At 61.3% G+C, this 56,621-nt stretch carries 51 protein-coding genes, 1 pseudogene and 1 riboswitch (1 of these 53 running past the window's edge); of the genes and pseudogenes, 12 read left to right on the top strand and 40 right to left on the bottom strand.

The genetic code is table 11. The annotated features are described in order from the left end of the window. Positions 1-1,287, top strand: partial view of a porin gene (locus tag QZY07_RS13550; protein WP_295403580.1) — the 3' portion only. It extends 18 nt beyond the left edge of the window; the window shows 1,287 of its 1,305 coding nt (coding positions 19-1,305); its start codon lies off the left edge, out of view; its stop codon occupies positions 1,285-1,287. 127 nt (positions 1,288-1,414) lie between these two features. Here the strand turns inward: QZY07_RS13550 and QZY07_RS13545 are convergent, their stop codons facing one another. Next, entirely contained in the window at positions 1,415-2,200 is a 786-nt protein-coding gene (locus QZY07_RS13545; RefSeq protein ID WP_295403577.1) for a dienelactone hydrolase family protein, read from the bottom strand. 123 nt (positions 2,201-2,323) lie between these two features. Continuing rightward, positions 2,324-2,680 carry a helix-turn-helix transcriptional regulator gene (locus QZY07_RS13540; RefSeq protein WP_295403574.1) on the bottom strand — a complete coding sequence of 119 codons (357 nt, stop codon included), beginning with the start codon at positions 2,678-2,680 and terminating at the stop codon, positions 2,324-2,326. Positions 2,681-2,901: 221 nt separating this feature from the next. Between QZY07_RS13540 and QZY07_RS13535 the strand changes: the two genes are divergently transcribed. After that, the gene (locus QZY07_RS13535; RefSeq protein ID WP_295403572.1) at positions 2,902-3,324 is read left to right on the top strand and encodes a hemerythrin family protein; all 423 of its coding nucleotides are present in this window, start codon (positions 2,902-2,904) and stop codon (positions 3,322-3,324) included. 38 nt (positions 3,325-3,362) lie between these two features. Here QZY07_RS13535 and QZY07_RS13530 read toward each other — a convergent pair whose 3' ends face one another. From QZY07_RS13530 to QZY07_RS13510, 5 genes are all read right to left on the bottom strand, one after another. Further along, positions 3,363-4,760 (bottom strand): sigma-54 dependent transcriptional regulator, encoded by a 1,398-nt coding sequence (locus tag QZY07_RS13530; RefSeq protein ID WP_295403568.1) that lies wholly within the window; start codon positions 4,758-4,760, stop codon positions 3,363-3,365. Positions 4,761-4,997: 237 nt separating this feature from the next. Then, positions 4,998-5,843 (bottom strand): CpsD/CapB family tyrosine-protein kinase, encoded by an 846-nt coding sequence (locus tag QZY07_RS13525; RefSeq protein ID WP_295403565.1) that lies wholly within the window; start codon positions 5,841-5,843, stop codon positions 4,998-5,000. 33 nt (positions 5,844-5,876) lie between these two features. Next, positions 5,877-7,604 carry a Wzz/FepE/Etk N-terminal domain-containing protein gene (locus QZY07_RS13520; RefSeq protein WP_295403563.1) on the bottom strand — a complete coding sequence of 576 codons (1,728 nt, stop codon included), beginning with the start codon at positions 7,602-7,604 and terminating at the stop codon, positions 5,877-5,879. Positions 7,605-8,506: 902 nt separating this feature from the next. Next, positions 8,507-9,178, bottom strand: coding sequence for a hypothetical protein (locus tag QZY07_RS13515; RefSeq protein WP_295403561.1), 672 nt, complete (start codon positions 9,176-9,178; stop codon positions 8,507-8,509). Between the two features lie 1,176 nt (positions 9,179-10,354). Continuing rightward, positions 10,355-11,020, bottom strand: a complete 666-nt coding sequence (locus tag QZY07_RS13510; protein WP_295403559.1) for a VPLPA-CTERM sorting domain-containing protein — start codon at positions 11,018-11,020, stop codon at positions 10,355-10,357. A gap of 850 nt (positions 11,021-11,870) precedes the next feature. Between QZY07_RS13510 and QZY07_RS13505 the strand changes: the two genes are divergently transcribed. Next, a complete protein-coding gene (locus QZY07_RS13505; protein WP_295403556.1) occupies positions 11,871-14,252 on the top strand; it encodes a tetratricopeptide repeat protein in 2,382 nt (793 codons plus the stop codon). A gap of 41 nt (positions 14,253-14,293) precedes the next feature. Then, positions 14,294-15,595 carry a TIGR03790 family protein gene (locus QZY07_RS13500; RefSeq protein WP_295403554.1) on the top strand — a complete coding sequence of 434 codons (1,302 nt, stop codon included), beginning with the start codon at positions 14,294-14,296 and terminating at the stop codon, positions 15,593-15,595. 112 nt (positions 15,596-15,707) lie between these two features. Here the strand turns inward: QZY07_RS13500 and QZY07_RS13495 are convergent, their stop codons facing one another. The 15 genes from QZY07_RS13495 to QZY07_RS13425 form a co-directional block, all read right to left on the bottom strand. Then, positions 15,708-16,490 (bottom strand): ABC transporter ATP-binding protein, encoded by a 783-nt coding sequence (locus tag QZY07_RS13495; RefSeq protein ID WP_295403551.1) that lies wholly within the window; start codon positions 16,488-16,490, stop codon positions 15,708-15,710. Beyond that, the gene (gene cbiQ, locus QZY07_RS13490) at positions 16,487-17,245 is read right to left on the bottom strand and encodes a cobalt ECF transporter T component CbiQ (protein WP_295403548.1); all 759 of its coding nucleotides are present in this window, start codon (positions 17,243-17,245) and stop codon (positions 16,487-16,489) included. Before cbiQ ends, QZY07_RS13495 begins: the two co-directional genes overlap by 4 nt. Then, a complete protein-coding gene (locus QZY07_RS13485) occupies positions 17,242-17,910 on the bottom strand; it encodes a hypothetical protein (protein ID WP_295403546.1) in 669 nt (222 codons plus the stop codon). The genes cbiQ and QZY07_RS13485 overlap by 4 nt, the downstream gene beginning before the upstream one ends. Beyond that, positions 17,903-18,523 (bottom strand): cobalt transporter CbiM, encoded by a 621-nt coding sequence (cbiM, locus tag QZY07_RS13480; protein ID WP_295403544.1) that lies wholly within the window; start codon positions 18,521-18,523, stop codon positions 17,903-17,905. The genes QZY07_RS13485 and cbiM overlap by 8 nt, the downstream gene beginning before the upstream one ends. Positions 18,524-18,535: 12 nt before the next feature. Continuing rightward, complete coding sequence (locus QZY07_RS13475) at positions 18,536-19,321, bottom strand: DUF4198 domain-containing protein (protein WP_295403541.1); 786 nt, start codon at positions 19,319-19,321, stop codon at positions 18,536-18,538. A 114-nt stretch (positions 19,322-19,435) separates the two neighbouring features. Then, positions 19,436-19,804, bottom strand: coding sequence for a diacylglycerol kinase (locus tag QZY07_RS13470; protein WP_295403539.1), 369 nt, complete (start codon positions 19,802-19,804; stop codon positions 19,436-19,438). Continuing rightward, positions 19,791-21,302 carry an aminomethyl-transferring glycine dehydrogenase subunit GcvPB gene (gene gcvPB, locus QZY07_RS13465; protein ID WP_295403643.1) on the bottom strand — a complete coding sequence of 504 codons (1,512 nt, stop codon included), beginning with the start codon at positions 21,300-21,302 and terminating at the stop codon, positions 19,791-19,793. The genes QZY07_RS13470 and gcvPB overlap by 14 nt, the downstream gene beginning before the upstream one ends. Then, positions 21,280-22,302 (bottom strand): hypothetical protein, encoded by a 1,023-nt coding sequence (locus tag QZY07_RS13460; RefSeq protein WP_295403536.1) that lies wholly within the window; start codon positions 22,300-22,302, stop codon positions 21,280-21,282. The genes gcvPB and QZY07_RS13460 overlap by 23 nt, the downstream gene beginning before the upstream one ends. An 8-nt stretch (positions 22,303-22,310) precedes the next feature. Continuing rightward, complete coding sequence (locus QZY07_RS13455; RefSeq protein ID WP_295403534.1) at positions 22,311-24,476, bottom strand: DNA methyltransferase; 2,166 nt, start codon at positions 24,474-24,476, stop codon at positions 22,311-22,313. A 148-nt stretch (positions 24,477-24,624) separates the two neighbouring features. Next, positions 24,625-25,122, bottom strand: a complete 498-nt coding sequence (gene tpx / locus QZY07_RS13450; protein WP_295403532.1) for a thiol peroxidase — start codon at positions 25,120-25,122, stop codon at positions 24,625-24,627. A 22-nt stretch (positions 25,123-25,144) separates the two neighbouring features. After that, complete coding sequence (gene gcvPA / locus QZY07_RS13445; RefSeq protein ID WP_295403530.1) at positions 25,145-26,545, bottom strand: aminomethyl-transferring glycine dehydrogenase subunit GcvPA; 1,401 nt, start codon at positions 26,543-26,545, stop codon at positions 25,145-25,147. Between the two features lie 213 nt (positions 26,546-26,758). Beyond that, positions 26,759-27,151, bottom strand: coding sequence for a glycine cleavage system protein GcvH (gcvH, locus tag QZY07_RS13440; RefSeq protein ID WP_295403527.1), 393 nt, complete (start codon positions 27,149-27,151; stop codon positions 26,759-26,761). A gap of 20 nt (positions 27,152-27,171) precedes the next feature. Continuing rightward, complete coding sequence (gene gcvT, locus QZY07_RS13435; protein WP_295403524.1) at positions 27,172-28,269, bottom strand: glycine cleavage system aminomethyltransferase GcvT; 1,098 nt, start codon at positions 28,267-28,269, stop codon at positions 27,172-27,174. Between the two features lie 292 nt (positions 28,270-28,561). After that, a riboswitch (glycine riboswitch) is annotated at positions 28,562-28,654 on the bottom strand. A gap of 149 nt (positions 28,655-28,803) precedes the next feature. Then, the gene (locus QZY07_RS13430; RefSeq protein WP_295403521.1) at positions 28,804-30,603 is read right to left on the bottom strand and encodes a sodium:solute symporter family protein; all 1,800 of its coding nucleotides are present in this window, start codon (positions 30,601-30,603) and stop codon (positions 28,804-28,806) included. 12 nt (positions 30,604-30,615) lie between these two features. Then, positions 30,616-30,873, bottom strand: a complete 258-nt coding sequence (locus QZY07_RS13425; protein WP_295403518.1) for a DUF4212 domain-containing protein — start codon at positions 30,871-30,873, stop codon at positions 30,616-30,618. 382 nt (positions 30,874-31,255) lie between these two features. Here QZY07_RS13425 and thrC point away from each other — a divergent pair, with 382 nt between their 5' ends. The 3 genes from thrC (at position 31,256) to xrtD (ending at position 35,955) form a co-directional block, all read left to right on the top strand. Continuing rightward, on the top strand, positions 31,256-32,659 hold the full coding sequence (thrC, locus tag QZY07_RS13420) for a threonine synthase (protein WP_295403514.1): 1,404 nt from the start codon (positions 31,256-31,258) through the stop codon (positions 32,657-32,659). A 31-nt stretch (positions 32,660-32,690) separates the two neighbouring features. Beyond that, the gene (locus QZY07_RS13415; RefSeq protein ID WP_295403511.1) at positions 32,691-34,277 is read left to right on the top strand and encodes an alpha-isopropylmalate synthase regulatory domain-containing protein; all 1,587 of its coding nucleotides are present in this window, start codon (positions 32,691-32,693) and stop codon (positions 34,275-34,277) included. 115 nt (positions 34,278-34,392) lie between these two features. Then, complete coding sequence (gene xrtD / locus QZY07_RS13410) at positions 34,393-35,955, top strand: VPLPA-CTERM-specific exosortase XrtD (RefSeq protein WP_295403509.1); 1,563 nt, start codon at positions 34,393-34,395, stop codon at positions 35,953-35,955. A gap of 7 nt (positions 35,956-35,962) precedes the next feature. Here the strand turns inward: xrtD and QZY07_RS13405 are convergent, their stop codons facing one another. From QZY07_RS13405 to QZY07_RS13395, 3 genes are read right to left on the bottom strand one after another with little or no spacing between them, the layout of a single operon-like run. Then, positions 35,963-36,502 (bottom strand): lipocalin family protein, encoded by a 540-nt coding sequence (locus tag QZY07_RS13405; protein ID WP_295403506.1) that lies wholly within the window; start codon positions 36,500-36,502, stop codon positions 35,963-35,965. A gap of 30 nt (positions 36,503-36,532) precedes the next feature. Further along, positions 36,533-37,333 (bottom strand): DUF1295 domain-containing protein, encoded by an 801-nt coding sequence (locus QZY07_RS13400; protein WP_295403503.1) that lies wholly within the window; start codon positions 37,331-37,333, stop codon positions 36,533-36,535. Further along, complete coding sequence (locus QZY07_RS13395) at positions 37,326-37,898, bottom strand: DUF2878 domain-containing protein (protein ID WP_295403500.1); 573 nt, start codon at positions 37,896-37,898, stop codon at positions 37,326-37,328. The genes QZY07_RS13400 and QZY07_RS13395 overlap by 8 nt, the downstream gene beginning before the upstream one ends. A 266-nt stretch (positions 37,899-38,164) precedes the next feature. Between QZY07_RS13395 and QZY07_RS13390 the strand changes: the two genes are divergently transcribed. After that, the gene (locus QZY07_RS13390; protein WP_295403498.1) at positions 38,165-38,842 is read left to right on the top strand and encodes an OmpA family protein; all 678 of its coding nucleotides are present in this window, start codon (positions 38,165-38,167) and stop codon (positions 38,840-38,842) included. 305 nt (positions 38,843-39,147) lie between these two features. Here the strand turns inward: QZY07_RS13390 and cydX are convergent, their stop codons facing one another. The 5 genes from cydX to QZY07_RS13365 all read right to left on the bottom strand — a co-directional run bounded on the left by cydX (position 39,148) and on the right by QZY07_RS13365 (position 43,225). Then, positions 39,148-39,264 (bottom strand): cytochrome bd-I oxidase subunit CydX, encoded by a 117-nt coding sequence (cydX, locus tag QZY07_RS13385; RefSeq protein ID WP_295403493.1) that lies wholly within the window; start codon positions 39,262-39,264, stop codon positions 39,148-39,150. A 109-nt stretch (positions 39,265-39,373) separates the two neighbouring features. Next, a complete protein-coding gene (gene cydB, locus QZY07_RS13380) occupies positions 39,374-40,516 on the bottom strand; it encodes a cytochrome d ubiquinol oxidase subunit II (RefSeq protein WP_295403491.1) in 1,143 nt (380 codons plus the stop codon). A 17-nt stretch (positions 40,517-40,533) separates the two neighbouring features. Next, positions 40,534-42,138 carry a cytochrome ubiquinol oxidase subunit I gene (locus tag QZY07_RS13375; protein WP_295403488.1) on the bottom strand — a complete coding sequence of 535 codons (1,605 nt, stop codon included), beginning with the start codon at positions 42,136-42,138 and terminating at the stop codon, positions 40,534-40,536. A 252-nt stretch (positions 42,139-42,390) separates the two neighbouring features. Continuing rightward, positions 42,391-42,786 carry a NifB/NifX family molybdenum-iron cluster-binding protein gene (locus tag QZY07_RS13370; RefSeq protein ID WP_295403486.1) on the bottom strand — a complete coding sequence of 132 codons (396 nt, stop codon included), beginning with the start codon at positions 42,784-42,786 and terminating at the stop codon, positions 42,391-42,393. 31 nt (positions 42,787-42,817) lie between these two features. Beyond that, the gene (locus QZY07_RS13365; RefSeq protein WP_295403483.1) at positions 42,818-43,225 is read right to left on the bottom strand and encodes a DUF6858 family protein; all 408 of its coding nucleotides are present in this window, start codon (positions 43,223-43,225) and stop codon (positions 42,818-42,820) included. Between QZY07_RS13365 and QZY07_RS13360 the strand changes: the two genes are divergently transcribed. Then, positions 43,224-43,397 carry a hypothetical protein gene (locus tag QZY07_RS13360; RefSeq protein ID WP_295403480.1) on the top strand — a complete coding sequence of 58 codons (174 nt, stop codon included), beginning with the start codon at positions 43,224-43,226 and terminating at the stop codon, positions 43,395-43,397. The genes QZY07_RS13365 and QZY07_RS13360 overlap by 2 nt on opposite strands. Here the strand turns inward: QZY07_RS13360 and QZY07_RS13355 are convergent. Next, positions 43,394-44,101 (bottom strand): Crp/Fnr family transcriptional regulator, encoded by a 708-nt coding sequence (locus QZY07_RS13355; protein ID WP_295403477.1) that lies wholly within the window; start codon positions 44,099-44,101, stop codon positions 43,394-43,396. The genes QZY07_RS13360 and QZY07_RS13355 overlap by 4 nt on opposite strands. Before the next feature lie 188 nt (positions 44,102-44,289). On the opposite strand from QZY07_RS13355, the gene QZY07_RS13350 reads away from it, so the two are divergent. Further along, entirely contained in the window at positions 44,290-46,194 is a 1,905-nt protein-coding gene (locus QZY07_RS13350; protein ID WP_295403475.1) for an ATP-binding cassette domain-containing protein, read from the top strand. Between the two features lie 36 nt (positions 46,195-46,230). On the opposite strand, the gene prmA is transcribed toward QZY07_RS13350, so the two are convergent. The 8 genes from prmA to grxC all read right to left on the bottom strand — a co-directional run bounded on the left by prmA (position 46,231) and on the right by grxC (position 52,185). After that, positions 46,231-47,127, bottom strand: coding sequence for a 50S ribosomal protein L11 methyltransferase (gene prmA / locus QZY07_RS13345; RefSeq protein ID WP_295403472.1), 897 nt, complete (start codon positions 47,125-47,127; stop codon positions 46,231-46,233). A gap of 347 nt (positions 47,128-47,474) precedes the next feature. Further along, complete coding sequence (gene accC / locus QZY07_RS13340; RefSeq protein ID WP_295403640.1) at positions 47,475-48,818, bottom strand: acetyl-CoA carboxylase biotin carboxylase subunit; 1,344 nt, start codon at positions 48,816-48,818, stop codon at positions 47,475-47,477. Between the two features lie 177 nt (positions 48,819-48,995). Continuing rightward, entirely contained in the window at positions 48,996-49,451 is a 456-nt protein-coding gene (accB, locus tag QZY07_RS13335) for an acetyl-CoA carboxylase biotin carboxyl carrier protein (RefSeq protein WP_295403638.1), read from the bottom strand. A 2-nt stretch (positions 49,452-49,453) separates the two neighbouring features. Further along, positions 49,454-49,915, bottom strand: coding sequence for a type II 3-dehydroquinate dehydratase (aroQ, locus tag QZY07_RS13330; RefSeq protein ID WP_295403469.1), 462 nt, complete (start codon positions 49,913-49,915; stop codon positions 49,454-49,456). Positions 49,916-50,087: 172 nt separating this feature from the next. Continuing rightward, positions 50,088-50,975: an SDR family NAD(P)-dependent oxidoreductase gene (locus QZY07_RS13325; RefSeq protein ID WP_295403466.1), complete on the bottom strand. Its 888-nt coding sequence runs from the start codon at positions 50,973-50,975 to the stop codon at positions 50,088-50,090. A 5-nt stretch (positions 50,976-50,980) separates the two neighbouring features. Further along, the gene (locus QZY07_RS13320; protein WP_295403463.1) at positions 50,981-51,445 is read right to left on the bottom strand and encodes a hypothetical protein; all 465 of its coding nucleotides are present in this window, start codon (positions 51,443-51,445) and stop codon (positions 50,981-50,983) included. A gap of 7 nt (positions 51,446-51,452) precedes the next feature. Then, positions 51,453-51,878: a S4 domain-containing protein gene (locus tag QZY07_RS13315; protein WP_295403461.1), complete on the bottom strand. Its 426-nt coding sequence runs from the start codon at positions 51,876-51,878 to the stop codon at positions 51,453-51,455. 52 nt (positions 51,879-51,930) lie between these two features. Then, complete coding sequence (grxC, locus tag QZY07_RS13310; RefSeq protein WP_295403458.1) at positions 51,931-52,185, bottom strand: glutaredoxin 3; 255 nt, start codon at positions 52,183-52,185, stop codon at positions 51,931-51,933. 86 nt (positions 52,186-52,271) lie between these two features. On the opposite strand from grxC, the pseudogene pepN reads away from it, so the two are divergent. Continuing rightward, a pseudogene (gene pepN, locus QZY07_RS13305) lies at positions 52,272-54,913 on the top strand (aminopeptidase N). Between the two features lie 15 nt (positions 54,914-54,928). Here pepN and QZY07_RS13300 read toward each other — a convergent pair. Next, positions 54,929-55,171, bottom strand: coding sequence for a TraR/DksA C4-type zinc finger protein (locus QZY07_RS13300; protein WP_295403456.1), 243 nt, complete (start codon positions 55,169-55,171; stop codon positions 54,929-54,931). Between the two features lie 166 nt (positions 55,172-55,337). Here QZY07_RS13300 and lptF point away from each other — a divergent pair, with 166 nt between their 5' ends. Beyond that, positions 55,338-56,471 (top strand): LPS export ABC transporter permease LptF, encoded by a 1,134-nt coding sequence (lptF, locus tag QZY07_RS13295; RefSeq protein WP_295403453.1) that lies wholly within the window; start codon positions 55,338-55,340, stop codon positions 56,469-56,471. The last annotated feature ends 150 nt before the right edge of the window (positions 56,472-56,621 follow it).

The following is a 56,621-nucleotide window of genomic DNA, read 5'->3' as shown; positions in this document are numbered from 1 at the left end:
ACACGCTCGATCGGTTTCATCCTGGCGGCCAGCGCGGTGGGTGTCCAGAATCCAGCCGGCGCGGCCGGTTTTTCGCTGCCCGAAGCCTCCACTGCCGGCTTGGGAACCGCCAACGCGATGGTCGCGAACCCCAACGAAACGGGCGCCTTCCCCTACAATCCGGCCGCCATGGGTTTCCATGACGCCTCCAGCCTGTCTCTCGGGACGATCGTGATCGGTCCCGGTTTTAGCGTCGAAACCGCCAGTGGCGAACACGATAGTCAGGGCGCGGATTGGTTGGCGGGGCCGATGTTCCAGGGCATGTTCAGGCTCAACGACCAGTGGCGGCTCGGTCTGGGCCTGACGGCTCCGTTCGGGCTTGAGACGCGCTGGCGGGATGGCACCTTTCCGGCGGTGAGCGGCACCGTCAAGCTGCCGGTCCCGCCGCCGCTCAACCCTAAGGTTCCGCGCGGCAATCATCCGACCGCCAGCAAACTGGAGATTCTGGACTTCAGCCCGACCGCGACCTATCGCGTGACCGACGATCTGAGCCTCTCCGGCGGGCTGGACATTTACTGGGCCAAGACCGCACAGCTCGATTCGACCGCCGGGGAACTCCGCGGCGACGGCGAGGGGACTGGCTTAGGCTTCAATCTCAGCGCGCTCTACCGTCACGGCGCCTGGAGTCTGGGCGGTGCCTTCCGTTCGGCCGCGACCCTTGCGCTCGAAGGCGATTACCGGGCGCTCAGCCCGACCCTGGTCGCACTCGGACGCTTGGCGCCGACGCAGGAGGCTGAGTTGGATCTCGATCTGCCCTGGCGGCTGCAAATCGGCGTGCGCTACGCCGTCGACGATCGATTGGCCGTGGAGTTCGACGTGACGCGCACCGGCTGGAGCGAATTCAAGGAACTCAAGATCAAGGGGAAAAACACCGGCGCGCCCATCTTCACCGACTCCAATCAATGGGATGACGCCAACGCCTATCGCCTTGGCGCCACCTACCAATTGCGCCCCGAGACTCAGTTGCGCGTCGGCTATGCCTACGATGAAACCGGCCAGGGAGACGATCGCTTCAGCGCCCGGGTGCCGGATAATAACCGTCACCTGTTCAGTCTCGGTCTCGCCCAAGCACTGGGGCAGGGGTATTCGCTGGAGGCGGGCTACATGTACGTGGTCGCACAGGATCGCGACTATCGCGGCGATACCCGTTATCTCCCCGGCGGCGCACTCAATGGCACGGATGCGCTCAATGGCGATTACTCGATGGATGCGCATCTGCTCGGACTGGAGCTCGTCAAGGTCTTCTGACCTCCGCGTCTCCTGGGATCGCCGAGGACAGCTCGCCGATCCCAGGGCGCCGTGCGCGGTATCCGGGTGTGGCTGGTCTTGTGCCGGTCAAATCGGGAATGTATCGATGGACACTTTCTTCATGCGCTCAGCCGCCAAAGAGTTCGTAGAAAAAGACCTGCATCCGCTGCCAGGAGCGGGCGTCGGCCTGGGCGTCGTAGCCCAGATTGTCCATGCCGTATTCGCTGGCCTTGGGGTTCGTGAAGCCGTGGCGCGCGCCGCCATAGATGTTCATCTCCCAGTTGGCACCCGCCGCCTCCAGTCGATTCTGGAAGTTCGCCACCACCTCCGGGGCGACGAAGGTATCCGCCTGCCCATGCTGAATCAGGAGCTTTGGCTTGATCTTGCCCTCGGCCTCCTCTGGCGCGGCCGGCAGCGAGCCGTGAAAGCTGACGATCCCTTTGAGATCGGTCCCGCCATAGGCCATCTGCAACAGGGTGCCGCCGCCGAAGCAATAGCCGATCGCCGCGATGTTATCGGCATCGACGAGCGCGCTCGCTTTCAGTTGCTCAAGGCCCAGGCCCGCGCGCTGGCGCCAGAGATCGACGTCCGCGGTGATTTCCTGCATCCACTCGCTGGCCTGTCCGCGCTGATCGGTGACGTGATCGCTGCCGTACATGTCCAGGGCAAAAGCCACATAGCCCAGTTCGGCAAGCATGCGCGCGCGCTGTTTCGCATAGTCGTTCAGCCCCCACCACTCGTGAATCACCAGGATGCCGGGGCGTTTTCCAGCGATGGCGTCATCCCAAAACAGATGGCCGGTCAGCGGCGTACCCTCATCGTCATACGTGACCGCCCGGGTCTGGACCTCGGCTTGAACGGTGGTACCAATCGCGAGCAAGACGAGCATGAGCATGCAAATCGGTTGGCGCATGGATTCCTCCAAATGAAGAACAAAGCATGGTTGACGTCGACGGGTCTCGATCGGGAGCGGGCACGGAGCACGTGCCGGCGCTGGGGATGGCGGATCGACTGATCCGCCACCGGGGGAGGGGAGTTATGTCGAGGATTCGTCGGACGGCGGGACTTGCGCCATCTCGAGCAATTGACGCTGGCCGTTTTCGTCCAATGCACGGAAGCCCCGCAGGAGGCGTAACTCGTCATCGCTGAGCGGGTTGCATTCGTCCAGCAACAGCAACCAGGCCGGCGAGACGGTTTCCAGGGCCGCCGCGATCTGATGCGCCGCTTCCAGCCCCATCCGACGAATTCCCTGCTCGTAGTTGCTGATCCTGGATTTGGACAATTGGTCAGCGGTGCGTGCGGACAGTTCGCTCAAGGACCAGCCGCGGCGCTGCCGTTCGGCGCGAAGACGGCTCCCGATCCGTCGAGTGAGTGAGGTAAATTCAGGTTCCACGATACGGTTTCTCCAAGGTTGGCGGGAATCCACGATCCCGATGGCATAACTGTAGCAAAACGATCACGTCGTGTGTGATTCTTTTTTCGTCCCGGATCACTCGCGCGCCTGAGCGATGGGGCGCTCGGGGTAGGTCATCCGACTTGACCGCATTGTTGGACGCGGCGCAAACAGGCTATGATCGCAAGCCGATACCGAATGCTCAAAGATGAAGGTGGTCTATGTTAAGAGACTGGTCAGACATATACCTTGTCGGCATCGCCGAGATCGATCGGCAGCACCAAGGGTTTTTCAACGCCGCGCATCGCCTCTATGAAGAGATTCTCGATCGCGAGGGAAAAAACGCCGTCATCGAGGCCATGACGTTCATGCGGGAATACGCCGGGCAGCATTTCCAGACCGAAGAGGCGTTCATGCGCAAGCATCGCTATCCTGGCCTGAAAGAACATCTGAGGCTGCACGCCCGATTCTTCCGGCATCTGGAAGAACTCGACAATGACCTCATGATGTTCGGTCCAAGTCAGGATCTCGCCGATCGCGCCCTGGATATCACGCAGGACTGGCTGATCGACCATATCGCCGACGAGGATATGTTGTACTCGCTCCATGTCAAGGCCGGTGGTTCGCATGAGGACGCTGCCTAAGTCCGCGCGGAATCGGTTTCCGCGATCCGCCCATCGACTCAGTCGGGGAGGCTGCGGGTGACACCGTGTTTTGCCATCAATCGATAGAGCGTCATGCGCGAGATGCCCAAATCCTGGGCGGTACGGCTGACGTTCGAATCGTTGCGTTCAAGCGCAAACTCCAGATTATGCTTTTCTGACTGATCCCGTCCGCTCTTGAGGGTGCCCAGGATCAAGTGCGTGGGCACATTGTTTTTGCGGTGAGCGACGTTGCCCTTAGGTTTTCTGGCCTGCCCGATGCGAATCTTGAGATCCGCGGGTCGGATCTCGTCGCCCTCGCAGTTCATGGCCGCATGATGGACGACGCTGTGCAACTCGCGAATGTTCCCCGGCCATGCGTAACCGCGCATGACCGCAAGGGCCTTCTTGCCGAATCTCAGGCCGCACTTGCGGCGATCTTTCGTGATCTCTTCAAGAAAAAAATGGGCGAGCAGTTCGATATCGTCCCCCCGGCTGCTCAAGCTGGGCGTCGTGACGCTCAGAAAGGCAAGCCGATAGTAGAGGTCGGCGCGAAACGCTTTCTCCTCGATGGCCAGGGCGAGATCGACATTGGTCGAGGCAATGACCCGCACATCCATATAGTTGCCTTGCGTGCTGCCCAACGGCGTGACGATCTTGTCTTCCAGGAAGCGCAGCAGGGTCGCCTGCGATTCCAGCGGCATATCGCCGATCTCGTCCAGAAACAGGGTGCCGCCGGTCGCGGTCTGGATATACCCGACCTTACGTGCGCTCGCGCTGGTAAAGGAACCCTTTTCGTGGCCAAACAACTCCGATTGCAGCAGCGTGTGCGGAATCGCCGCGCAGTTGATCGCGACGAAGGGTCCTTTGGCCCGTCCGGAATGCTCATGAATGGCCCGCGCGGCCAGTTCCTTGCCGGTGCCGGTTGGGCCCGTGATCAGCACCGACACATCCGACTCGGCGGCGCGCTGCAAGGTTCGATACAGCCTCTGCATGACGGGGCTGTTGCCGACCAGCCCGAAATGCGTGTGGTAGATGGCCGCATGTTTGTGTCGATAGTCGTGCTCGATTCTGGCCATGCCATAGGCATGCCCGAGAATCATCGCAAGTCGGGCGCCATCGATCGGCAAGACCTGAAAGTCATACAGTCGTTCGGCGATGAAGCGCTTGATCGCGAGTCGGTCGAGTTGCTCGTGAGCGAGGGTGGCAACCCATTTGAGGTTGGGAAGCGACAGCGTCTGCTCGACCAGTCGTGTCTCCAGTTGAAGGTCGGCGGAATCCGGGAAGACGATCAGGCCAACCAGAAAATGGTGCTCGGCATCGAGGCCGAGTGCGTCTGTAGCGTCGAGCGCATGGGCGATCGCCCACTGCTTCTGCTCCAGGAAGCGGACGATTTCTTCGGGTAAAGGATCTGGCGAAATCACGAGAAGCTTGCGCATAAACGGTTGATCCTTGACTGATGCGGTCGGGTCTCGAATAGAGATCCAGACAGGCTTCACAGGCGGCGACCAGCCGAGTACCGGTGGTCCGCCGCCATCTTGTATGAGCGATTTTGAGGGCAAGTATATCGATTTCGAGACGGTAAGTGTCACACAAATGTGACATTACAGGAGGCGTTGGATGAAAAGCGTTAAGTGGGTCGCAGGCTGGCGGTCGGCTGACAGCGCAGGTTCGATTCAGTAATAGGTCAGCGTCGAGCCCGCGCTGGAGGACTTGTTGAGCACCATCCCGATGATCTTCTCGACGCCCAGCAATTGCTGCGCATGCTGGACCTCTTCTTTCGTCGTCTTGCCTTCTTCCACCACCAGCAGCACCGCATCCAGATAGGGCAGGAAGGCGATGACATCGTCGCTGGCGAGCAGCGGCGGCATGTCGAACAGGGTGATGCGATCTTCGTACCGGCTCCTGATTTCATGCACGAGCTGAACCATCCTGGGGGAGGACAGAACCTCCGAGCTGTGAATGAAGGGCTTGTGACCGGGCAGGACTACCAGCCGCTCGATATTCGGGTGAATCAGAATCTCCGAGAGTTCCGCCTCGCCCATCAGATAGTCGCTGAGCCCGGGGTGTCCTGCCGGGACGAAATAGCGCCCGAGCGAGGGGCGCCGCAGATCCAGATCCACCAGCAGCACCGTCTGATTGACCTCGCGCGCCAGACTGATCCCGAGGTTGATCGCGGTCAGGGTCTTGCCGTTGCCTTCGCCCGCGCTCGTGATCGCCAGGGTCCGCCAACCGTTGGCGCGCATCCGCTGCAACACATGCGTGCGCAACACCTTATACGATTGTTCGACCGGATCATGCTTCTTGGACACGAAGATACGCAGTTCGCGCAGGCGCGCCGGATCGACCTGAACGGTCGTGGTTCGGGTATAGGCGACATCCACGCCGGAGGCTGTCGCCAGCGTATTGGCGGCGGGGAGTCCGCGCTCGTCGGGCGCCAGCGGGTGGCGCTCCGCGGGAGCGGGTGTGGGCGAAGCGGTTTCCCTGAGCGCGGATTTCTCCAGCGTGGTTAAGCGATCCATACGGACACACCTCAAGACGACGAGCGGATTTGGTTAGAGCATGAGAAGATCGAGTTTGCGCATGAGCGCGAACCAGAGGACATCCAGCGGCATGACGAAGAGGTGGAAGACGATCACGCCCCCGATCAGCGCCAGCAACACCGCGCCGATCGTCAGCAGCCGCCGCCGGATCCGGCGGCGGCGATCCAGGCTCGTTTCGATATACGGGATGACTCCGAGCAAGGGAACCTTCGCGATAGTTTGCAGCGCGCGCGCGCCGTGGATGCCCTTGTCCAGCATCTCGCGCAGCGCCAGATGGCCCACGCCGCCCGCCAGCGACAGCACGACGCCCAGCACCAGGATCGCCGGCCGATTCGGTTTGAAGGGTTTTTCCGGGACCAGCGGGGGCTCGATCAGCAGGAAGCGTTCGCCCTTGCGGTTCGTTTCCAGCGACTGCGCCAACTCCGCCTGCAGCACCTTATCGCGCACCTCGCGATACTTGTTCATGGCATTGTCATAGTCGCGGGTCAGGGCGCTGTACTGCTGTTCGATTCGCGGAGAGGCCTTGACGTATTCCTCGTACTTCGCCAGTTCTTTTTCCAGTTCCACGCGCTTGAGTTTGAGCGATTCGATGTCCTGACGCGCCGCATCGAGACGGGTGCGCAATTGCACCGAGGCCGGATCGGTCGCGGCCCGGTTCCGAGCCAGGCGATCGCTGGCTGGATCGACCTCGGCGAGCTGCTTGCGGGTGGCCTCGATACTCCGCTTCAAGCGGAGGACATCCGGGTGGTCTTCGGCATAGCGTTCGCGCAGCACCGCCAGCTCGGTGTGCAGCTCGGCCAGCCGGGATTGCAGTTCGCCCGAGCTCGTCTGGCCGACCATGCCGCGGAGCGTAGCCATCTCCCGTTCCAGTCGAATCCGGTCGGGATGCGTGGTCGAATAGCGCGAGACGGTCTGGGCGTACTGGGCCTCCAGCTCCCGGAGCCGCAGCGTCGAGGCGTCCGTTGTGCCGGTCGCGTCCATCTGGGCCAGTTCCGATTCCAGATAGAGCTTCTGCTGTTCCAGGCTCTGTTGCGACTGGATGTTGTCGCGCAATTGGGACTCGGTGCGCGCCATCAGCTCGCGATTGAGCGAAGCGAACTCGGGAAGCGCCTCGCCATGCTCTTCCTTGAAGGCCGCGAGCCGCGCTTCCAGCGTGGCGATCTGCTCGCCGAGCTTGTCCGCCTCGGCCTGGAGGAAGGTCGTCGCGTCGGTCACCGCCGCCTGGCGCTGTTCGATATTCTCCTGCAGAAAGAGCGAGACCAGACCGCTGGTGACCTTTTGCGCCTGCCCCGGAGATTCGTTTTCGAAGGAGAGCGAAAAGGCGATGGTCGCCTCCTGCGCGCGCCCGCTGCGCGGATCCATCACATCGGCGCTGATCATGTCCAGCTTGATGCGGTCGCGCATCTGCTCCACGGCCATGTTCAGACTGATCTTGCGGCGCAGCTCCGGATAGAGGTCGTAGCGTTCGATCAATTGGCCGAGGTTTTCGGTCGTCATCACGCGCCGGCTGATGACCTGAATCCGCTGATCCGCGAAACTCGTCACCGTCGTCTGAACCAGATCCGAAGGAATTTCCTGCTGTTCGATGAGGATCGTCGCCGAGGAGCGATAGGAAGCCGGAAGCAGGACCGCGACCGCCGCCGTCAGCACCGCCAGGATGACCGCGGGGACGATGAGCTGCCACTTGCGGCGCTTGAGAATGGCCAGATAGTCGTCAAGGGTCTGTAACTGCTCGTCCACGATTCACCTGTACTCCTGAATGCCGAAAAACGATCCGTCACGTCCAATCAGTCACCCTCGCTCGCGACATCGCACCTCCGTGCCGCGAGAGCCACACTGAACGTTCCGTGCGGCTGTACGAGGACGCACCCATTCTCCTGAATGCCGCCGAATCTTAGGCAATACGGCAGGTAAGGTCCAGGGAAAACGGCGGTCTCCTCATCGCCGGTCAGTGAATGGACCTGACTGTCGTCTGGTTTGCTTGGGATGGGTTCCGTCAACCAACCCACGACGACAGGGCTCCCGGCCTTCAGGCCCCAGACGGGACAGACCAGGACGGTCTGTCCACGCGAGCGAGTTTCGTAGGGTACGCATCGCGTACCATTCGGCTACAGTCACGCTTGGCAGGATCGGGATCGTCGGGCATCGTTCAACTCCCTCGGTTAGTTGGCCCTTCCAAGGGTGACCACGACATCTGGGAAAGTCCGATCAGCGGTCGGCGCTTTCCCGTGGATGGGAAAATCCGCTCGCGCCACATGGCCAACACCGTTCTCAAACAAGCGGGTCTGCCGCAAACACTGTGATCAAGTTTCGTAGGGTGGGTAGAGCGAAGCGAAACCCACCGAACCCCGCGCCGACGGTTCAGTTCCGCGCAACAAAAAACGCCCCCGGCCTACCCTGAGCGAAGTCGAAGGGTTTTCCAAGGGCGTTTACAAAGGTCAGGCGTTGGCGCGTGGGTTCGGTGGGTTTCGTGACCAGCACGGTATCTGTGCCAATGATCGACGTTATACCGTGATCACTCTAACCACCCTACCTTGCTCCACAAAAAAGCCCTGCCGAGTGGCAGGGCTTTTGTGCGCCAGGGTTAGACGTGATCCAGAGCCGGCAGCGAATGCCGGATCGCGGATCCCCGACGACTGAGATCAGACCTTGCTGGAGCGGCGGCGGGCAACCCCGACCAGACCCATGAGCGCGGAACCAAAGAGCCAAGCGGCGGCGGGGACGGGAACGGGGGTGCCAACGAGTCTCACATTATCGACGAGACCACCATATGTGTCGTCCGTACCAACCGCTGCGAAATAAATGCCGATTTTTGTGGCTGCAGTCAAATTAAAGTCGAGCTTGATCTTCTGCCAGTTTTTAGCGAGCACGTCTTCTGCAGTGCCGAACCCAATTACATTGTCACCGTCGACATCGTCGACGTTGAAAATCTTGTAGTTGATGCCATTCGTCTCTGCGGTAGCTGTCCGCCCGAGATACCAAAAGGAAAGTGTGTAACTGCCAGCCAAGAGGTCAATGCCATTCTTGGTCTCCATGGCAGAATTGCCTGGAGCGGGGTGGCTGTCCAGCTCGATTTTCCTTTCACCGTCATATGCTGCGATACCGTCAACAACGCCATTTTGCACTTCGATTCCGGGGCCACCGACAGTCTTCCACTTGGTAAGTTCATTGAAAACCTGCCATTGGCCGCCGTTTGCTGTGATAGCTGGTGTTGTAGACTCGAAACCATCAAAAAAGTACGATGCTGCGTTCGCGCCAACTGATGCGCCAAGCAGAGCAAGACCGCCGAATGCAACAAGAACTGACTTTTTCATATAAATCCTGAAGTGAAGGTTAGGTGCCGATCAAGAAACGCAAAGACACATTAAGAGCACATGAACGAATCCGAGAAACGATGATTGCGTGTCTCTCGAAATCTGTTACGCAGTTGTATAAGCGATTGGCGTGCCAATTTAAAGTCATAAATAAAATCAATGACTTATGTCGGATAGCGATCCACTTCCACGCTCAAAGTGTCACATCGGTGATACGCGGTGGATTTCTAGGTCGCTTCGAGTATCCGATTTCCGATCTTAAGTTGTTGAAATAAATCTATTTTTTTGCTATCGGCCGGGCATGATCGGAGTTTCGACTCTGTACCAGGAATGTGACAGCGACCGTCCTCGAATGGTCCCGGATACCCTGACAGAGCCTGTTCCGTGTCTCTTCGAACATCCGCGAACCCGGTGTGTTAACGCCATCATTCCTTTATTTCCTAGCTACTTAGCGCCTCTGGCCGCTACCTTGCCCGGCGTCGTGAAGGGGGAAAACCGAACGGTTCATTGCTGTGATACATTTTCAAAGCTGTCACACTGTTGAGACAGTGTTACGTCTTCGGAATCTCCAGCCCGCGTAGGTTGGGGTGAACGAGAGTGAACCCCAACATCCACGCCGGCCATGCAACCGGGGCCGGTGTTCATTCCCGGCACGGTGGCAGGTTGGGGTTCGTCCCTCACCCCAACCTACAACAAATTGTGGCTCATCCGCTGGTTGAGCCCGCGTAGCGAGAGAGGCTGGGCAGACTGACTGCGGTATGACGCTGATGATTGGCACGGATGCCGGTTGCTCACGAAACCCACCGAAACCAACGCTCCAACGCCTGACGTTTTAAACGCCCTTGGAAAACCCTTCGACTTCGCTCAGGGCAGGCCGGGGGCGCTTTTGTTGCGTGGAACTGAGGCGATATCCAGGAAAGTCTCTACCATTGAAGAAGAAGGAGGGGCGAACGCGGGTGTTTGGCCAAGCAAGGGATGAGGCGATTTCCGAGAATAAGTCTCCCTGCAAGTCGGGGCGATTGAAATCGCCCCGACGCGGTACAGCCTTTTCCGAGAATCGCCTTAAACACGGAAGGATTGGAGTGCGTTTCAGTCATCAACCTGCATCGCGCGGGCTGAATGATCTGACGGGACAGACCAGGATGGTCTGTCGACGCAAAGAGCGTGCTTCGTTCGTTAGACCTTGGCTGTCTGGCGCCGGGCAATGCCGACCAGCCCCATGAGCGCGGAGCCAAAGAGCCAGACGGCAGGCGGGATGGGGACGCCGGTGACGCTGACCGCATCAAGATAACCGCCGAGTGTATCGCTCTTGCCCGTCGCTTCGAAAAACAGGGAGATCGTTGTTCGGTCATTCAGGGTGAAGTTGAAATTGAAGACTTTCCAACCATCGTCGAAAACTCCGGACACGGTGTTCACTTTATTCTCATTAATTCCGGTACCCGCAAAGCGGTAATTGATGCCATTCGTGTCTATATCTCCAGTACGGCCGAAATAGGCAAATGAAAGGAGATAACTGCCGGCCTCGAGGAGGATTTTTTGGGACATGCCGGAATTGGCGTTGTTGAAATTGCCGTGGCTGTCCAACTCGACTTTCTGCACGCCTGTATAAGCAGGGGATCCGCCAATATCACCGCGCTGCACTTCGATTCCAGGTCCCGTGGTCGTGGTCCAGCCAGTGATGCCCTCTTTGTAAACTTGCCATTTGCCGTCGTGATGCGCTGGACTGTCCACCTCGAAATCGCCGTTGACAACATGGTTCACGGAGGCGGCGGAAGCCATGCCGGATACGCAAAAGAGGTCGATCATCGCGGAAATCGCTAAACTAGTCATGAGCTTATTCATTTTTATGCCGTTCCCGATGAAATGCAAAATCTCAAAACGCGAAGCGGTCCGGGCCTGAAGCGAGTGAAAGCAGCCGGAGCATCCGCGCATTCGGTCATCGTTCGTCTTGCAAGAGATAAGGCAATTAACAGGCCATTAAAAAGACGTTTAAAAATAAAAAGTTAGTTTTTCAGATGCGTTTGATCGGTGGTTAAAGTGTAAGGTTGGCGAAACGTGGGGCAGCGGTCGCCCCGATTCCTGAAACCGCGGACGTTTTTTGTGGAATTCCTTGCGGATCAAGCGACTTCTAACCAGTCTCGGGTTGAACGTGTGCGTTTCCAGCAATGGACGCAGCCGGCGTGCCGAAGGTTGCCGCACCTCTCCCGACGCCGCTCGTCACGCATCTTTAATGCCTTGAAAATATAATGGAAAGTTCCGGGTTGGCTGGCGTATTGCCTGGGTTTTCGAAACGGGATCATGCCGAACTGTCACGTTTCCGTTACATCTTTATTGAGCCGGGGCTTCGCGGAGTACGAAGATGACACGGAACTGGGGCGTTGGATCACGAGGCGTCGCGCGCTGGGCGCGGATTTGATCGGCCGTTGCCTTCTTTCCAAGTCATCGGCATGATGACGCACGAATTCAATCAACGGGACTTGATCATCATCCGGACAGGAACGATGTCGCGACCTGGGATCGCCGAATTGCTCTCGGCGTTGACTCCGGCCCGTGGCCGGAGGGCCGGGTGCAACTCGGCGATCCCAGCGGCGGCGGATGCGCGTTCGGCGCAAACGATGATCGAAGGCCAGTCGGCGTTTTGTGCGTAGTGAACACTTTGTGCGTAGTGAACACAATCTTTAAGGAGATGATGATGGAACGATTGTTTGGGAGATTTTTGCTGGCTTCGATGCTGGTTGCATTGCTCGTCGGCTGCGGCGAGGCGGATCGCAAGCAAGCGTATTTCGATCGCGGCATGGAACTGCTGGCGCAGGATAATCAGCCCAAGGCGCGGCTGGAGTTCAAGAATGCGCTCCAGATCGATCCGAAATATGCGCCGGCCTGGTACCAACTCGCCAAAATCGAGGCCGCGCAGGAGAACTGGAACGCGGCCTTCGGCGCCTATGGCAAGGCGGTCGAGCTGGATCCGCAGAATGCCGAGGCCCGGGTGAGCCGCGCGCAGTTGCTGTTCGACGCCAACCAGATCGACGATGCGCTGGCCGATGCCGAGATCATTTTGACTGCGGATCCGAAGCACGCGGATGCGTTGGCGCTGCGGGCCGGGGTGCGAGGGCGTCAGGGCGATCTGGACGCCGCCGAGACGGACGCCCAGGCGGCGCTGGCGGTGGACCCTCAACATCTCAATGCGCTGGCGCTGCTGGCCGAAATCGCCATGGCGCGCAACGATCGCGAGACGGCCGGTCAATTTCTGGAGCGAGCGATTCAGGCGCATCCGCGCGAGGTGCGTCCGCGGCTGATGTTGGCCGGGGTATCTCAGGCATCCGGCAAGCCGGAGGCGGCGCGGGCGCAGCTTGAGCAATTGATCGAGTTGGAACCGAACGAATTGGCGCATGTGGCGCGTCTGGCCGCGTTTCTCACCCAAGAGGGCCAGAAGGACGCGGCCGAAGCAGTCTTGCGGGTGGCCATCGCGGCCAACCCCGAGCAGCTCAAGGCCAAACTGCTGCTGGTCGAGTGGACCGCGCAGCAGCGGGGTGTCGATCCCGGCATCCAGGTGCTGGAGGGCTTGATCGCCGCCGCGCCCGATGTCTACGATCTGCGTTTCGCGCTGGCTGAGCTGGAGCGGGCCGCGGGGCGCAAGGAGGATGCCGCCACGGTCTATCGCACGATCATCGAACGCGATTCGCTGGGGCCGCAGGGGATGAAGGCGCGCACCCAACTCGCCGCGCTGCTGCTGGCGGACCAGCGCGCGGAGGAGGCCGCGACGCTGGTCGAGGAGGTGTTGAAGGAAGACGCGCGCGATGGCGATGCGCTGCTGGTCAGGGCCGCCATTGCGGTTGGGCGCAAGGATGCCGATCAGGCCATCGCGGATCTTCAGAATGTCCTGCAGAACAACCCGAAGGCGACCGGGGCGCTGTTATTGCTGGCGCAGGCCCACGTTTTGAAGGAGGAGCCCACGCTGGCGCAGGATGCGCTGGAAAAGGCGATCGACGCGGCGCCGACCGAACCGCAAGCCTATCTGGCGCTGGCCCAGTTGCGGGTCGACAGTGGCGACATGCAGGGGGCGTCGGTCACGCTGGAGCGCTTCCTTGACCGCGTCCCCGAAAACGATCAGGTGCAAAGCGCCTTGGCGCGGATTCAGCTCAGTCAGCAGGATTGGGGGGCGATGGAGCGCACCGCCACGCGGATCCTCGAGACCCGTCCCGAACACCCGCTGGGCTATTATCTCAAGGGGCTGATTTTCCAGCGCAACGATCGGTTGCAGGAGAGTATCGCGCAGTTCGAGAAGGCGCTCGAAAAACGTCCGGACGCCGTCGAGCCGCTGCTGGCGCTCACCCGCAGTCACATGGCCCTGGGCCAGGCGGAGCAGGCCGAGCAGAGACTCAAGCAATTGCTCGCCGAGCAACCCGCGAATGCCGCCGCGCTCAATCTGCTGGGCGAGGTTTACGCCTCGACACGGCGTTATCCCGACGCCCTGGCGCAGTTCAAGCAGGTGATCGTGCTGTTCCCGAAATCGCCGAACGCCTATGCGCGTCTAGCCGAGCTGCAAGGACAGAGCGGCGATCCGAAGGCGGCGCTCGCGACCCTGCGCTCGGGGGTCGAGGCCACGAACCGTAACGCCTTCCTGGTCTTCCGGCTCGGGATCGCCCTGCAGGAGTCCGGCGACGATGACGCGGCGATCGCGGCCTATGAAGAAGTGCTCAAGAACAATCCCGAAGCGGACGCGGTGATCAATAATCTGGCCATGCTGCTGGCCAGTCGCCGGACGGATCCCGCGAGCCTGACGCGGGCGCTGGAGCTGGCGCGGCGTTTCGAGGACTCCGATCAATGGGTGTTGCTGGATACGCTCGGATGGGTCCAGTTTCGTGCCGGCGAGGTCGAGAAGGCCGTCGCGACTCTGGAAAAAGCGGCCGGTCTGATCGATCCGGACCCGCCGGAGATGCAGTATCACCTCGGCATGGTCTATGCCGCGCAGGGGCGGCGCGATGCGGCCAAGACGTTGCTGACCAGCGCGCTGGACGCCAAGAGCCCCTTTCCTGGCATCGCGGAGGCGCGCGAGACGCTTGGGGGGCTGTAGCCCAAGATCGCCCGACGGCAATCGAACGACTTGAACTGGACATGGCTTGGCTGAAACCTCCTCGACCGAGACGAGTCGGGATCCCTCTGTCGCTGTGGCTCGCGCTGGCGAGCCTCGGCGCGTTCGCCGAGACCGGCCAACCGCCCGCAACGCTGGCGCCGCTGGTTCTGCTACCGCGTCAGGCGCTCGGTCCCGAGGAACTCGGGGTTATCGTCAACGACCGGGATCCGCGCAGCCGCCGGATCGCGCGCGAGTACAGCGCCAAGCGTCGGATTCCTCCAGAAAACCTCATCCACGTCAGTTTTCCCCCGCATCGACGGATGATCACGCCCGAGCAGTTCCAGGCGATCCAGGCTCGGGTGACGGCGACGACGCCCGAGCGCGTGCAGGCGTATGCCCTGACCTGGACCGAACCCTATCGGGTCGGCTGCATGTCCATCACCACGGCCTTCGCGGCGGGATATGACGAGTCATTCTGCGCTGACGGTTGTCGCGCCACCAAGGCGAGCCCCTATTTCGCGTCGGCCAGCCTGCGTCCCTCGACCGATTTTGGCTGGCGGCCCACCATGGCGCTGGCCGGTTCCAGTCTGGATGCGGTCCGGGCGCTCATCGACCGTGGCGTGGCCTCCGATGACACGCGCCCCAGTGGGACGGTCTATCTGGTCAAAACCAGCGATGCCGCGCGCAGCGTGCGCGCTCAGAGTTTTGGACGCGTTCAAGCGTTGTTTGGAGCGGCCATTCGGATCGAGCGAATCGAGGCCGATGCCATCGCCCATCAGCAGAACGTGCTGGTTTATCTCACCGGTGCGGCCGAGGTGCCCGAGATCGCGACGAACCAGTTCCTTCCGGGCGCCATCGCCGATCATTTGACCTCGACCGGCGGTCAGTTGACCGATAGCCGCCAGATGAGCAGCCTGGCCTGGCTCGACGCCGGAGCGACCGGCAGTTATGGCAGTGTCGTCGAACCCTGCAATTTCACCGCGAAATTCCCGGACCCGGTCATCCTGATCGGAACCTATCTCAGTGGCGCCACCCTGATCGAAGCCTATTGGAAAAGTCTGCTCATGCCGGGGCAGGGCATCCTGATCGGCGAGCCGCTGGCACGGCCCTTTGGCGGTTATGAGCTGACCTTCGACGGCGCGGCCTGGATCCTGAAGACCTTTGCGCTCCTGCCGGGCCGCTATCGACTCGAATCCGCCGACCAGCCGATGGGGCCTTATCGGCCTGTCGGAGCCTTCGTCAAGCCGGATGCCAATCCGCTTCGGCTACGTTTGCCCACGGATGGCAAGCCGTATTATCGGGTCGTCGCGGCGGACGCGGTGGCGGCGATCGACGACGGATAAAGCTGCGGAACGGGGGCGAAGACACCCTCTCGTTTAAAGAAATCAGAGATGAGTAGCGAGATCGTGGCTCCAAGGTGTCGGCATCAGCCATCCAATCGAGTTCATTCCACCCTCAGTGCTCATCCAGGACATGATGGTCCGCATGGGCTGGCGCGGACGGGTCATGGCCGTGCTCGGCGCTGACGCCGGGCGCGTGCAGATGGAGGTGGGCGTGTCGGTGGCGGTGTCCGTGGCTGTGCAGGATGGCGTCCGTCAGGCGTCCATCGGCCAGCCGCACGGCGCGGGTCGCCAGTCGTTCCAGGAATCGCCGGTCGTGGGAGACGATGATCATGGCCTGATCCAGCCCGGACAGATGTTCGATGAGGCGCTGCTCAGTGGCCTCGTCGAGACCGTTGGTCGGTTCGTCGAGCAACAGCGCCTCGGGGCTCATCGCGAGCACGGTCGCCAGCGCCACCAGTCGCTTTTCGCCGGCGGACAGACGATGGGTGACACGCTCGGCAAATCCGGCCAGCCCGAGCGCCTCCAGCGTCCGCAACGCATCGTCGCGCGCGGCCGCAGGCGGGCGGCCCAGATTCAGCGGTCCGAAGGCGACATCCTCAAGCACCGTCGGGCAGAACAACTGATCGTCCGAGTCCTGGAACAGCAAGCCGACCCGCGCCCGCACCGGGCGGAAATCGGCCTCGGTCCGGCGTGCGTCGCCAAACGCCAGCACCTGCCCGGCGCTCGGGCGCCGCAGACCGACCAGCAGATGCAGCAAGGTGGTCTTGCCGGCACCATTCGGCCCGACCAGCGCGACCCGATCGCCCGCGTTCAGCGTGAAATCCACGTCGCTCAGGACGGCGCGCTCGGGATATCCAAAGGTGGCCTGGCGCAGTTCGAGCAGCGGCGCCGTCATGTCAGCCGATCCAGGGTCGTCAGGCCGCCGAGAAACAGCGCGAATCCAAGCGCCAGCGCGGTATCGGCAGGTCGCCAATGCGTCGAATCCAGCAGATAGAGCCGGCCCTGGAAACCCCGGCAGCGCATCGCCGCCAGCAGGCGTTGCGCGCGCGCCAGACTGCGCACCAGCAGCATGCCCATCAACCAGCCATAGCTGTTCCAGGTGTGCCGATCGCTGTGCGGAACGAAGGCGCGCGCCCGCATCGCCTGGCGCAGACGGATGAATTCCTGATGCAGCAGATGGATCTGGCGGATCGTCATCAAGAGCAGATGGACCAGTTTTTCGGGCACGCCCAGCCGCGCCAGCGCATGACCGAAGACGACCGGTTCCAGGCTGCCGACCAGCGCCAGCAGGACCAGCACCACGGCGTTGGCCCGCAGCAGGATCTTGACGGCGAGCGCCAGGCCCTCCTGACTGGCGGCGAGAGGGCCGACCGCGATCAGTGGACTGCCGGGCACCGTGAAGGGCAGGGTGATCAGCAGGATGAGCATGAACCCTTCCAGGGCCAGCAGTTGCCGCAAAAGATCGGGTGCGCGCATCCCAGCGCTGGCGGCCAGCGCGGCGGCGAACAGGACGGCGGCCAGCAGCGCGGGCGGGTGCCGAAGGCTGACGGCGACCAGCGCGAACAACAGGGCGGCGACGATGCGCAGTCGGGGGTCGCGGACGGTGATCCAGCCCGACCCGCGCGGGCTGAGCAAGGCGGTCTGGCTCATGCTCGCGGGTCGGGCCGTCGGCCGTGCCACCAGAGCGCAAGCCCGGTTAGACCGAGGATGTAGCCGAGCCCGCCCAGGATGTCGCGTAACCGGACCTCATCCTGAGCGGCGATCAGTTGTTCGCGCAGCGGACGCACCTGGCGGGCGACGGCCTGATCGATGGCGGCGATGAGCGTCGGGTCGAGGTGGCGTGTCTCGCCGGAAACCGGAGCGGCGACGGGATTGGCGAGACGGGCGCCCTCGGTTTCCGTGGGTTCGGAGGTCGGGGTGTCGGTGGTCAGGAGCTGGGGTGAATCGGCGCCGGCGCGGGGAAACCCGCCCGCCAGTTCGTCCGCCCGTATCCGCCATTGCGCGCGATGACCGTCGCCGCTCTCGGCGACGATGAGATGGTCGGTCGGCGTCCGCGCCCGATAGCGGAAATGGCCCTCGTCCGTCGGCGTCAGTTGGGCGAGCACCTGTCCAGCGGCATCCTGGATCTGGATGCGTGCCCCCGCCGCCTTCGCGCCGCCGGCAAAATAGGCCGTGCCCTCGATGCGGTCGCCCTCGGCGAATGCGAAGACCTGGAGCTTGTGGGCGGCAACCGGCAGGCTGGTCAACGCGAGCATGAGCGGCAGCACCAGATGACGGGGGAAGGGGGCTCTGGCGCGCGAAACGGGATCAGGCATGGGAGACCTCGGGAGACCGCAGCAACTCCGGGGCAACCCGCGCGAGAAAGGCCACCACCGTGCCCGTGATGACCGCCTCGACCAGCGCCAGCGGCAGGTAGGTCACCACCAGCACCCCAGCGGCAGGCAGAAACGCCTTGCCGCTCAGTCCCAGGCTCAGGGCGACCAGTACGCCGGTCATCAGCACGCCGAGCCCGCCGGCCGCCGCACCGATCCAGAACAGACGCGGAGTCGCGACCCGCCGCATCCAGGGGGCCAGCAACAGCGCGCAGAGCAGCGCGGGCAGGGCCATATTCATGGTATTGACGCCGAGCACCAGAATGCCGCCATAGCCGAAAAAGGCGGCCTGAAGCACCAGGGCCACGAACAGCGCCGGCAGCGCGGTCCAGCCGAGCAGCAGGCCCATGAGCCCATTGAGCAGCAGATGCACACTACTGGGTCCGACCGGGACATTGATGAGCGAGGAGACGAAAAAGGCCGCCGACAACACGGCCGTCTGAGGCAGGCGATCATAATCGAGCCGGCGCAACGCGACCGTGAGCAGCCCGACCGAGACCAGGCCGCCGACGATCAGCACCGGCGCCGAGAGTACGCCATCGGGGATGTGAGCCATCGCGCGGCGGCCCTAGCGCATATCCCGCGCGCGCACCCAGATCAAGGCGCCGGCCTCGACCGGCACCGCCTTGCCCTCCGGGTTCTTCAGCGGCGCGTCCCCGTCCAGCAGGGCCGCGAAACCCCACCAGCCGGCGCGCGGCATGGCGTAGTGAAAGACCCCATTGCGATCCGCCTTCACGACCTGGGTGATGAAGACGTCCGCGGGAGGCGTGACCGAGCCGTCGTTGCGCCATTCCACTTCGATCTCGGCGAAGGGGACCGGTTGGCCAGACTGCTTGACGATGCCGCTGAACAGGTTGCCGGTCCAGAGACCGTAGGGGCGCGTGAGCGGGACGATCTCGACCGGCAGTCCGACCTCGGCATCCCAGCCTTCCCCGGCTCCGAAGGCGTCGACGACGACCTTGGTGTAGTGGACGATCATGACCCCTTCGGCGGGTTCCCAATAGGGCGCGGGTTCGACGAAGAAGACATAGTCGCCCGGTTGTTTGACGCGATACTCGGCCGCGTAGGCGTGTTTGCCATCGACCTCGCGAGCGGTCAGGCTTGCCAGCAGATCCTCCGGTCCGGCGGGACCGAGGACTCCGAACCGCGCGGGCTTGCCCATGTCCATCGCCGGACCGCGTTCCATCGGATGGGTGAACTGGAGCTGGAGCGCGACCGGATTGCCGCTCTCGGCCGTGACGATCTCGGCGGCGGGGATGAGTTCCTGGAAATGGGCGGGCGCACTTGCGGAGAGGGCGAGGGCGACCGACCCGGTTAGCGTGGCGAACAGGCGTATCAATCTCGGTCGAGTCATGGCGGATCGTCGATCACCGGGCATCGCCGGAGGAGGAGTGTGATCGGATTTTCATTTGTAACACTGCTCGATGTCAACTCGTCCCGCAAGGCCCGTCAGTTCAGAAGATGACGCTTACAGTTTCGGGATCAGGATCAGCCCCCAGTTCACCAGACAAAAGGCGATGCTGGAAAAGACCGCCGCGGAGGCGATGTCCTTGGCCCGACCGGACAGCTCGTGACGCTCCAGACCGACGCGGTCGACGTTGGCCTCGATGGCCGAGTTCAGCAGTTCCACGATGGGTACCATCAGCAGGCTGCCGACCAGAATCGCCCGCTCCACGGGCGTTTCGCCGAGCCACAGCGCCAGCGGAACCAGCGGGATCAGCAGAAAGACCTCTTGGCGAAAGGCTTCCTCCAACTCGAAGCATGCCTTCAGTCCCTTCATCGAGTAGCCGAAGGCATGGATCACGCGGCTCCAGCCCTTGGCGTTATTGTTGGCCATCTTGGATCTCGTTTGCCTCGGGTTTCCAGGCCAGATCGAGCAGACGGGCCGCGCGCACGTCGTCGAGTCGACGGACCGGCAGGCGATAAGGCGCGCCCTTGAGTTTCTCCGGGTCGTCCAGCGCCTCGCGGCGGATCGCGATCATGGCCTCGACGAAGCCATCCAGTTCCTCCTTGGTTTCGGTCTCGGTCGGCTCGATCAGCAGACACTCGGGCACCAGCAGCGGGAAATAGGTGGTTGGGGCGTGATAGCCGTCATCGAGCAGACGCTTGGCGAAGTCCATGGCGTTGACGCCCAATTCTTTCGACTCGCGCTTGAGCGTGACGATGAACTCGTGACTGGCGCGACGCTCCGGATAGGCGGCCTCGAAACCGGCCGACTTCAGACGCGCCATCAGATAGTTGGCGTTCAGGGTGGCGAAGTCGGCGACCCGTCCCATGCCCTCGCGGCCCAGCATGCGGGCGTAGACATAGGCGCGCAGCAGGATGCCCATGTTGCCGCCGAACGCGGTCAGTCGGCCGATGCTGTCGGGTCGTTCGTCCTCCGTCATCCAGCGGTAGTCGTCCCCATCGAAAGCGACCAGCGGGACCGGCAGATAGGGCTCCAGTCGCTGCGAGACGCCCACCGGACCCGCGCCGGGACCGCCGCCGCCGTGCGGCGTCGAGAAGGTCTTGTGCAGATTCATGTGGATGACATCGAAGCCCATGTCGCCCGGCCGCACCTTACCGAGGATGGCGTTGAGATTGGCCCCATCGTAATAGAGCAGACCGCCGGCGGCGTGGACCGTGCGGGCGATGGCCTGGATATTCCGGTCGAAGACGCCGACCGTGCTTGGATTGGTGAGCATGATGCCGGCGGTCTGGGGGCCGACCGCCGCGTTCAGGGCCGCGAGATCGACATCGCCAGCGGTGCCGGTGGGAATCTCGCGGACCTTGAAACCGCACATCGCCGCCGAGGCGGGGTTGGTGCCATGCGCGGCATCCGGCACCAGAATCTCGGTGCGCGCCAGATCGCCGCGCGCCCGATGATAGGCGCGAATCATCGCGACCCCGGCGAATTCGCCCTGCGCGCCAGCGGAGGGAGCGAGTGACACCGCATGCATGCCGGTAATCTCCTTGAGCATTTCCTGAAGCTCGTGGAGACAGGCCAGTACGCCCTGGCCGTGGCTGTCCGGCGCCAGCGGGTGACGGGCGAGGAAGCCCGGCAGCGAAGCCAGACTGTGACAGGCCCGCGGGTTGTACTTCATGGTGCAGGAGCCCAGCGGGTAGAAATGGGTGTCGATCGAGAAATTCTTCTGCGACAGCCGGGTGTAGTGACGCACCGCCTGTAACTCGGAGACCTCCGGCAGCGCGGGCCGCGCGCGGCGGCGCAGCCCCTCGGGAAGGTCGGTTATCGCGGGCGGGTTGAGCGGCGCCTGGGCGGTCGCCCGGCGGCCGGGGCGGGATTGGTCGTGGATCAGCATCGATGTCTCAGTGTTACAGGTGTGGTGTGGAAGGATTGTCTTGTGAGTCCGATGATGATGGTGGCCGCTCGTGAAGCGACTCTAGGAAAAGTTGTGCACGATGTTCGTCGCTGACACCATCCCAAGCCGACTGGAAACGCTGGAACGCGGCCATGTTGATCAGGATGGGTTTGGCAAAGTCGATATCCTCGACGGCGGGTGCGTCGCTGACTTTTGCATACTGGGCGGCCTGGATGATCGCCGTGCTGACAGTTTCTTTGTCCAGGTCGCCAAGCAGTCGCTGTAAAGCGCGGGCCGTGCTTCCCGATATCCATATCTTCACGGTGTCGTAGTCGATCGGCTCACTCTGAACTCTGAAATAGTAAAGATTCTCATCGGACGGCGCCGGTACATCGAAATAAGGCTGAATTTTAATTCCGGCACTGGTCGTCACCGAATAGCGTTTTTTGTCGGTGTCGCGTTCGTAGATCCAAAGACTCTTGCTTGCTTTTCTGGCACCCTTAGCAGGTGTGACATTCCACTCCGCATAATATCGATCAGGTTCTGGAATCTCCCATGGCTGCTCGAAGTAAAGGAATTCCATCAATGAGTCTTCCCATAACAGCCAGCCCAGTCGCATATCTGTTTCAATATGAGCGGGTGCTTGTTCGCGTACTTTTTGCGTTCTAAGTTCAATTAAATCGGTATATTGCCTGAAAACATCGCGCATCGTATCGTCAGCGGCCTGTTCTGTGTTGTCGATACGAATGGAACGTGTCGCTGCGGGATGCATCATGGTTGTGCCACACACTGACTTGATCGGTCGTGCTCCAAGCCCGGATACGCGAAGAAGTTTCTGTTCAACGCCGAGACCGCCATGATTCACATCGATGTTCAAGTTGCTCCAGCCGGAATGCGGTATTCTCTTGGCTGCGCAATAAACTTTGTTCCAGTCGTCTTCTTCAAACTTGCGGCCCATCATGCTGGCAACTTGGGTTGCAAGCAATAGTTTTGCATGACTAAATTCAGAATCCGAAAATGCTTTGAGAGTATGCATGAAATCGCCTATTCTGAATTCTTGACGATGTTTTGCAATGCTGCTAAAAAACGCATTGCCGCGTCTTTAAATTCTATAAAACTAATCTGTTCGTGATTTTTCTGCATGCTAAAAACAAGCCACTCACTATAAAGTCTGCGCCAATCTAACTCGTCGCTTCGCACGACATGTAGATAGTTTGTGATTGGAATCGCTCTGTCTCTACCTGCAAGAAAATCGGCGATTGTCACTGAAGAATTTGATATTTCTTCCCGATCTTCGGATTGTTTGGCGTTAAATGGTTTTTGACAATGTAGAACCAAATCGCAACCGGCGGTATTATCGCTAACAAAATGTTTGAATGTCCCGTGTTGCTTGTCGAATATATCCATCTTTTTGATGATAAATCCGGATTTTTCTATCGCTGATTTGAGGGCAGCCCACACTTGTCCGGATGAATTCATGAAAACAAGCAGCATCCAATGGCCAGGACGTAAAACCCGAAAACATTCGGACAGACTTTGACACATCAGATCCTGGTAATCCTGTATGTTTTTTCCCTGTGCGCGATTGATAATTGCTTCATGCGTCGTATCAGTGAAATTTCCAAGCCAGGATTCCCAAAGAATATTCATTTCCGAGTAATTAATATTAGCCCCAAATGGGGGGTCGGTAAAAATTAAATCGATGGAGTTATCTGGAAGGTAATCAAGATTCGTCGCGGACTGGCAGATCACCGCTTGCGTGCCTTTATAATGAACGGCAGTCGTCTCAAGATGATCCAGAATATTTCCAGCCTTCCTCTCGAAAGTCACAAAAACGTTTGCTTCGTTAAAAATAAAAGGGACATTAAATCTTGCCGTATTTCCGCTGCCACCCCAAAAACGAAACTCGGACATTCGAGTCACTCTTTGATAGAGCGAGGTAAAAACGAAGGCAGCGGCAGCGGCGAGATCGTTATTTTCGATCCGATGAATTGCTTTCCAAAGTTGACTCATCGCCGATAGATTTCTTTTCGTATAAAGTTGATCGATGGCGAGCAATCCATGATGCCTGGGTTGATTGAGGTTGACACCTTCCGGGATCTTATTCGTGGGATAAAAATGCTCGGCTAGAAAATCTCCCGAGTTAATGTCTTCAATTTTTTTGATATCTTCGTGTGAGAGAGCGTGTTCGATTTGGTGCTTGCTACAGCATTTATAACCGATGAGGACGGGCTCGACCGATGAGCGTGACAGTTCGCGCTTTTTAATTTTTTTATTGCAATTCGGGCAAGGAAATTCTTTTAAAATTTTATGTTCGCGAACGGTTTTGCCGTATTGGCGGCAATGATTCCATAAAACAAATTCAGACTGACAATGCGTACAGAGAACGCGGTATGACCAGACCGTATAGAGTATCTCCGTCTCTTTCCCGCATTCTCGACACGTTGTGCTATAGAGCCGATTTCTGACATCGGCAACGGCCCTCATAACTTCCTTGATAGATGAGCTGAAATCTTCCGGAGAAACTGATGTCGTAAAATTGCGAGCGATAAAACAGGCGGCGGGGGACAGTTCGTTCAGAATGACATCCATTCCTGCGATTCGCGCGGCAACGCCCGTCATTCCGCTTCCCGCAAACGGATCGAGAACAAGGCCGTCTTCCGGGAGGTAGTGACGCAGGAACGCGAGAATTCCCTGCGGAGGAACCTTGGTGTGATAGGTATGAGCGTCGTAGGTGTAAGTATTTTTCCCTGCGGAAATATTCATGATGGTCGCCTGATCCGGGGTACTTGCCGGAATCGCATGACGATCAAGCATGGTTTCCAGAGTGCTCTCACCCTGGTCAAAAAAAATTCCGGATTTGAGACGCGCGAGAATGGGTTGTAATGGAGATAAGTTAAAACGAATCCTAGATTCTGTCGTAAAAAGATCCGGTTGATGAAGACGCATCGCAGCCCTTGTTGAACCGCGCGATGCGAAAGATCCGTTTTGCAGGACAACTTCTGGTATACGAATTCCTTGGTTTTTTTTGATGTCCGAAAGAACTTTCGCGATATTTTCTTTTTGCGAAAAAGATGGATCGCTGATATTACGTTCCCAATGATCGACCGCCACTAGTGAAGTACCAAGAAGTTGAGCAAGTTCCTGGTAACTGAGCCCGGTCTGTGCTCGAATTTCTTTTAGCTGTTCTGTAATTGTGATCTCGGGCATTACTGTCTCAAAACTCTCTCAATATTTTCGTGTCATTTGGTTATGAAAACGAATCGGTTTCCCAAGCGTTAAGACTTGAGAAACTGATTCGCGACTCACAAAGCTGCATTGCGCTTCGATGTATCAAAAGTATCTTGACGATAAACTTTTAAAGTACAGCCAGCGCCGCGTCGTAATCCGGTTCCTCAGTAATCTCTGGCACCAGTTGGGTGTAGAGCACGGTGTTGTCCGCATCCAGAACGACGACCGCGCGGGCGGTGATGCCGGCGAGCGGGCCGTCTTCGATCAGCACGCCATAGTCCTTGGCGAAGTTGCGCGAGCGCATCATCGACAGACCGATGACGTTCTCGATCCCCTCGGCGCCGCAGAAACGGCCCATCGCGAAGGGCAGATCGGCCGAGATCACCAGCGCGACGGCATCGGCCTTCCCGGAGATGGCGGCGTTGAACTTTTTGGTCGAGGTCGCGCAGACCGGGGTATCCAGACTGGGCACGATGTTCAGCAGCTTCTTCTTGCCGGCGAAATCGGCCAGCGTCTTGTCGGCCAGATCCTTGTCGACGAGTTTGAAGTCGGGCGCCGTGCTGCCGATGGCGGGCAGGTCGCCGCTGAGGTTGACGGGGTTGCCTTGGAGTGCGGTTTGGGCCATGTGAGTCTCCGGGTTGATCGGTTCAGAATTTCGGTTCGACCGGGCATTTTGCCTGGGTCCGGGTGGCGACGATGCGCGCCAGCTTGTCGGCATAGCCGCGCATCTCCTCTTTCGTGCGGAGTTCGGTCGCGCAAATCAAGAGGGCTTGGCCCAATTCGGGATAGTCCCGACTCAGATCGAAACCACCAAGCACGTTGTGCGCCGCCAGCGAGCGCAGCAAATCGGCGGTCGGCGCGGGCAGGCGCAGCGCCTGTTCGTGAAAGATGGGCTGGTCGAACAGTGGCACGATGCCGGGGATTTCGCACAGCAGGGCGGCGAGCCGTTGGGTGTTGGCATGGCAGGCGGACGCCACCCGTTCCAGACCCTCGGCCCCCAGCAGCGCCAGGTGGATGGTTGCCGCCGTGACCAGCAGACCCTGATTGGTGCAGATGTTGGAGGTCGCCTTGCCGCGGCGGATATGCTGCTCGCGCGCCTGCAGGGTCAGGGTGAAACCGGGCTTGCCGTCCAGATCCAGCGTCCGTCCTGCGATGCGACCGGGTAACTGGCGCACGAATTCCTGCTTGCAGCAGAGAAAGCCGGCATAGGGTCCGCCCGAGGACAGCGGCATCCCCAGGGGTTGGGCCTCGCCGCAGGCGATATCCGCGCCGGTGCCGCCCCAGTCGCCGGGCGGCGACAGCAGGGCCAGCGCGATCGGATTGACGACGGCGATGGCCAGTGCGTTGCGGGCATGCGCCCACTCGGTCAGCGCATCCACGTCTTCGAGCACGCCGAACACATTGGGTTGGTTGACGACCACGGCGGCGAATTCATCGCTGCCGGCGACCGCGTCCAGTTGCTCGACCGTCGTCTGGCCGCCCTTGAGGTCGAAGGGGATTTCAACCAGCTCGATCCCCTGTGCCGCAACGATGGCATGCACCGTGCGCCGGTAGGCCGGATGAAGCGCGCGCGGGACCATGACCTTGTTCGATTTGGTCTTACGGTTGGCGCGCACCGCCATCAGCACCGCCTCGGCCAACGCCGAGGCGCCGTCATAGAGCGAGGCATTGGAGACATCCAGCCCGGTGAGCGCGGTCATCATCGACTGGAATTCATAGAGCACCTGGAGCGTGCCCTGACTCGCCTCCGCCTGATAGGGCGTGTAGGCGCTGTAGAACTCGCCGCGGGCCGCGATCTGCCAGACCGCGGCCGGGATATGATGATCGTAGGCGCCCGCGCCGATGAAGCAGACCGGCTGACCGTCCGCCCGAGCACGGGCGTGCATCAGACGGGCGATGTCCATCTCCGCCATGCCGGTGGGGATGGCGGTCAGTTCGCCGATCCGCAATTCGGCCGGGATCTCGTCGAACAGGTCGTCGATGGCGTCGACGCCAATGGTCGCGAGCATCGCGGCGATGTCGTCGTCGGTATGGGGTACGAAAGGCATAAGAGGCTATCCGGAATAAACCGTATTCATGACGTCATGCGTCGTTTCGAGTGGTTGGCTAAGTTGGCAAGCCGTCATGAAAGACGAAGTCGACGCGGTTTAACTGGTTAAGGAAATTAAAAATTTAAACCGCGTCAACGACGGCGCCCGTTGACTGACGCGAGGCAGAAGTCGGCATGCAAACAACGCCTGAGCGTGTTGGACGCGGCTTAATCAGGCGTCGTCTTCGACGACCTTCTCGTAGGCGGCGGCATCGAGCAGCCCGTCGAGCGCGGCCATGTCGCTCGGGGCGAGACGGAAGATCCAGCCTTCGTCATAGGGGCTGGTATTGATGACGTCCGGGGTGTCGGTCAGGAGTTCGTTGGAGTCGACGACCTCGCCGGCCAGCGGGGAGTAGATATCGGAGGCGGCCTTGACCGATTCCACCACGGCGGTGGCTTCGTCGGCGTCCACCTCGCGACCGGACTCGGGGGCTTCCACGAACACGATGTCGCCCAATGCCTCCTGAGCGTGGTCGGTGATGCCGACGGTCACGGTGCCGTCGGCATTGTCGCGCACCCATTCGTGCGATTTGGTGTATTTCAGGTCGGTCGGTATGTTGCTCATTGTTCGGTTCTCCATGCTTTTCAAGTTAAACGGTCGACGAGGATCTTGCCGTGGCGCACGAATGGCGGCTTGACCACTCGCGCCGACACCGCCTTGCCGCGAATTTCCACCTCGCAGGTTTCGCCCAATCCAGGGGCAACCCGCGCGAACGCAATGGAGCGCTCCAGGGTCGGCGAGAAGCCGCCGGAGGCGATCTCGCCCATCTCCACGCCGTTGCTCAGCACCTTCAGATGGTTGCGGATGATCCCAGGTCCGGTCAACAGCAGGCCGACGAACTGGCGCCGCGCGGGGGCGTCGCGCAGTGCGGTCAGCGCCGCGCGTCCGATAAAGTCACGCTCGGCGGGTTCCCAGGCGACGGTCCAGCCCAGACCGGATTCCAGCGGGCCGACGGTGTCGTCCATGTCCTGACCGTACAGGTTCATGCCGGCCTCCAGGCGCAGCGTATCGCGGGCGCCGAGTCCGCAGGGTCGCACCCCGGCCGCCAGCAGCGCCAGCCAGAGACCGGCGGCCTGCTCGCCGGGAAGCATGATCTCGAAACCGTCCTCGCCGGTATAGCCGGTGCGACCGACGAACCAGCCATCGCCCTCGGCGGCGAAGAAAGACGGGAGTTGCATGGCGTTTGCGCGGATCGCGGCGGGAAGCAGCGGCTCGGCCCTGGCGCGGGCCTCGGGGCCTTGCACGGCGATCATCGCCAGCTCGACGCGGGGTCGGATGGCGGCCTCGAAGCCGATGCTGCGGGCATTCATCCAGGCAAGATCCTTGTTCGCGGTGCCGGCGTTGACGACCAGGCGATAGCGATCCGGGCCGCGGGCATAGACGATCAGATCGTCGACCACGCCGCCCTGCTCATTGAGCATGCAGCTATAGAGCGCCTTGCCGGGGAACTGGAGTCTGGCGACATCATTGGCAAGCAGAAACCGCAGAAAGGGCAGGGCGCCTGGACCCTCAATATCCACGGGCCGCATATGCGAAACATCGAACATGCCTGCATCGCGTCGCACGGCGTGGTGCTCCTCGATCTGGGAGCCGTAGTGCAGCGGCATATCCCAGCCGCCAAAGGGAACGATGCGGGCGCCGAGACGCTCGTGTTCCGAAAACAAAGGGGTACGCAATCCCATTCGACTCTCCGCTGGACCTGTCGGACGTCGCCCCGGCCTTGTGGCCATCGACAACGAAAACGACGCCGATGGCTCGCGGCCATCGACGTCGCCCCTCTGTCCTGAACCTGAGAGTTTGCGGATGGGAGACGGATCGCCGCTCCCTTCGCAATCCTTTCATGATTCGCCCCTTCGATTCACTGAAGGCGTATCGCGAACGGATTGTGAAGGCCGTCGAAACCTGCTCTCCGCCGCTGCCCCGTCGGTGGGTGGCGGCCGAATGATCAGCCGGCACCGCTCTCCAGAGTCGGTCGTTATCCCCGCGGTCCGTTTGCCTGAGCGATTCCGGGCGGTGTTGCGCCTTCGGCGTCGGCGCTGGAACGCCGATCTCTCCCACGGGACATGACACGAAGGCGCACTATAAGCGCGGGACGCCGGGATTTCCAGCCGTGGTATCGACAGGATGACCGGGCGCGCGAGTCGATTCTGAATGAGGTAGCAATGAAAAGCCCCACATGGGCAGGGCTGATCGATTGCATGGATCGGGGGATCGGTTTAGTGGCCGGTCGCGACTCCCGCACCCCGCGGAACCCGTACATCCTCGACTAGATGCCGGATGTGCTCCGGAGGCGGCGCGGTGAGCATGGAGACTAGAATGGCGGCCATGAAGTTCGCCAGCGCGCCGACGGCGCCGAATGCCTCGGGCGTGATACCGAGGAACCAGTTGGCGCCCATCCCGAGCTCGGGCATCAGGAACTCGGTGCCCTTGACGAAGAAAATCCCCTTGTGCTGAAACACATAGAGCAGAGTGACCGTAATCCCGGTGACCATGCCGACGATCGCACCGATGTTGTTGGTCCGTTTCGAGAAGATGCCCAGCATGATTGCCGGGAAGATCGACGAGGCCGCGAGACCAAAGGCCAGCGCCACCGTTCCGGCGGCGAATCCAGGTGGATTCAGACCCAGATAACCGGCCAGCAGGATGGCGCCGATCATGGCGATTCGCCCGGCCAGGAGTTCGCTCTTCTCCGAGATCTTCGGCATCATCACGCCCTTGAGCAGGTCATGCGAAATCGACGAGGAGATGGCGAGCAGCAGACCGGCCGCGGTGGAGAGCGCGGCGGCGAGACCGCCGGCCACCACCAGCGCGACGACCCAGGCCGGGAGATTGGCGATTTCGGGATTGGCCAGCACCATGATGTCGTTGTTGACCGTCACCATCTCGTTGCCTTTCCAGCCAAATTCCTCGGCCTTGGCGACGAAGGCCGGATTGGCGTCGTTGTAGTACTGGATGCGTCCGTCGCCGTTCTTGTCCTCGAACTTGAGCAGTCCGGTGGTCTCCCAGCGCTTGAACCACTCCGGGCGCTCGTCATAGACCAGATTGCCGGTCTCGCTGCCGACTGGGCCGATCTGGATGGTGTCCATCAGGTTCAACCGCGCCATGGCGCCAACCGCGGGGGCCGTGGTGTAGAGGATGGCGATGAAGATCAGTGCCCAGCCCGCCGAGTAACGGGCATCCTTGACCTTGGGGACGGTGAAGAAGCGGATAATGACGTGCGGCAGTCCGGCGGTGCCGATCATCAGCGACAGGGTGTAGACGAACATGTTGAGCGTGCTGCCCATGACCTGAGTGGTGTACTGTTTAAAGCCAAGATCGGTCACCACTTGGTCGAGCTTGGCGAGCAGGGAGATGCCGCTGTCGTCACCGATGTAGGTTCCGCCGAGTCCGATCTGCGGGATGGCGACGCCGGTGAGGGTCAGCGCGATGAAGACGGCCGGGACCGTGTAGGCGAAGATGAGCACGATATATTGCGCGATCTGGGTGTAGGTAATGCCCTTCATGCCACCCAGGATCGCGTAGACGGCGACGATCCCCATGCCAACCAGGATGCCGATCTCGTAGGAAACGCCCAGGAAACGGGAGAAGGCCACGCCGATACCCGTCATCTGGCCGATGACATAGGTCACCGAGGCGAGGATCAGACAGATGACGGCCACCACGCGCGCGGACTGCGAGTAATACCGGTCGCCGATGAATTCCGGCACCGTGAACTTGCCGAATTTACGCAGATACGGTGCCAGTAGGAGCGCCAGCAACACATAGCCGCCGGTCCAGCCCATCAAAAAGACCGAGCCGCCATAGCCGCCGAAGGCAATCATGCCGGCCATGGAGATAAAAGAGGCCGCCGACATCCAGTCGGCGGCGGTCGCCATGCCGTTGGCGATCGGATGGATGCCGCCGCCGGCGACATAGAATTCGCTGGTGGTTGACGCGCGCGCCCAGACGGCGATGCCGATGTAGAGCGCGAAGGTCGCGCCAACCACACCGTAGCTCCAGAGTTCAAGTTCGGTCATGGCGTGCGCTCCTTAGTCTTCTTCGACGTCGAATTTTTTGTCGAGCCGACTCATCAGTGCCGCATAGACGAAGATGAGCACGACGAAAATGTAGATCGAACCCTGTTGGGCGAACCAGAAGCCAAGCGGGTATCCACCGAGAGAAATGGCGTTCAGAGGTTCGACGAGCAGGATGCCGAACCCAAACGAGACGATGAACCAGATGATCAAGAGGACCGTGAGAAGGCGTAGGTTCGCACTCCAGTAGTCCGAGCGCTTATCGGGCGTCATAGCGTTGTCACTCCGTATCGGTGTTTGCGGTGAGCGGGAAATGGGCGTATTGGGCGATGATTGCGTCTTGCCAGTCAGTGCCGGGGGCGGGCAATGCGCCCGTTTAATGATTCTTCTTCCATCCGCGTTGACCGTTAGCCTGGCGGCTCGGGGCATTCTCTGAGCACCTTCGGCATGCTGTCAATGACCGAGACGCGATCAGGGCCATTGACGAGGGAGGCGCGGCGCGGTGCTTGAGTGGCAAGCGGGCGGATGAACCGGATTCCAGATCAAACATTCGCGGACATCGGTTGCCAATCGGTGCCGGGTTTTTTACTCTGTCCGGCGGAACGCCAGACGGGTGCCTGGCCAATCCGATCGTCATCACAGTACAGAGAACAGCATGCATTATCTGAGCACACGGGGCGGCATCGCCCCCATCGGTTTCACGGACGCGGTGATGATGGGACTCGCCACCGATGGCGGTCTGCTGGTGCCCGCCGAGATCCCCCACCTCGATGCCGACACCTTGCGCGCCTGGTCCGGCCTGAGCTTCCAGCAACTGGCGCTGGAGGTGTTGACGCCCTTTGTCGGCGAGGAGATCCCGCGCGCGGATCTGCGCGCGCTGATCGACGCCTCCTACGCGCGCTTCTCGCACCCCGAGGTGACGCCGGTGATGGACGCTGGCGGCGTCCGGATCCTCGAACTTTTCCACGGACCGACCGCCGCCTTCAAGGACGTGGCGTTGCAGTTTCTGGGGAATCTGTTCGAGTATCTGCTGGCCCGCGACGGCAGCTCGCTCAACATCGTCGGCGCGACCTCCGGCGATACCGGCTCGGCGGCGATCGATGGCGTGCGCGGCAAGCAGCGCATCCAGATCTTCATTCTGCATCCCAAGGGTCGGGTCTCGCCGATTCAGGAACGGCAGATGACCACGGTGCTGGATGCCAATGTGCACAATCTCGCGGTGCGCGGAACCTTCGACGACGCGCAGAATATCGTCAAGGCGCTGTTCAACGATCTGCCCTTCAAGTCGGCCTATCGTCTGGGGGCGGTCAACTCGATCAACTGGGCGCGGATCCTGGCCCAGACGGTTTACTATTTTTATGCCTGGGGCCGGATCAGCGGCGGCGATCCCGCGCGGCGCGTCAGTTTCGCGGTGCCCACCGGAAATTTCGGCGATGTCTTTGCCGGCGATCTTGCCAGACGTATGGGCTTGCCGATCGAGCGTCTGATCATCGCCACCAACCGGAACGACATTCTGACGCGCTTCGTGCACACTGGCGTCTATGCCGTCGGGGACGCAGTGTACCAGACCCTGAGTCCGGCGATGGATATCCAGATCGCGTCCAACTTCGAGCGCTATCTCTATTTCCTGCATGATGGCGACACGGCCCGGATACGCGCCTTGCTGGCCGACCTGCAGGCGACCGGACGGCTGGAGATCGCGCCCGAGCGGCAAGCACGCGTCCGGTCGGACTTCGACGCCGTGGCGGTGAGCGATCCCGAAACCCTGGAGCAGATCCGCGCCACGCATGCGGCCAGCGATTATATCCTCTGCCCGCATACGGCGGTGGGGGTGCGGGCGGCGGGCGGTCGGGATGGTGTCGTTTGTCTCGCGACGGCTCATCCCGCCAAGTTCAACGAGGCGGTGACCATGGCGATCGGGCGGGAGGCGCCTCCGCCGCCATCGCTCCAGGGGTTGATGGAGAAGGAGGTGCGTTGCGCTGAACTGGAGGCGACGGTCGGGGCCGTCAAGAGCCATCTCCAAGCGACGCTTGGCGCCTTGGCGGGCGGGGATGTCTGATGTCCAAACTGTTTTCAATGAGATCGATGTGATGACCGAGACTGGCCGCTACGTGCGCATTCTGGATACGACGCTACGCGACGGCGAGCAGACTCAGGGCGTGTCTTTTTCGCCGGACGAGAAGGTCAATATCGCGAAGGCGTTGCTGGAATTGGTGCGGGTCGACCGCATCGAGGTGGCTTCGGCGCGCGTGTCCTCCGGCGAGGCTGACGCGGTGTCGCGGATCGTCCAGTGGGCCGAGGAACGCGGGCTGGCGGAGCGCGTCGAGGTGTTGGGGTTCGTCGATCGCGGTCTCAGCGTCGACTGGATCCGGAGCGCCGGCGGGCGGGTCATCAACCTGCTCGCCAAGGGGAGCGAAAAGCACTGTCGCGGTCAGTTGGGCAAGACGCTCGCATTGCATGCCGCCGACGTGCGCGAGACCATCGCGCTGGCGTTGGAACGCGGGTTGGCCGCCAATCTCTATCTGGAAGACTGGTCCAACGGCTATCGCGATTGTCCGGCCTATGTCTTCGAGCTGGTCGAGCGGCTCGCCGATTGCGGGATCGGTCATTTCATGCTGCCGGATACGCTCGGCGTCATGACCCCGGAGCGGGTGTTCGCCGCGATCTCGGACATGGTCGGGCGTTTCCCCGGTCTGCAATTCGATTTCCATCCGCACAACGATTACGGACTCGCCACCGCCAACGTGCTCGCCGCGGCCCAGGCCGGCGCGGCAGCGGTGCACTGCACCGTCAATTGTCTGGGCGAGCGCGCCGGCAATGCCTCGCTGGCCGAGGTCGCGGTCAATCTGCGCGATCAGCTCGGGTTCGAGATTGGGATCGACGAGACGCATCTGGCGCGGGTCAGCGAGCTGGTCGAATATTTTTCCGGCAAGCGGATCGCCGATAACGCCCCCATCGTCGGCGCCGATGTCTTCACCCAGACGGCCGGCATTCATGCCGACGGGGACCGGAAGGGCAGTCTCTACCACAGCCGGCTGTCGCCCGAACGCTTCGCCCGGCGGCGCAACTATGCGCTCGGCAAGCTGGCTGGCAAGGCGTCGCTCGCCAAGAATCTGGAACGCCTCGATATTGAGCTGTCCGAAGAAAATCAGCGCAAGGTGCTCAAGCGCATCGTCGAGCTGGGCGACTCCAAGAAGAGCATCACCACCGAGGATCTGCCCTTCATCATCGCCGAGGTGCTGGAGAGTCAGGATTACAATCACGCCGAACTGCTGGCCTGCTCGGTGGCATCGACCCTGGATCTGGAATCGACCGCCAGCATCCGGGTGCGCTTGGACGACGAGATCTATACGGCAGTCGGCAGCGGTAATGGCGGTTTCGACGCCTTTGTGAGCGCGTTGGCGAAGGTCGTGAAGCGGCGCGGTCTGAACCTGCCGTCGCTGGCGAACTACGAGGTGCGGATTCCCCGGGGCGGGCGAACCGATGCCTTGACCGAATGCAGCATTACCTGGGACACCGGGCAGGGCGAATTGCGCACTCGCGGCGTCCACGCCAATCAGGTGTTCGCCGCGATTGCGGCGACGCTACGCATGCTCAATATCCTCATGCATCGGATTCTGAGCGAACAGCGGGCCTCCGACAACCCGCCAGCCGCCGCAGAACGGATTTTGCGTTAATCCGATCGAAATGTCGTCGCAGGCTTTGATTGAAGACGTTGTCCAATGCTAGTTTCAAATCGCCAATGAGGTAATGTTCATGTCGCTGTCAAGGAATGAGGAGCAGACTTCGCCCGTGATCGACGTTTTTTGGAAAATAAAACCATGGCAATGGTCTCTTGTCGTTGCGGCACTTGGGATGCTGGTTTTTATTTTTTCCGATGGATTGAAGGGTATGGTCGCTGCCTGGGGGCAGGAAGAATATAGCCATGGTTATATGCTTCCGCTCGTTGCCGCGTTCTTCGTGTGGCAGAAATCCAGCGCACTGGCGCAGATGCCGTTTCGCGCGAGTTGGTTAGGTGTACTGGTCACGCTCTTCGGTCTTTTTATCTACATTGCCGGAGAATTGGGCACGCTCTATACGGTGATCCAATATGGGTTTCTCGTCACCCTAGGTGGCGTATTTCTCTCGTTCATGGGCTGGCGGGCGTTTCGATTGATCCTCCCGGCCTATGTTCTGCTGTTCTTTACAGTGCCCCTGCCCAGCTTTCTTTACAATAATCTTTCCTCCGAACTGCAATTGATTTCATCTCAGTTAGGGGTGATGGTGATTCGCCTGTTTGGAATCACGGTTTTCCTTGAAGGTAATGTCATCGATCTCGGTAATTATCAACTGCAGGTTGTCGAGGCATGCAGTGGCTTGCGTTATCTTTTCCCTCTAACGGCGCTCGGGTTTATTGCCGCGGTTTTATTCAAGGGGGCATTGTGGAAGAAGGTTGTGCTGTTTCTCTCGACGATACCCATTACCGTCTTCATGAACAGCTTTCGGATCGGCGTGATCGGGGTGCTGGTCAATTATGGCGGAGCGGGCATGGCCGAGGGGTTCATGCATGATTTCGAGGGGTGGATCGTCTTCATGGCCTGCGCTGCAATCCTGGTGCTTGAGATGTGGCTTCTTGCGAAGATCGGGCGGGATCGTTTACCGCTGCGGGATGCCTTTGCGATCGAAGGCCCGGATCCGCTGCCCGCGAACGCCAGGATTCAAGCGCAAATCATACCCTCCTCCTTTTATTTGGTCCTTCCCCTCCTGCTGGCTGTGATGGTCGTCTCCCAGTTATTGCCTCAGCGGGAGGAAATCATTCCTGAGCGAGTTGAATTTGTCTTCTTCCCCAGAGATATTGGCGAGTGGCGCGGTCGACCCGATCGGTTGGAAAAGATCTATGTCGACGCGCTTAAATTCGATGACTATCTTCTATCCGATTACGCGAACGGGGCTGGCGACTCGATTAATCTCTACGTGGCCTATTATGCGTCTCAGCGCAAGGGCGCTTCAGTGCACTCGCCGAAAAGCTGTCTGCCGGGAGGCGGTTGGCGTATTCAGGAATTTTCTCAAGTTGAAATCGATGCCAGCGGATTTGACGGTCAGCCAATCCGCGTCAACCGCTCTTTGATTCAAATGGGAGACGAGCGTCTACTGGTTTATTATTGGTTTCAGCAGCGTGGCCGTATCATGACCAATGAATATCTGGTGAAATGGAATCTATTCTGGGACGCAATGACACGGAATCGCACCGATGGGGCACTTGTCAGAATGACGACGAAAGTTCCTCTCGGCGCCAATCTGGATGAGAAGGATGTCCTCTTGTCCGATTTTGTCAGGATTATTGAAAGTCCACTCCGGCGCTTTGTTCCGGAGTGACAACCTCTCACTCAGGCCAGCGCTGGGGTACCTTTTCGACTTTGTCGGTGTCGTAGCCGAGCTTGCCGATGAAGTCGACGATCTCGTCATATTTGTCGGCGGCGATCTCGGGCTGTCGGGCCATGATCCAGACATAATCGCGTTTGGCGCGGGCGATGACGGTGATGCTGTTATCCGGTTCCAGCCAGACGATGCGATAATCCGCCTTGAAGGGCCAGAGGAATTGCATGCCCCAGAGTGCGTTCGATGAGGGATCGCGCACGAATCCGGTGGGACGATAGGTCTTCAGCGGGCCATCGAAGGCGTCCTGGTTGAACCTGAAGGTGGTCGCGATCGAACCGTCTTCGTTCAGGGCATAGGATTCCACGGCATTGTGGGCGCCCTTTTCGATGAAGGTCGGGATGTTGGCGATGACATACCAGTCGCCCATGAAGCGTTCGAGATCGACGTGACTGACGGTCTGCATTGGTGAACCCCCTTCCTCGGTACAGGCGCTCGTCAGGGCGAGCAGAAATGCGACGATGGTTAGAGCCAGGATGCGTTGCATCGCAATCCTCCGGTTGAAACATGAAAACCGTTATTCGGCCAAGGCTCGACCTTCACTGGAGCGCCGGGGCGGCCCAGGAAAGAAAGCGTTGGTGCGTTCGATGTAGGTCCGGTAGGCGGGTCGGCGTTCCTGGATGTCTTTTTCCAGCAACGAGACGCCAGAGACCCGCAACAGCAGAAAGGTCATGAGAATGGGCGCGAGCATGGACCACCAGCCGCCCGCAGCCAGTGCGAAGAGAAAAAACCCCCACCAGATGCAGGCCTCGCCGAAATAGTTTGGATGACGGGTATAACGCCAGAGCCCCCGATCCATGACCTGTCCCCGGTTCTCCGGACGCGCTTTGAACTCGGCGAGTTGCTGGTCGCCCACCGCCTCGAAGAAGAAACCGATCAGCCAGAGCCCTAGGGCCACGGCATCGAGCCAGCCCAGCGGCGACTGCCCCAGCAGGGCGGCCAGCAGCGGCAGCGAAATCACCCAGGCCAGCAGCGCCTGAAGGCCGAAGACGATATAACTGCTTTTCCACCAGAAACCCGGCTCGTGATCGGCGCGGATCGCCTGATAGCGTCGATCCTCGCCATGACCGTGGTTGCGACGGGTAATGAAGGCGCTCAAGCGGATCGCCCAGAGCGCCGTCAAGGCAAAGACCAGCAGCGCGCGCGCGCCCCACGCGGGGGCGAGCAGCAGATAGATCGCCCCCATCAGCAGGAAAAACAGCGACCAGAGCGAGTCGACGATGCTGACATCCTTCAGCGGGAGGCTCGCGATCCAGCCGCCAAGCCCAAGCGTCAGGGCAGCGGCAAGACCGAGGCTGTAGATCTGGAGATCAAACATGCCGGTATTCTCCATCAAGGTTCGATTCATCGGTTGGACTGGGCTCCGACCGGTCAACGTCGTCGATTTTCTGCGCGATCCAGGCGGACAGCGGCATCAGGAATGACCAGCCGCCGGCCAGCACGGCCATGCCGACGAAGACATCGGGAAACTGCACGCCGCCCAGTTTGTAGCCGGCGTAATAGGCGAGCGGACCGCCCAAGGCTCCGAACGCGGTGGCGAGAAACCAGCGGTCTTTCAGCCAGCCCAGCGAGACGTTCAGGGTCGTCGCGAAGGCAATCCAGATGGCGACGATCCAGACTGGCGCGAGCCAGGGCAATAGCATGCCGGAGGGGTATTCGAGGAACCCGAAGCGGACCAGCAGACTGTCCCAACCGGTACCGAGGAAACCGATCGTCAGCAGAAGCGCCGCCTCTCGCCGGGGGTGGCGAGATTGCGACAGGTGTAGCCCCGCCACGAGCGCGACGACGCCGACGCCGAGCCACGGCAGGCCGTTAGCGCCGCCGAGCACGCAGGCGAACCAGCCAATCTGGAAGGCGATGAGGTTCGTGATGATGCGGGTCACTCGGTCTCCTGGGAGAATGTCGGCGCGGTATTCGTCCAATTGATGCCCAAGGTCTCGATATGCAAGGCCCCGGTGAGTCGATGGCACAACCATCGGGTTCCGAATCTCGATGATCCGACTGCGCGGGATGCTCTGGTATGATTGGCACTCAATACACAATGTCAGCCAAGCCGCCATGAACCGGATGTCCGAGCATCGGAGATGTCCCGGTTTTTGACAGGGGCGGCTGGCGCGATCATCGCTGTCCATACCGCAAGGAGTCTCGAATGAAAGCAGATTGTTCCAAACGCATTGCTGTCGCGGCAACCGTGGCCGTACTCATTACCGGCTGTGCCGCCGACGGTTCGGGCATGTCCCAGACCGGCCGGGGCGCGGCCATCGGCACCGCGACTGGCGCCGCCGCCGGGGCGCTTATCGGCTCGCTGGGCGCCAACGCGGGACGCGGTGCCTTGATTGGTGCCATTGGCGGCGCCCTGGCGGGCGGCATGGTCGGCGCCTACATGGAGCAGCAGCACAAGGATTTCCAGAAGGCGCTGGCCGACGAGATTGCCAACGGCATGATTCGGGTTCAGAAGTTACCCAATGACGAACTGCTGGTGGGCATGACCGGCGAGACCGCCTTCGAGGTGGATTCGGACCGGATCAAACCCGGTTTCTATAGCACCATGGACAAGATCGCCGCCATCGTGAACCAGTATGGCAAGACCGAGCTGGCGGTCGCGGGTCATACCGACAGCACTGGATCGGCCGAACATAATCAGCTTCTATCGGAGCGCCGCGCGGGATCGGTCGAGAATTATCTCACCGGCTCCGGCGTCTATCAGGAACGCATCGCGTCCGCCGGGTTTGGCATGAACAAGCCGGTCGCGAGCAACGAGACCGACGCGGGTCGGCGTTTGAATCGCCGGGTCGATATCATCATTGTGCCGATCACGGCGACGTAGGCGACGCCCAGCGCGGTTAATCACCTTCGCACCTGATATCCAGATATACCCTGTCGTAGGAGCGTGTTTCAAACCCGCACCTACGTCCGGTGATCACATGCGATGGCTATAGAACCTAAAATAGAGTGATCGAACTGCGAACCCTGTTTTCCTTTGTGTCCTTTGTGTCCTTTGTGTCCTTTGTGTCCTTTGTGTCCTTTGTGTCCTTTGCGCCTTTGCAGTTCCAAATGCCGGATTTAGGCTGATCGATCCAATAAAAAACGCGGCTCGAAGCCGCGTTTTTTTCTGTCTCGATCAAGGACGGGTCAAGTCGGTTGGTCGTCGTTCGCGCCCATGCACTGCTCGGATTCATACCACATCACGTTGATGATTCCGAGGGCCAGTGCCAGAAAGACGCCTAAGAGCCAGGCGAAGTACCACATGGAATGTTCCTCTCGATTCGGTCGTCAATAAAAAATGGCTGACGCGGTTTGGGCGAACGCGCGGTGGCGGGCGACAGCTCGCCACCGCGCGGATCGGTCTGGGCCCGGTTTAATACGCCAGATGATCCTGCGCCCGGATCTCTTCCACCGTCACCCGCCGCCACATCTTGGCGTAGGTCCAGGTGGTGTAGGCCAGAATCAGCGGAATAAAGATCACCGCGGCCCAGAACATGACGGTGAGCGTCAGGTGACTGGAGACCGCATCCCAGGCGATCAGGCTGCTGTTCGGATTGGTGCTCGACGGCATGATGAAGGGGAACATGGCCGCACCCGCGGTCATGATCACTCCGGTCAGGCCCAGACTGCTCGCAATCAGCCCGAGTCCGGGACGATCGGACATCGACCCCAGAATGCCAAGCCCCAGTCCAGCGAAACCCAGCAGCGGGAATAGCAGGGTCCAGGGATAGTTGCCATAGTTCGCGAGCCAGGCACCTGCTTCCTGAATGACTTCTTTATTCAGCGGGTTGGGTGTGGCGTTGGGGACATGCTCCGACACCACCCGGAACCCCTCGATGCCCAGACTCATCCACACGCCCGCGATGGCAAAGCCGACGATGGTCGCGAGACCGACCTTCTTGGCCCAGACCTTGGCCCGTGAGGCGATCGGCTCGGCGGTGCGCAGTTGCAGCCAGATCGCGCCGTGCATGGTTAGCATGCCGAGACTGATCAGGCCGGCGAGCAGGGCAAAGGGATTCAACAGCCCAAAGAAACCGCCGCTGTAGAATGGCCGCAGGAAGTTATCCAGATGAAAGGGAACCCCCTGGAGCAGATTGCCGAAGGCGATGCCGAACACGAGCGCGGGCACGGCGCCGCCGACGAACAGGCCCCAGTCCCAGGCATTGCGCCAGCGCGGATCCTCGATCTTGCTGCGGTAGTCGAAGCCGACCGGCCGGAAGAAGAGCGCGAACAGCGCCAGCAGCATGGCGAAGTAGAAGCCCGAGAAGGCCGCCGCGTAGACCAGCGGCCAGGCGGCGAAAATTGCGCCGCCGGCGGTGATGAGCCAGACCTGGTTGCCGTCCCAGTGCGGGCCGATGGTGTTGATGATGACGCGCCGTTCATCGTCGGTCTTGCCCAGGAACGGAAGCAGGGTGCCGACGCCCATGTCCATGCCGTCGGTGACGGCAAAGCCGATGAAAAGCACGCCGACCAGTACCCACCAGATGAACTTCAGCGTTTCGTAATCAAGAATCATGGTCAAAAGCTCCGGGGCTATTCAGCCTGTTTCTGAGGGGCCGTCGCGGGTGTCATGCCGCCGGCGTGGCCGGTCTCGCACTCGTGATGATAACGGCCAGTGTGCAGCGAGCTTGGCCCCTGACGGGCGAATTTGACCATCAGGAACATCTCGATAATAAAGAGCGCCGTATAGAAGAGGAGAAAGCCGGACATGCTGATGACGAGGTCGGTGGCGGTCAGGCTCGACGCGGCGATACTGGTGGGAAGCACCTCGCCGATGGCCCAGGGTTGACGTCCGAACTCGGCGACGAACCAGCCGGTTTCGACGGCGAGCCAGGGTACCGGGATGCTCCACAGGAACAGACGCAGCAGCCAGCGTTTCTCCTGAATCACGCGCTTGGCGTTATAGTAGAAACCAAGCACCAACAACAGCAGCATCCAGACGCCGGCCCCGACCATGACCCGGAAGGCCCAGAAGATGGGCGCGACTTCGGGGATGGAATCCTTGACCGCCATCTGGATCTGTTCCTCGGTGGCCTGGGCGGGATTCTCGGTATAGGGCTTCAACAGCAGTCCATAGCCCAGATCGTCCTTATGATCCTCGAAGCTGGCACGGTTGCCGGGGGTGTCCTCGCCGCTGCGCAGTCGCTCCAGGTATTCAAAGGCGACCATGCCGCTGCGGATGCGCACCTCATGATCGACCATCAGGTCTTTCAGTCCCTTGACCTCGGTGTCGAGCGAGCGGGTGGCGATCAGCCCGAGCAGCCAGGGCACCTTGATGGCGTTATGCGTCTCCTCGTCCTCGTTGCTCGGGTTGCCGTAGATGGTGAAGGCAGCGGGCGCCTTCTCGGTCTCCCACTCCGCTTCGATGGCCGCGAGCTTCACCCGCTGGATGTCGCCCACCTCGTAGCCGGACTCGTCGCCGAGCAGGATAACCGAGAGGATCGACGCCAGTCCGAAACCGACGGCGACCGAGAAGGAGCGTTTGGCGAAGGCCAGATCGCGTCCCTTCAGCATGTACCAGGCGCTGATGCCGAGCACGAACATGGTGGCGGTGACATAGCCGGCGGCGACGGTGTGCACGAACTTGACCTGGGCGACCGGATTCATCAGCAGTTCGCCGAAGCTGGTCATTTCCATGCGCATGGTCTCGAAACTGAATTCGGAACCGACCGGATTCTGCATCCAGCCGTTGGCGATCAGGATCCAGAGCGCGGAGAGATTCGAGCCGAAGGCCATCAGGAAGGTAACGGCCAGATGCTGGCGCTTGGTCAGGCGCTCCCAGCCGAGGAAGAAGAGTCCGATGAAGGTGGACTCCAGGAAGAAGGCCATCAGGCCCTCGATGGCGAGCGGGGCGCCGAAGACATCCCCGACATAGTGGCTGTAATAGGCCCAGTTCGTACCGAACTGGAACTCCATCGTGAGTCCGGTGGTGACGCCGAGGGCAAAGTTAATGCCGAAGAGCTTGCCCCAGAACTTGGTCATGTCCCGGTAGATTTCCCGTCCGGTCATGACATAGACGCTCTCCATGATCACCAGGATCCAGGAGAGCCCCAGTGTCAGGGGAACGAAGAGAAAGTGATACATCGCGGTACTGGCGAACTGCCATCGCGAGAGTTCAACCATGGCGCTGTCGAGCATGAACGATTCTCCTGATCCAAGCCGTCAAGTAAGAGAGATAAGTCACGATCCGGCGGTGTTTTTGAAGCGCCGAGCCTGTGTTTGGCGCGGCGTCTCGCGCGTCATGCCGGAGGTTCCATCGCGAGAGGGTAATCCATAACAGAGTTGTCAGGAATGACCCGAGACTAAGTGTAGCGCAGCATCTTTTTATACCCCTATCAAAACGACTCGCATCGCCTGATGCTCCGGGGTCGTGCCGCTCGGGGGACAGGATCAATGCGTGTCGGGGGAGAGCGTCATGCGCTGACGGTCAGGTGCGTGGTCATGGTCATGCGGCGCGGCGACGGGCAGCGATGTTCCCGCCGCGATGGCGTTGACGGCCTCGATCGGGTCGGTGGCACTGGTCGTGTGTACCCGGATGCCGTGTCGCGACAGGCGCTGGATGAAGCCCTGACCGGCGCTCTGGGTGACAATGGCGTCGAGTTGCAGCTCGAACAGCGGATGATCGTCGCCATGATACTCATGCAGCGATAGGTCCATGGGCAGGTCCAGCCGGTCGATCTCGATCGGATCGGTCACGCCGTCGGCTTCCAGGATGAGAAAGCGTCTGCTCTTGCCGGCATGGCCGGTGATGGTACGAAAGTTCTGGCTGGTGACGGCGATGCGCATGGATGACTCCAAAGCTGAGGGATTGAACGGGTCAGGGCGCCGCCCGCGGTCGGTCGCAGAGTCCCAGCGCCCAGTCTTCCATGGCGGCGTTGACCACCGGCATGGGGGCTTCCAGAAAGGTAATCAGGAACCCCCGATCGGTCTCGGCGACGCCAATGGATCTCGGGCGGTCGGCGAGTAGATGCGGATTCGGCAGCGCGATTCCCAGACAGAAGACGACATTCTTGGCGGCGAGGATCCCTGCGCCGATATGACCTTCCGGCAGCGATCTGGTGTGCGCGTAATGGTCGAACTCGGCGATGAACTGCGCCCCGCGATGCGCCTCGATACAGGCCCGGAAGTAGGCGCAGATGGCATCGACCGAATCGAAACGGGTCTCCTCGCGCTCGATTTCCAGGGTGAACAGCGGATATTCCGCGAGCGTGAGGGTTTGTTTCATGACGATCTCCATCGACACTGATTGGATTCTGGCGGTCATCGCGTTCCTGTCGCCAGTCGCCGTGGATGAGTGCGCGGCCGTGAGCGACACAACAGGCGGAGAGTACGAGTTGTTTCGACGTGCGGCATTGAAATCAGTCAAACTCGACACCCCGGAGACGGGATGGCTTTAATCCTCGGCGATGCGGCGCAGATTCGGGATGTCGAGCAGAAACAGATTGGGCGCGGTTTCGACCAGCAGACTCTGACGCTTGAATTCGGCGATGGTGCGGCTGGTGGTTTCGGTGGTCACGCCGAGCATGGCGCCCATGTCCTCGCGGCTGAACAGATGACACTCGCTGGTCTCGCGATTCAGCACCAGACGCAGCAGCAGACGCGCGACCCGCTGGCGGGCCGCGCCGGTGGAGAGTTCGGTCAGCCAGGCATCGGCCTCGGTCAAGGCGCGCTGCCAGCGGGTCATGAGTTCGTGGTGCAGGCTCGGGTTTTCGCGTCCCAGGTCGCGCACGAGACGTGCCGGAAAGCGGCAGACTTCGGTGACATGCAGCGCGATGGCGTCATGGTGGTAGGCATCGTCAAGGATGGCCTCCAGGCCCAGCACGTCGGTCACGCGCACGATGCGCACGATGCGCTGACTCCCGTCCGGCAGATACTGGACCAGCTTCAGGGCGCCGACGCGGACCGTGAACATGTGGTCGCCGGTGTCGCCGGCACGGTAGAGGCTCGTCCCAGGCTTCAGCGTGAACTGGTCGATGGGATCGTGAATGCGCTCGAAGTCGGACTCTTGCAGCCCAGCAAAGAGAACCGAGGTTCGGAGCGAGCAGTTTTGGCAGTTTGCCTCGCCGGACCAGGCATCCCGTAATGTCACACTTTTCGCCATCGGTTAAGGTTATTCCTGAAAAACCGCGTTTGCCTGCGGGCACGTCAGGTGCAGGATGCCCTCTTTGCCGGATCAGGCGTATCGAGAAACAATTATCATCGCCTCATTGCGAAATCGCAAATCAGTCATGCACCGCCGTGCGGACGCAACCGCATGGCGTCGCCCGTGCTCAACCTTCAGGAAACCCGATGCCACTGCTCAATCTCGACTCGATCTCGCTCTCCTATGGCCAGCCGCCGCTGCTGGAGGATGTCACCTTGACCATCGACCGGGGCGAGCGGATCTGTCTGATCGGCCGCAATGGCGCCGGCAAGTCCACGTTGCTGCGCATCATCGCCGGCGAGGCGCAGGCCGACGGCGGCCAGGTCCGGGTCGTGCAGGGCGTGACCATCGCCAAGCTGGCCCAGGAGATTCCGCGCGACCAGACGGACGCCACGGTCTTCGAGGTGGTCGCGGATGGGCTGGGCGATCTTGGCGGTCTGGTGCGGGAGTATTTCCGGCTGTCGCATGGTCTCGGCGCCAATGCCACCGAGGGCGAACTCGACCGCTTGGCGCGGGTGCAGCAGCAGTTGGAGGATCGCAACGGCTGGGAGATCGAGCGGCGCACCGAGCGGGTCATCACGCGGCTCGGGCTGAACGCCGAGGCCCAGTTCCAGTCGCTCTCGGGCGGTCTTCAGCGCCGCGTGCTGCTCGCCCGCGCGCTCGTCATCGAGCCCGATCTGCTGCTGCTCGACGAGCCGACCAACCATCTGGATATCGAATCCATCCATTGGCTCGAAGAGTTTCTGCTGGATTTTCCCGGCTCGCTGTTGTTCGTTACCCATGACCGGCGCTTTCTGCAACGGGTCGCGACCCGGATTCTCGAAATCGACCGCGGGCGCATCACTGACTGGCCGGGTGATTACGCGAATTATCTGCGTCGCCGCGAGGAGCGTCTGCACGCCGAGTCGATGGCGGTCGAGCAATTCGACCGTAAGCTGGCCGAGGAGGAGGTGTGGATCCGTCAGGGCGTCAAGGCGCGACGGACCCGCAACGAGGGCCGGGTGCGCGCGCTCAAGGCGCTGCGCGAGGAACGCCGCGAGCGGCGCGAGCAACAGGGCACCGCGCGACTGCGGGTGAGCGACGCGGAGCGTTCGGGCAAGCTGGTGGTGGAGGCCGAGGGCGTGACCTTCGGTTTGGGCGGGCGTCCGGTCATCCGCGACTTCAGTACGCTGATCCTGCGCGGCGACAAGATCGGCATCATCGGCCCCAACGGGGTGGGCAAGAGCACCCTGCTCAAGCTGCTGCTGGGCGGTCTGGAGCCGCAGAGCGGACGCATCCAGCGCGGCACCAATCTCCAGGTCGCCTATTTCGACCAACTGCGCGCCCAACTCGATCTGGAAAAGAGCGTGCAGGACAACGTCGCCGGCGGCAGCGATCAGATCGAAATCGATGGCCAGTCGCGGCATGTTCTGTCCTATCTCAAGGACTTCCTCTTCACGCCCGAGCGCGCGCGCCAGCCGGTCAAGGCCTTGTCCGGCGGCGAGCGCAATCGTCTGCTGCTGGCCAAGCTGTTCACGCGCCCGGCCAATTTGCTGGTACTCGACGAGCCGACCAACGATCTGGACACCGAGACGCTCGAACTGCTGGAGGAACTGCTGGTGCAATTCGCCGGCACCCTGCTGCTGGTCAGCCATGACCGCGTCATGCTGGATAACGTCGTCACCAGTACGCTGGTGTTCGAGGGCGACGGACGGGTGTGCGATTACGTCGGCGGTTACGAGGACTGGCTGCGCCAGCGTCCGGCCTCGGCCGCATCATCTCGACCTGCCGAGGCCAAGCCGAAACTCGCGGAATCCGGCACGGATGCCGCCAAACCCAAGCGCGGCGCGGACAAGTTGAGTTTCAAGGAAACCCGCGAACTGGCCGAACTGCCGGCGCGCATCGAATCGCTGGAGCAGGAGCAGGCGGATCTGCACGCCTGCCTGGCCGATCCCGCGCTCTATCAGGCGGACGGGGGCGAGGTCGCGAAGGTCAAGGCCCGGCTGGAGGTCGTGGACGCGACGCTGGAGGATGCCTATGCCCGTTGGGAGGTGTTGGAGGGGCGGCGGTAGACATGTCTCCGGCGCATGGCGATCTTTCCTGGCTTTTCATCCGTCCGGATGGCGGTGTTTCCGACTGCCGCTGATCAGCACCCAATCCTCGCGGATACGGGTTGGATCCAGATCAAGGGAATCCGTATAAGCAGCGCGGACGCTGTCCGCCTGCTCGGCGAGGACGCCGGACAGCACCAGCTCGCCCTGGGGCCGCAGCCGTTCGATCAGGCGTGGGGCCAGCGCGATCAGGGTGGCGGCGAGGATGTTGGCCAGGACGCAGTCGGCGGCGTGGTCCGGGAGATGCTCCGGGGCGTGAATGTCGAGTCGGTCGGCGACGCCGTTGGCCAGCGCGTTGTCACGGGTGGCCTCCAGCGCCTGCGGATCGTGGTCCACGGCGATGGCGCGCGCGGCGCCGAGCTTCAGCGCGGCGATGGCCAGGATGCCGGAACCGCAGCCAAAATCGAGGACGGTCTTGTCGGCGAGCGAGGCACCATCGAGCCACTCCAGGCAGAGCGCGGTGGTCGCGTGATGTCCGGTGCCGAAGGCCAGCCCCGGATCGAGCGCCACGACGACGGCGCGCGGATCGTTCGGCGCCTGGCCGTGCGGACAGACCCAGAGTCGGCGACCGAAACGGGTGGGTTTGAAGGTGTCCAGCCAGACCCGTTCCCAGACCCGATCCTCGATACGCTCGATGCGTGGCGGGGTGCCTAACTGGACGGTCAGGTGACGGGCGAGCCGCTCGACCAGCGTCTGGGTCTCCGGATCGCTCTCGAACAGGGCGGTGAGCGTGACCTCGGACCACAGCGGGGTTTCGCCAGGGCCGGGTTCGAGTTGCGGCTCCTCGCCGGCATCGCCGAGCGTGATGGACAGCGCGCCCGCGATCTCCAGGTTAAGCGAGAAGGCTTCGGTTTGCGCGCGCGGGACGTTGAAGGAGAGTTGCAGCCAGGGCATGGGGGTGGCATCGAATCCTTAAAGATGATGATCGAACAAGCGCGGTTGACCGATTGAGTCGGTCAGGCAATGTGCGTTGGGATGACCGAAACGCCTGTTGGCGTCGCGCTGAGTCTGCCGACGATCTGTCGGCGCTCCCAGGAGTTTTTGCGCAGATAGCCGTCGCATGCGATCACCGGACGCAGGAGCGGGTTTGCAACCCGCTCCTGCGACAGGGTATGCCGGGATATCGGGTGCGAAGGCGATAAAAGCGAAACGCTTAAACCGCGTTAACGCCAACGTCCGTGGGTTTGGTCAATGTTGGCCCAATGGACGAACAGGACATGCCACGCCGGACGCGATTTAATTTACATCCCGAGTTTTTTTTCAAGGTAGTGGATGTTGGCGCCGCCCGCGAGAAAGGCGCCGTCCCGCAGGATGGCGCGCTGGAGCTTGATGTTGGTGTTGATGCCGTCGATGACGGTCTCGCGCAGGGCGTTGCACATGCGTGCGATCGCCGATTCGCGGTCCTCGCCATGGGTGATCAGCTTGCCGATCATGGAGTCGTAGTAACGCGGCACCGTATAGCCGGTGTAGATGTGGGTCTCCAGTCGTACTCCGGGGCCGCCGGGGGCGTGGAACTCGGTGATCTTGCCGGGGCTTGGCATGAAGGTCTCGGAGTCCTCGGCGTTGATCCGGCACTCGATGGCGTGACCGCGCATGACGATGTCTTTCTGGGTGTAACGCAACGGCTCGCCGGCGGCGATCAGGATCTGTTCCTTGACGATGTCCACGCCCGTGACCATCTCGGTGACCGGGTGCTCGACCTGCACCCGCGTGTTCATCTCGATGAAATAGAAGTGGCCGTTCTCGTAGAGAAACTCGAAGGTGCCGGCGCCGCGATAACCGATGGTGCGGCAGGCGGCGGCGCAGCGTTCGCCGATCTCGCGCCGCTGGGCCTCGGTGATGCCCGGAGCCGGGGCTTCCTCGACGACCTTTTGGTGACGCCGCTGCATGGAGCAGTCACGCTCGCCCAGATGGATGGCGTTGCCCATCTGGTCGGCGAGGATCTGGAACTCGACATGACGCGGGTTCTCCAGATACTTTTCCAAGTAGACCATGTCGTTGTTGAAGGTCGCGGCGGCCTCCGCCTTGGTCAGCGAGATGGCGTTGAGTAGGGTCGCCTCGGAATGGACTACCCGCATGCCGCGTCCGCCGCCGCCGCCGGACGCCTTGATGATGATCGGATAGCCGATCTCGCGGGCAATCTCCAGGGTGCGCTTTTTGTTGTCGTCGTCGATCGGTCCGTCGGAACCCGGCACGCAGGGTACGCCAGCGGCCTTCATGGCCGCGATGGCGGAGACCTTATCGCCCATCAGTCGGATGGTCTCCGGGCGTGGGCCGATGAAGATGAAACCCGAGCGCTCGACCCGCTCGGCGAAATCGGCGTTCTCGGACAGGAAGCCATAGCCGGGATGAATGGCGACGGTATCCGTGACCTCGGCCGCGCTGATGATCGCCGGCACGTTGAGATAACTCTGGAGCGAGGCGGCCGGTCCGATGCAGACGGACTCGTCGGCTAGCAGGACGTGTTTCAGGTCGCGGTCGGCCTCGGAGTGGACGGCGACCGTCTTGATGCCGAGTTCGCGGCAGGCGCGCAGGATGCGCAGCGCGATCTCGCCGCGATTCGCGATCAGTACCTTCTCGATCATTGCCATGATGGGGATGTCTTCAGTAGGGGGCGGCAGGTTGGGCCACGGAAGCGCCGGACCGGCCGCGCGCTGACGGGTGTTTCAAACCGTGTCCAGGCCATCGGCAACGTCGGTCGGTTCAGTCGAAGCCAAACCGTTCGGGAAAAGAGGCGCGCCATGCCGGAGACGGTTCGCTCCTCATTCGATCACGAACAGCGGCTGGTTGTATTCGACCGGTTGACCGTTTTCGACCAGGATGCGCCGGACCGTTCCGGCCTGTTCGCATTCGATCTGGTTGAGGATTTTCATCGCCTCGATGATACAGAGCGTCTCGCCGGCCTGGACCGTCTGACCCTCCTCCACAAAGGATTTGGCGCCGGGCGAGGGCGCCCGATAGAAGGTGCCGACCATGGGCGAGCGGACGATTTCGCCATCCAGTCCGGCCAAGGGGTCGTCGTCGGTCGCGACGGTCAGTGCCGCGGGCGCCACGGGAGCGTTGAACGGCCCTGGCATCGGTTGGGGCATGTAATAGGGCATCGGCGCGCTGCCATGACGGCTGATGCGCACCGATTCCTCGCCCTCGTGGATCTCGATCTCGGCCACGTCGGATTGCTCCAGTAGCTCGATCAACTTCTTTACCTTGCGGATATCCATGGTCATAGGTTCTCGTTCGTCGGTTCCTGCGCCAGGCGATTGAGCGCGGCGCGTAACGCCAGTGCGTATCCCTCGGCCCCGAGTCCGCTGATCACGCCCACCGCGATGTCCGAGAAATAGGAGTGGGCGCGGAATGGCTCGCGGGCGTGCACGTTCGACAGGTGCACCTCGATAAAGGGGATCGCGACGGCAAGCAGGGCATCGCGCAGGGCGACGCTGGTATGGGTGAAAGCGGCCGGATTGAAGAGGATGAAGCGCACCTCGTCCAGCGGAGCACGATGGATGGCTTCGATCAGGATGTGTTCTGCGTTGCTCTGAATGAAATCGAGCCGATAACCCGCGGCCTGGGCCGTGGTTTCCAGCGCGCGCTGGAGATCGGCCAGGGTCGTCCGGCCATAGTGTCCGGGCTCGCGGGTGCCGAGCAGATTGAGGTTCGGTCCATTCAGGACCAGAATCGCGGCCATCGCGGGTGCTGCCTTTCAGAGGGTTTCGGTTTGAGGGGTTGTGGCCAGTTCGATGCGAACGGCGACAAATCGCCGCGAATTGTGCGGATTTTACGGAATTTTGTCCAGTCGGTTCGTCGCCTGCCCCGCCACCGATCAGGTTGACGTGGCGATGCCGGGTTTGCGCGCCACTTCAGGCATTTGAAACATCCAGTGCGCTTGCGTCCTCCGACAGCCCCGTCAGCGTCTCGCTGATCTCCCACAAACGCCGGTTGGCCGCCGGGTTCAGCACCTGGGGCGGTGCCTTGAGGGTCTTGCGGTCGCCGAAATATCGCCCGCTGACATCGTCCACCTCCGGTGCCGTGGCGACATGCAGTACTCGCCGCGCGGCTTGATCCGCTGTCGGTAACGCCCAACCCACTAGCACCGAGACCAGCTTCCAGAAGAGACCTTGCGCCCCATCCGTGCCTCCCAGGTTGGATTTGAAAACGCCAGGGAAGACGCAGTTGACTGTCACGCCGCTACCCTGAAGACGGCGCGCCAGTTCGAAGGTGAAATGCAGGTTGCCGAGCTTGGACTGGCCATAGGCCTGCATCATGCGGTAGGGCCGCCGCTCCCAGTTCAGGTCCGTGAAGTCCATGACGGTGTCGATGCGGGTGCCAACGTTGACGATCCGCGCGGGCGCGCTGGACTGCAATCGCTCCAGGAGCAGATGCGTCAGGAGAAAGGGGGCGAGGTGGTTGACCGCCAGAGCGCATTCGATGCCGTCGGGGCTCAACCGCCGCGCGGGAAAGGCGGTTCCGGCATTGTTGACCAGAAGATGTACCCGGTCGAATCGTTCCAGAACCTGCTCTGCCAGTGCGCGCAGTGCCGATTGATCGGCCAGATCGGCAACGAACAGATGCAGATCCGCGTTGTCGGTGCTGGTCTGTATCTCGGCAACCGCCGCTTCGCCGCGCGCACGGTGACGCGCGACCAGTCCAACGCGCCATCCGGTGCTGGCCAGTGCGTGCGCGATCGCCTTGCCCAGGCCCGAATTGGCGCCGGTGACGAGCGCGGTCTTCCCGTGGGACGTTGACATAGGTTTCATCTCTTGCCCCGCTGGTGCGGGCCCTGGCGGCCCCGATAGGCGGCGACCTGTTGCATGATGTGGTCGAAGGGTAGCCGCTCCAGCGCGCCAAACCGTTCGATCGCGGCTTCGACCATCGCTCGGATATCCGCGATGAAGAGGGGCGCGGGGTCATCAGGCGTCAGGGACGACTGGATGCCGCGCAGACCGCCAACCTGAATACGCATGGCCTTGGCGTGGGGGAGGGCGCCGCGGGTATCGGTCAACTTGAGGGCGAAACGTGCCTGCTGGCGCAGTCGCTCCAGAAGTTCCAGGCAGTCGGCTTGGGCCGAATCCGAGGAGCATTGCACCCCTTCACGTTCGGCGATACAAAATTTCCGCGCTAGGGAGCAGGCGCATTGGTTGGTCAGAATCGCCTTTTCGTAGGGACAGAAACGCTCGTTGATGGCGCGGTAGGTGCTTCGGAAGGCTTCGCTGTCCACGCTGGCATCAACTCCCCGGAGCGGTTTTGCCGGTGTCGCCGCGACCGGTGAATTGCTGGATCATCCGTCGGTCGCGCTTGCTGGGCCGGCCGTCCGTGTCGCCGGAATCCGCGCCGATTTCGCGGCGTTCGCGGATCAGCGTCTGGCGTTTCAGTCGACTGGCCTCATTCTCCGCGTAGAGAAGGGCCGCCTCGGTGGCCGGGCGGCGTTGTTTGGCGATGGCGAGCACCTCGATCTCCCAGGAGAGACCGCCCTTGCGGATGTCCAGGCGGGTACCGGGGCGGATGGTGCGTCCCGGCTTGGCGCGCTGACCGTCGACCTGGATCTTGCCGCTATTGATCGCCTCGACGGCCAGATGGCGGGTCTTGAAAAATCGCGCGGCCCAGAGCCATTTGTCGAGCCGCAGTTCCGGTGTGGGGATGTCTTCTTTCATGAACGATCAGAGTGTGGCCGATGGGCGTGCAATCAAGCGCTCGTCGCATGCGCTACAAACCGAGCAGGGCATCCAGTTCGCCGCGCTCATCGAGCAGGGCCAGATCGTCATAGCCGCCGATCAGCCGGTCGTCGATAAAGATCTGGGGGACGGTATGGCGCTGGCTGAGTTCGACCATGAGTTGCATCCGCGCCGGATCGCGATCAACCGGGATCTCGTCGAATCCGATGCCCTTGCGTTTCAGCAGGCGTTTGGCGCGGCTACAATAGGGGCACACCATGGTGGTGTAGATGGTGACCTGAGGCATCGTCTCACGTTGTCCTTTTCTGTCCGATTCACGAGCTTCGCCGTTTGGGCGGAAATCGTCAAGGCAACCTTGAAAATAGGCTCATCATGTATCGAAACACTCCGCATCCCATCTCTCTGCACGATTATCGGCCGCCGGAGTTTCTGATCGATCGGGTCGATCTGCGTTTCGAGCTGGATCCCGAGCGGACTTCGGTCGAGGCGCGGCTCAAGCTGCGCCGCAATCCGGCCGCGACGCGCGGCGACGGTTCGCTGCGTTTGCATGGCGAGCAGTTGGATCTGGAACAGGTCGCCATCAATGATCGCCCCCTGACGCCGGCCGACTATCGGGTGGACGCGGAGTCGCTGACGCTGTTGCGGGTGCCGGATCGCTTTGGTCTGATGACGCGGGTGCGGATCCATCCCAACCTCAATACCGCGCTGGAGGGACTCTATCAATCCGGCGACATGCTCTGCACCCAATGCGAGGCGGAGGGTTTTCGCCGCATCACCTATTTCCTGGACCGCCCGGACGTGATGGCCTGTTACGGCACAACCCTGGTTGCCGACCGGCGCCGTTTCCCGGTGCTGCTGTCCAATGGCAACCGGGTCGAAGCGCGGGATCTCCCCGATGGGCGCCATCTGGTGCGCTGGGAAGACCCTTTTCCAAGCCGAGTTATCTGTTCGCGCTGATCGCCGGCGATCTGAGCGCGGTCGAGGATCGCTATACCACCGCCTCGGGGCGCGAGGTCGAACTCAAAATCTATGTCGAGCCGCACAATCTGGACAAGTGCGATCATGCGATGCGGTCGCTCAAAAAGGCCCTGCGCTGGGACGAGGAGCGTTTCGGGCGCGAATATGACCTGGATGTTTTCATGATCGTCGCGGTCAGCCATTTCAACATGGGCGCCATGGAGAACAAGGGGCTCAATGTCTTTAACGACAAATATGTACTGGCACGTCCGGATACCGCCACCGATGCGGATTTCGAGGGCATCGAGGGCGTCATCGCCCACGAGTATTTCCATAACTGGACCGGCAACCGCATCACCTGCCGCGACTGGTTCCAGCTGAGTCTGAAAGAGGGCTTCACCGTCTATCGGGATCAGGAGTTTTCCGCCGACATGGGATCGCGCGGGGTCAAGCGAATCAACGATGTCCGGTTGTTGCGGGCGCACCAGTTTCCCGAGGATGGCGGCCCGATGGCACACCCGGTTCGCCCCGAGTCCTATATTGAGATCAATAACTTCTACACCGCCACCGTCTATCAGAAAGGCGCCGAGGTGGTGCGGATGCAGGCCAATCTGCTCGGACCCGAGCGGTTCCGCCAGGCGACCGATCTCTATTTCGAGCGCCACGACGGTCAGGCCGTGACCACGGACGATTTCGTGCGCTGCATGGAAAACGCGAGCGGCCGCGACCTCGGCCAGTTCCGCCGCTGGTACGACCAGGCGGGAACCCCGGAACTGACCGTCGCCGGCGACTATGACGCAACGTCTGGCGCCTATACCCTGACGATCCGCCAGCACACCCCGCCGACGCCCGGTCAGACGGTCAAGGCGCCTTTTCATATCCCGCTGGCGATCGGTCTGCTCGGCCCCGATGGCCGGGATCTGCCGCTGCGGCTTGCGGGCGAGCCGTCAGCGACTGCCCCCGGCACGCGCGTACTGGAACTGTGCGAGGTCGAGGAACGCTTTTGCTGTATCGATTTGACCGCGCGTCCGGTGCCGTCGCTGCTGCGCGGCTTTCCCGCGCCAGTGAAATTGCGTTTTGCCTACAGCGACGATGACCTGCTGTTTCTGATGGCGCACGACAGTGACGGTTTCAATCGTTGGGATGCGGCCCAGACACTCTTGCAGCGTCTGCTGCTGGCACTGGTCGCGGACCCCGAGGCCGGAATCCCCGAGCATTTTTTCGAGGCCTTTCGCCGCGCGCTGCTCAATCCGTCGAGCGACCGGGCGCTGCTCGCCGAAGTGTTAACCCTGCCTTCCGAATCCTATCTTGGCGATCAGATGGAGGTGGTCGACGTCGATGGGATCCATCGCGCGCGCATGGCGCTCGGGCGTCTCGTCGGCGAACGTCTGCGCGAGGATTTGCTCGGGGTCTATCGGGATAACCGCGAGATGGGGCCCTATGCTTTCACGCCTGCGGCGAGCGGGCATCGCGCGCTCAAGAACCTGGCCCTGGGTTACCTGATGCGGGTGGGCGATGCACAGGCGCTGCAAGACTGTCAGTCGCAGTTTGCCGCGGCGCACAGCATGACGGACGTGATGGCGGCGTTGCGTCTGCTGGTCGATCATGGAGGAGCGGAAGGCGCGCAAGCGCTGGATGAATTCTATCGCCGCTGGTTCCGGGAACCCCTGGTCCTGGATAAATGGTTCAGCGTGCAGGCGACCAGTTCGCGTCCGGAGACTCTGGAGCGGGTGCGCCATCTCATGGGGCACACCGATTTTTCGCTGCGCAATCCCAACCGCGTGCGTAGCCTGGTTGGCGCCTTCTGCACGGCCAATCAGGTGCGCTTTCACGCCCTCGACGGTGGCGGCTATCGCTTTCTGGCCGATCGAGTGCTGGAGCTCGATCCGCTCAATCCGCAGATCGCTTCGCGCCTGCTCAAGGCGATGATTCGCTGGCGGCGCTTCGATCCAGGCCGGCAAGCGCTGATGCGCGCCGAAATCGAGCGTATCCTGGGTTCCGAGGAATTATCCAAGGATGCCTTCGAGGTTGCCTCGAAGGCATTGGAAAGCAATTAGCCGCGGGGCTCGCCTTTATGCCGCGCAACGCCGCAACGGCGGTGTGCGGCTGCGTTCATCGGCTTCCTGGCAGATGGCGCAACGTTTGGCATTGGGAACATGCTGGCGGCGGATGTCCGGGATCGGCTCGCCGCAATCGACGCAGAATTCACGACCGTGTCCGCTGTTGGTGTAGCCTTGGATCGCGGCAATTCGCAGTTGGATTTCCCGTTCCGTGTGGGCTTGGGCCAAGTCGAGCACATCGGCGTATTTTTCCATCGGATTTTCTGACCTGTGCTGGAGAGACGAGACCCGAGTATGTTCCCGCTTCATGATCCTGGGATGAGCGTTCGGTGGCGGGATCATGACGGTCGAGCCGTTGAGACGATGGTCCGGGATCGCGGCGTCGTGACAGAATGCCAGGAGCTCCTATAAAGGAAGGTTCATGTTCGGGATCGTCGACCGCTATCTTTTCCTCGAAGTATCGAAGGCGTTTGCCGCCATCGTCGTCGTTCTGTTGCTGATCGTGATCAGTCTGATGTTCCTGCGCACTCTGGAAGAGGTCAATCTGGGCGGACTAAGCATCGATCTGGTGTTTCGTTATCTGCGTCTGCAGATGGTCCGCGACACTTCCAGTTTGTTACCGCCGGCCTTCTTTCTGGCCATGCTGGTGACCCTCAGCCGACTCGCGCGCGACAGCGAACTGATTGCGCTGAATGCTTGCGGCATTGGTCCGCCGCGGATCTATCGCACACTGCTGTTGCTGGCGATTCCGGTTGCGCTTCTGACTGCTTGGTTTGCGCTCTATCTTCAGCCCGAGGCCGCCGGCGCGATCCAGGAGATTCGTCTTCAGCAGAAGGAGCAGGCGACGCAGATTGCCGGTTTACAGCCCGGACGATTTTATGTGGAAGCGCAAGGGGAGGTTGTGGTCTATATCGGTGAGATCGATCGCCGAAAGTTGCTGGGCGATATTTTTGTTCTCGACCGGCGAGGCGGTAACGGGCGTCTTGTCGTCAGCAATGGCGGTCGGCACCGGGTCGAAGAGGCGACCGGCGATCATCTTGTCACCTTGAACCAGGGGCATCGTTTCGATGGCAATCCGGGCTCCGGTGCCTTTCTTATCGGCGATTTCGAGGAGTACCGGATCCGCATCCAGGGTTCCGGCGTCAAGCAACCCACTAGTTCCAAACGTGCCACGGCGTCAACCGTGGAATTGTGGTCGTCATCCGAGCTGGCGGATCGAGCCGAACTCGAACACCGCATCGCCGCGCCCCTGGCAATCTTCACCCTTGCCATGCTGGCGATTCCGCTGGTCGACATCTCTCCGCGCCAAAAGACTGGCGGACGTCTGTTCCTCGCCTTTCTGGCCTATTTCAGCTTTTTTAATCTCCAGCGACTGGCGGAGACTTGGCTGGGGATGGGCCTGACGCCATCGTGGCTGGGGAGTCTGTGGTATCAGCTGGCGATCTTGGGTAGCGTCTATTTGATCCTGCTGCCTGACAGCTTCTGGATCCAGCGTCTCAACCAGCGCCTTGCCGGCCGTCCTACGGTTGGAGCCGACGGTGGCCGTGGAGGCTAGCAAGCGCATTCCTGATTAGCAAGATCCCTCAGTTAGGCCCAGTTAGGCCAGTATTCTGAGGCCAATTGGCGCACACTGGGTTCCGCCGTCTCGCTGAGGAATTCCGCCATGCCCATGAACCGCATTCAATTCCAACCTGGGCTGTCGCTG

The sequence above is a fragment of the uncultured Thiocystis sp. genome (assembly GCF_903866365.1).
Classification (GTDB): Bacteria; Pseudomonadota; Gammaproteobacteria; order Chromatiales; family Chromatiaceae; genus Chromatium.
The sequence above is the reverse complement of the archived record's forward strand: the minus strand, read 5'-3'. Positions and strand labels throughout refer to the sequence as shown.

Excerpts from the sequence above, each read along its gene's own strand:
- QZY07_RS13545 (WP_295403577.1), bottom strand. The coding sequence starts at position 2,200 with ATGCGCCAACCGATTTGCATGCTCATGCTCGTCTTGCTCGCGATTGGT.
- QZY07_RS13535 (WP_295403572.1), top strand. The coding sequence starts at position 2,902 with ATGTTAAGAGACTGGTCAGACATATACCTTGTCGGCATCGCCGAGATC.
- QZY07_RS13530 (WP_295403568.1), bottom strand. The coding sequence starts at position 4,760 with ATGCGCAAGCTTCTCGTGATTTCGCCAGATCCTTTACCCGAAGAAATC.
- QZY07_RS13525 (WP_295403565.1), bottom strand. The coding sequence starts at position 5,843 with ATGGATCGCTTAACCACGCTGGAGAAATCCGCGCTCAGGGAAACCGCT.
- QZY07_RS13515 (WP_295403561.1), bottom strand. The coding sequence starts at position 9,178 with ATGAAAAAGTCAGTTCTTGTTGCATTCGGCGGTCTTGCTCTGCTTGGC.
- QZY07_RS13510 (WP_295403559.1), bottom strand. The coding sequence starts at position 11,020 with ATGAATAAGCTCATGACTAGTTTAGCGATTTCCGCGATGATCGACCTC.
- QZY07_RS13505 (WP_295403556.1), top strand. The coding sequence starts at position 11,871 with ATGGAACGATTGTTTGGGAGATTTTTGCTGGCTTCGATGCTGGTTGCA.
- QZY07_RS13500 (WP_295403554.1), top strand. The coding sequence starts at position 14,294 with ATGGCTTGGCTGAAACCTCCTCGACCGAGACGAGTCGGGATCCCTCTG.
- QZY07_RS13495 (WP_295403551.1), bottom strand. The coding sequence starts at position 16,490 with ATGACGGCGCCGCTGCTCGAACTGCGCCAGGCCACCTTTGGATATCCC.
- cbiQ (WP_295403548.1), bottom strand. The coding sequence starts at position 17,245 with ATGAGCCAGACCGCCTTGCTCAGCCCGCGCGGGTCGGGCTGGATCACC.
- QZY07_RS13485 (WP_295403546.1), bottom strand. The coding sequence starts at position 17,910 with ATGCCTGATCCCGTTTCGCGCGCCAGAGCCCCCTTCCCCCGTCATCTG.
- cbiM (WP_295403544.1), bottom strand. The coding sequence starts at position 18,523 with ATGGCTCACATCCCCGATGGCGTACTCTCGGCGCCGGTGCTGATCGTC.
- QZY07_RS13475 (WP_295403541.1), bottom strand. The coding sequence starts at position 19,321 with ATGACTCGACCGAGATTGATACGCCTGTTCGCCACGCTAACCGGGTCG.
- QZY07_RS13470 (WP_295403539.1), bottom strand. The coding sequence starts at position 19,804 with ATGGCCAACAATAACGCCAAGGGCTGGAGCCGCGTGATCCATGCCTTC.
- QZY07_RS13460 (WP_295403536.1), bottom strand. The coding sequence starts at position 22,302 with ATGCATACTCTCAAAGCATTTTCGGATTCTGAATTTAGTCATGCAAAA.
- QZY07_RS13455 (WP_295403534.1), bottom strand. The coding sequence starts at position 24,476 with ATGCCCGAGATCACAATTACAGAACAGCTAAAAGAAATTCGAGCACAG.
- tpx (WP_295403532.1), bottom strand. The coding sequence starts at position 25,122 with ATGGCCCAAACCGCACTCCAAGGCAACCCCGTCAACCTCAGCGGCGAC.
- gcvPA (WP_295403530.1), bottom strand. The coding sequence starts at position 26,545 with ATGCCTTTCGTACCCCATACCGACGACGACATCGCCGCGATGCTCGCG.
- gcvH (WP_295403527.1), bottom strand. The coding sequence starts at position 27,151 with ATGAGCAACATACCGACCGACCTGAAATACACCAAATCGCACGAATGG.
- gcvT (WP_295403524.1), bottom strand. The coding sequence starts at position 28,269 with ATGGGATTGCGTACCCCTTTGTTTTCGGAACACGAGCGTCTCGGCGCC.
- QZY07_RS13430 (WP_295403521.1), bottom strand. The coding sequence starts at position 30,603 with ATGACCGAACTTGAACTCTGGAGCTACGGTGTGGTTGGCGCGACCTTC.
- QZY07_RS13425 (WP_295403518.1), bottom strand. The coding sequence starts at position 30,873 with ATGACGCCCGATAAGCGCTCGGACTACTGGAGTGCGAACCTACGCCTT.
- thrC (WP_295403514.1), top strand. The coding sequence starts at position 31,256 with ATGCATTATCTGAGCACACGGGGCGGCATCGCCCCCATCGGTTTCACG.
- QZY07_RS13415 (WP_295403511.1), top strand. The coding sequence starts at position 32,691 with ATGACCGAGACTGGCCGCTACGTGCGCATTCTGGATACGACGCTACGC.
- QZY07_RS13405 (WP_295403506.1), bottom strand. The coding sequence starts at position 36,502 with ATGCAACGCATCCTGGCTCTAACCATCGTCGCATTTCTGCTCGCCCTG.
- QZY07_RS13400 (WP_295403503.1), bottom strand. The coding sequence starts at position 37,333 with ATGTTTGATCTCCAGATCTACAGCCTCGGTCTTGCCGCTGCCCTGACG.
- QZY07_RS13390 (WP_295403498.1), top strand. The coding sequence starts at position 38,165 with ATGAAAGCAGATTGTTCCAAACGCATTGCTGTCGCGGCAACCGTGGCC.
- cydX (WP_295403493.1), bottom strand. The coding sequence starts at position 39,264 with ATGTGGTACTTCGCCTGGCTCTTAGGCGTCTTTCTGGCACTGGCCCTC.
- cydB (WP_295403491.1), bottom strand. The coding sequence starts at position 40,516 with ATGATTCTTGATTACGAAACGCTGAAGTTCATCTGGTGGGTACTGGTC.
- QZY07_RS13375 (WP_295403488.1), bottom strand. The coding sequence starts at position 42,138 with ATGCTCGACAGCGCCATGGTTGAACTCTCGCGATGGCAGTTCGCCAGT.
- QZY07_RS13370 (WP_295403486.1), bottom strand. The coding sequence starts at position 42,786 with ATGCGCATCGCCGTCACCAGCCAGAACTTTCGTACCATCACCGGCCAT.
- QZY07_RS13360 (WP_295403480.1), top strand. The coding sequence starts at position 43,224 with ATGACGATCTCCATCGACACTGATTGGATTCTGGCGGTCATCGCGTTC.
- QZY07_RS13365 (WP_295403483.1), bottom strand. The coding sequence starts at position 43,225 with ATGAAACAAACCCTCACGCTCGCGGAATATCCGCTGTTCACCCTGGAA.
- QZY07_RS13355 (WP_295403477.1), bottom strand. The coding sequence starts at position 44,101 with ATGGCGAAAAGTGTGACATTACGGGATGCCTGGTCCGGCGAGGCAAAC.
- QZY07_RS13350 (WP_295403475.1), top strand. The coding sequence starts at position 44,290 with ATGCCACTGCTCAATCTCGACTCGATCTCGCTCTCCTATGGCCAGCCG.
- prmA (WP_295403472.1), bottom strand. The coding sequence starts at position 47,127 with ATGCCCTGGCTGCAACTCTCCTTCAACGTCCCGCGCGCGCAAACCGAA.
- accC (WP_295403640.1), bottom strand. The coding sequence starts at position 48,818 with ATGATCGAGAAGGTACTGATCGCGAATCGCGGCGAGATCGCGCTGCGC.
- accB (WP_295403638.1), bottom strand. The coding sequence starts at position 49,451 with ATGGATATCCGCAAGGTAAAGAAGTTGATCGAGCTACTGGAGCAATCC.
- aroQ (WP_295403469.1), bottom strand. The coding sequence starts at position 49,915 with ATGGCCGCGATTCTGGTCCTGAATGGACCGAACCTCAATCTGCTCGGC.
- QZY07_RS13325 (WP_295403466.1), bottom strand. The coding sequence starts at position 50,975 with ATGTCAACGTCCCACGGGAAGACCGCGCTCGTCACCGGCGCCAATTCG.
- QZY07_RS13315 (WP_295403461.1), bottom strand. The coding sequence starts at position 51,878 with ATGAAAGAAGACATCCCCACACCGGAACTGCGGCTCGACAAATGGCTC.
- grxC (WP_295403458.1), bottom strand. The coding sequence starts at position 52,185 with ATGCCTCAGGTCACCATCTACACCACCATGGTGTGCCCCTATTGTAGC.
- QZY07_RS13300 (WP_295403456.1), bottom strand. The coding sequence starts at position 55,171 with ATGGAAAAATACGCCGATGTGCTCGACTTGGCCCAAGCCCACACGGAA.
- lptF (WP_295403453.1), top strand. The coding sequence starts at position 55,338 with ATGTTCGGGATCGTCGACCGCTATCTTTTCCTCGAAGTATCGAAGGCG.